Source organism: Micromonospora sp. CPCC 205539, from assembly GCF_036906815.1.
GTDB lineage: Bacteria > Actinomycetota > Actinomycetes > Mycobacteriales > Micromonosporaceae > Micromonospora.
The window spans coordinates 1-57671 of the sequence record NZ_JBAKHW010000035.1 but is presented as its reverse complement, the minus strand read 5'-3'; the positions used below and the strand labels follow the sequence as shown (position 1 = coordinate 57671).

Sequence of the window (57671 nt, the reverse complement as noted above, 5' to 3'; positions counted from 1 at the left end):
CCGCGAGCAGGCGGTGAACGCGTCGCCGACGGCGCTCTGGCGCATCATCGAGGGGGTCGGCGGCGAGCACGGCTGGTACTCCTTCCCCCTCGCCTGGTCGGTCCGTGGCTGGCTGGACCGGATCGTCGGCGGGGTCGGGCTGCGCCGCGGCCGACGCGACCCGCACCACCTGCAGGTCGGCGAGGCACTGGACTTCTGGCGGGTGGAAGAGATCATCCCGGGTGAGTTGCTGCGGCTACGCGCCGAGATGCGGCTGCCCGGCCGGGCCTGGCTGGAGATGCGGGCACTACCAGCCGAGGACGGCCGCAGCCGCTACCAGCAGCGCGCGGTCTTCATGCCCCGCGGGCTGGCCGGGCACGCCTACTGGAAGTCGGTGGCGCCGTTCCACGCCGTGGTCTTCGGCGGAATGGCCCGCAACATCGCCCGGAACGCCGAACAGACCCCCTGACCACCGTCTAGTTGCCGGTGCGGGCCCCGGTCACCTGGAAGGCGGCTTGTTGGCTCGGCGGGACGAAGTCCTGCACCGGTTGGCCGCGCAGGCCGAAGGCGAGCACCGCGCCGACCGCGTCCACCATCCGGGCCTGCACCGCCGCACCGACCGCGTCGCGCGGGTCGTCCGGGTTGGCCGCCATCGAGGCGACCGCGAGCTGCGGGGTGAACGCCACGACCGTCTCCGTCTCGTACCGCTCCGAGCTGCCGGTCTTGCCGGCCACCGGTCGACCGATCTTGGCCCGCAGGCCGGGTGCGGTGCCACCGTCGCAGCGCCCGTACATCGACTGGTCGCCGACCGGGCAGCGGGCCGCGTCCGCCGCCGCCCGGGCCACGTCGGTGTCGAGGACCCGCCGGCAGTTCGGCTTGGCCGCGTCGACCGGCCGGCCGCCCGAGTCGTTGATCGAGACCACCGGCAGCGGCGCACACCACGTTCCCTCGGCCGCCACCGTCGCGTACGCGGAGGCCAGGTCGAGCGGAGTGGTGGCCGCCACGCCGAGGGTGAACGGCCCCCAGTCCTTCGCGCCGTGCCGGGCCAGCTTGGCATCCGAGTCGGCGCGCAGCACGATGCCGAGGCGCTCGGCCATCTCGACCACCCGGTCGGCGCCGACCCGCTCGGTGAGCCAGGCGAAGTACGTGTTCACCGAGCGGCCGAACGCGGTCCACATGGTGCGCGGACCGTCCATCGACGAAGGGCTGGCGTTCACCGGGCACCAGTGGCCCTCGCAGCTCGCCCCCCCGGTCACCGGGAAGCGGGTGAGCAGTTGGGACGGTGCGACGAAGTCGGTCGCCAGCGGCAGGCCGGACTCCAGCGCGGCCAGCATGGCGAACAGCTTGAACGTCGAGCCGGCCTGGTACCCGTCGATCGCCCCGCCACCGGCGACCAACTGGTTCACGGTGTTCGGGTGGTTCTTCTGCCCGACCGGGTTGCCCGCCACGCTGTAGCTGCGGTTCACCGCCATCGCCAGCACTCGGCCGGTGCCCGGCTGCACCACCGCGGTGGGCACCGCCCGGGCCTCGGTGGGCCGGTAGATCTGCAGCACCTGCTCGGTGGTGGCCCGCTGCACCGCCGGGTCCAGCGAGGAGACGATCGAGAACCCACCCCGGCGCAGCGTGCGCTGCCGCTCGTCGGCGGTCGCCCCGAAGGCGGGCTGGCTGCTCCACCACCGGGTGAACCAGTCGCAGAAGAAGCCCCAGTCGTTGTGCCCGTCGGGCACCCCCGTGCAGTCGTTCGGGGTCTCGCTGGGCCGCAGCTCCAGTGGCTCGGCCCGGGCCGCCATCGCCACGTCGACCGACAACTGGTTCGACTCGACCAGCCGGTCCAGCACATACGTCCGCCGGCGCAGCGCGCTGTCGGCGTCGCCGTTGATCGGGTCGTCGCTGTCCGGCGACTGGACCAGACCGGCCAGCAGAGCGGCCTGGGTCAGCGTCAACTCGGCCGGGGAGAGGGAGAAGTAGCGCTTGCTGGCCGCCGCGATGCCGTACGCGCCGGCACCGAAGTAGGCGATGTTGAGATACCGGGTGAGGATCTCCTCCTTGTTCAGCTCCCGCTCCAGCGCCAGCGCGTACCGCATCTCCTGGATCTTGCGGGCGGTGGTGACCTCGGTGGCCGCCTGGCGCTGGCGCTCGGTCAGCCGGGGATCGCTGCTGAGCACGTTGCGGACGTACTGCATGGTCAGCGTGGAGGCACCCTGCCGGGTCCGGCCGTCCCGCTTGTTCACGGTGAACGCGCGTACCACGCCCCGCAGGTCCACGCCGCTGTGCTGGTAGAACCGGACGTCCTCGGCGGCCACGATGGCCTGGCGCATCACCGGGGCCACCTCGTGCAGCGGCACGTCCACCCGGTCCTCCTGGTAGAAGGAGGTGATCAGGGTCCTGCCGTCGTTGGCGTAGAGGTTGGAGCGCTGGGCGGTGGGCGGCGTCCGTAGCGTGTTCGGCAGCTCCGAGTAGGGCGTCGACAGCGCGGTGAAGCCGATCCCGAAGACCAGGGCCGCGGGCAGGGCAGCCGCCGCCAGCGCCAGCCCGGCCAGTACGCCGGCAATCACCACGGTCAGCAGTTTGTCGAGATGGGCCCGGATCATCAGCTCTCCCCGCAGGAGCCGGTCACGCTAGGACCCGTTCAGAATGACCCGGAAGGCCCCTTTCGCCCCTGGTTTTCCCCAAACCCGGAGGAAACTCGCACCAAGCTCAGGGCAGCAGTGCGCCGGCCAGCGGGTGGACCGTCTCCTCGACCTCGTCGGCCACCCGGCTGAAGCACTGGTCGCCGCGACCCCACGGGTCGTCCAGATCGTCGGTGGGCAGCGCCGACGCACCCAGGCGGGCGTCGTGGGCCGCCGCCACCAGGGCCACGCCCCGGGCGTACACCCCCTCCGGGGTGGCCTCGGCGGCCGGCAACCCGGACGCGTCCACCGCGGCCAGCAGCCGGCCGAACTCACCCAGCACGAACGTGCGGGACGCCGCGTCCGGACGCAGCGCCACCACGTACTCCTGCTGGTCGGCGGTGGCGGTGAGCACCAGGTCGGCGGCGTCGATGTGGTCCGAGCGCAGCTTGCGCGCGGCGAACCCCTCGACGTCCCCACCCCGGCTGGTGACCTGCCGCGCCGCCGGCGGGTTCATCTCCTCGCCGGCATGCCAGCCGCCGGTCCCGGCGCTGTGGCTGTGCAGCAGCTCCTCGGCGCGGGCCGGGTCCTGCTCACGCCGGGCCAACCGCTCCCGCACCGCGAGGGCCAGCAGCCGTTCCGCCATCGGCGAGCGGCAGATGTTGCCCATGCAGACGTGCAGGACGGTGAACGGGGGCACTCAGGCCCCCTGGCTGTCGATGAGATCCGGAACCACGTCGCGCAGCTTCTCCAGTGGGATCGCGCCCGCCCGCAGCAGCTGCGGCACCTCACCGGTCAGGTCGACGATCGTGCTCGGCACCGGGTCCGGGCAGGGCCCGGCCTCCAGGTACGCGCGCACCGAGTAGCTGAGCTGGTCACGCGCCTCCTCGGCGGTCACCGCGGCGGGCTGGCCGGTCTTGTTGGCCGAGGAGACCGCCATGGGGCCGGTCTCCCGCAGCACCTCAAGCGCCACCGGGTGCAGCGGCATCCGCACCGCCACCGTGCCCGACTTGTCGCCGAGGTCCCATTGCAGGCTGGGCGAGTGCTCGACCACGATGGTCAGCGCCCCCGGCCAGAACGCCTCAACCAGATCCCGCGCCTCCTTGGGCAGCGAGAAGACCAACCCGTCCAGGGTGTGCCGCGAGCCGATCAGCACCGGCGGCGGCATCTGCCGGGTCCGGCCCTTCGCGTCCAGCAGCGCCTTGACCGCGTACGGGGTGAACGCGTCCGCGCCGATCCCGTAGACGGTGTCCGTCGGAAGGACGACCAGTTCGCCGTTCTTGACCGCTTCGATGGCCGCAGCGATGCCGCGGTCCCGATCAGCGGGCGACCGGCAGTCGTAGAGCATCACGAGGAGTCAGTCTGCCACGCCGTCCCGGCGAAGGCTTGCTGGCCGTCCGCCCGTCGGGACGCGGTGGCGTACCGGGGCCGGCCGGTGAGGTCGAAATGCTCCGTCACGGCGGTGAAATGACCGGCTGCGGCGAGCAGACCGGGCACCGCCGCACCGTGTGTGTCGTCGTGCTCGACCCCGAACACGCCACCGGCACGCAGCAGCGCCGCCGCCCGGGTGACCACCGGCCGGATCACCGCCAGACCGTCCGCCCCGCCGAAGACCGCCTCGGCCGGATCGTGCCCGGCCACCTCCGGTGGCACCACCACGTCGACCGGCACGTACGGCGGGTTGCAGAGCAGCACGTCCACCCGACCGACCAGGTCGGCCAGCAGGTCCGGCGCGGTCACGTCGGCCTCGACCACCTCGATCGGCCGGTCCCCCGCCGCGGCCCGCTCGGCGGCGTTGCGGCGCAGCCAGTCGAGCGCCGCAGGGGACCGCTCCACCGCGACCACCCGCGCCCCGGGCAGCTCCTGGGCCACCGCCAACGCGATCGCGCCGGAGCCGCTGCACAGGTCAACCACCAGCGGATCGGGCCGGCCCCGGCCCTGCTCGACGCCCCAACCGGCCAGCAACTCGGTCTCCGGCCGGGGCACGAAGACGCCCGGCCCCACCGCCACCTCCAGGTGCCGGAAACCGGCCCGCCCGGTCAGGTGCTGCAACGGCTCCCGACCCGCGCGGCGGCGCACCAGCTCGTCCAGCCGCGCCACCTGCTCGTCAGCCAGGTCGTCGGCGATCGCCAGCCGACCCCGGGGCACCCCCAGGACGTACGCCGCCAGCAGCTCGGCCTCCACGCGCGCCGGAGCGACCCCGGCGGCGTCGAGTACGCGGGCCGCCCGGGCCACCGCGGCGGACGGGCGGAGCCGCCCTGTCCCTTCGGGGGGGTGTTGCGGCAGAGTGGTCACGCCATAATCATGAAGCGTCGCGGGCGACGCCACGAACGGGTGCGTCGAGGCGCACACGACTGGGAGGTCGCGGGTGGGCTGGCTCGACCGGGTCGACGACCAGGTTGATGTCCTCACGCGCGCTCGCGCGTTGCAGGAGTCGAGCCGCTCCGCGGAGGCGTACGCCCTGTTGGAGCGAGTGATCCGCACCACCACCGACCCGACGGCACGGGCGGACGCCCTGGTGCAACGCCTCTCCGCGCTGATCAATCTCGGTCGGACGGCGGAGTTCACCCGGGCCATCGAGGAGGCCTCCGCCGCCGTCCGCGATCTCGCCGAGCCCTACCTGCACGGGCACCTCAACGCGCTGGCCGCGCTCGCCGCACACCACCAGGGCGCACTGGACCGCTGCGTCACCCACCTGGTCAAGGCCGCGCGGGCGCTGAGCGCCGTGGAGGACCCGGACCGGGACACCGCCTGGGGCTGGCACGACCTCGCAATGGCCTACAGCTACCTCAGCTTCCACGGGTACGCCCTGGGCGCGATCGAGCGCGCCCGGCAACTCGGGGTCACCGCGGGGATCCCCGAGGAGACCTTCGCCGCGCCCGGCATCCGGCTGCGCAACGCCGTGGCGCTGGACCACAACGGCGACAGTGACGGCTGCCTCCGGGTGCTCCGCGACGTGGCCGCCGACCTGACCCGGTTCCTGCGTTCCGGGCGGGCCGGCCGGCTGCGCCCGAGCAGCCTCGCGGCGTACGGCTACGCGACGGCGCGGCAGGCCGCGCTCGGCGACCACGTGGACACCGACGGGGACGCCGAACCAGCCCGGCTGCTCGGCCACGGTGGGGACAGCGCCCGCGCCCGGGACATGCGTCAGCTCGGGCAGATCTGCCTGGCCGTCGCGGCCGACCGGCCGATCGAGGCGGTCGCCCGACTGGACACCATCCGGGTGTCCACCGAGACGCTCGGCGCGGCCGAGCCGGCCCGGCTCCGCAGCATCGCCCTGGCCCGCGCCGGGGACCACGTGGCCGCGCACCGGGCCGACCGGCTGGCGTTCCGGCTCGCCGCGCAACGCAACGACCGGCTGCGCGACGTCTACATCGACGGCATCGCCGCGCGGATCGACCACGAGGAGATGCGCCGGGAGGCGGCACGGTTCGAGGGCGAGGCGCTGACCGACCCGCTCACCGGGCTGCCCAACCGGCGGCGGCTGGAGCGGTACATCACCGCCGTGGTCACCCGCGGCGAGCGGGTGGTGATCGGCGTCTGCGACCTGGACGGCTTCAAGGCGGTCAACACCCGGCACGGGCACCACTCCGGCGATCTGGTCCTGCAGCGGATCGCCGGAGTGATCAACCGGGTGATGCGCCGGGGCGACTTCGTGGCCCGCTACGGCGGTGACGAGTTCGTGGTGGTGCTGCCCGACACCGGCATGGCCGAGGCCGCCGAGGTGGCCCGTCGGATCGAGTCGGCCGTCCGCACCGAGGAGTGGGAGTCGCTGGTGCCGGGCACCCCGGTCGGGGTGAGCATCGGCTTCGCCGAGGTCTCCGGTGGCAGCGGCCTCCGCGACGCGCTCAGCGTGGCCTTCGAGGAGGCCGACCGGGAGATGCTGCGCGCCAAGACGCGCCCGCGCGCCAGCTGACCGCCCGCACGCCGCACCGGCTTCGGCGTACCCCGCCTGCTCTGGCGTTCCGCGTCAGCGGCGGGTCAGCTCGGTGTCACCGGCCAGCCGGGCGGCGCGGTCGGCCTCGGCCAGGGCGTCCAGCACCCCGTCCAGATCACCGGCGAGCGCCAGGTCCAGGTTGTACGCGGTGTAGCCGATCCGGTGGTCGGTGATCCGGTTCTGCGGGTAGTTGTAGGTGCGGATCCGCTCGGAGCGGTCCACCGTACGCACCTGCGCCTTGCGGGCGTCCGAAGCGGCGGCGTCGGCCTGCTCCTGGGCGGCGGCGAGCAGTCGGGCCCGCAGGATCCGCATCGCCTGCTCCCGGTTCTGCAACTGGGACTTCTCGTTCTGGCAGGAGACGACGATGCCGGTCGGCAGGTGGGTGATGCGTACCGCCGAGTCGGTGGTGTTCACCGACTGACCACCCGGGCCGGACGAGCGGAACACGTCGATGCGCAGGTCGTTCTGGTCGATGGTGACGTCGACGTCCTCGGCCTCGGGCAGCACCAGTACGCCAGCGGCGCTGGTGTGGATCCGGCCCTGCGACTCGGTGACCGGGACCCGCTGCACCCGGTGCACGCCGCCCTCCCACTTGAGCCGGGACCAGACCCCGTTGCCGCCGTCCGGCACGCCCTTGGTCTTGATCGACAGCGAGACGTCCTTGACCCCGCCGAGGTCCGAATCCTGGGCGTCGATCACCTCGGTGAGCCAGCCCCGCCGCTCGGCGTACCGCGTGTACATCCGCAGCAGGTCCGCGGCGAAGAGCGCCGACTCCTCACCGCCCTCACCGGCCTTGATCTCGACGATCACGTCCTTGGCGTCGTGCGGGTCGCGCGGGATGAGCAACTCGGCGAGGCGCTCCTCCAGGGCCGGCATGGTGCCCGCGATCGCCTCCGCCTCGCTGGCGAAGGAGGGGTCCTCGACGGCCAGCTCCCGGGCCGCGACCAGATCCGCGCGGGCCTGCTCCAGCTCGCCGGCAGCCTTGTGCAGCGGCACCAACTCGGCGTACCGACGGCCGACCCGGCGGGCAGTGGCCTGGTCGGCGTGGATGGCGGGGTCGGCCAGCCGCTTCTCCAGCTCGGCGTACTCGTCAAGGAGACTGGCCAGACGCTCGCTGCTCATGCTGCGGATGCTCCTTCGACGGGTACGACGCCGGCCGGGTCGGCCGGGGGGCCGGTCTCCGGGCGGAAACGGGGGGCGAAACGCGGACGGCGCCCGCATCCGGTGAAAACCGGACGCGGGCGCCGAACGACGAGTTACTTGGCCTTGTTGGCCTGAACCTTGGCGTACTTCTGCTGGAACTTCGCGACCCGGCCGGCGGTGTCGAGAACGCGCTGCTTACCGGTGTAGAACGGGTGGCAGGCGCTGCAGGTCTCGACGTGGATCGCCCCGCCCTTGGCGGTGCTGCGGGTCGTGAACGTGTTGCCACAGGAGCAGCTGACCTCGGTGGTCACGTACTCCGGGTGGATGTTTGCCTTCATCTCGCCTCGGTCCTCTCGTTGGTGGTCGCCGGGTCGCCGTCACCGCCCGTCGCGCCGTGCACGACGGGCTCGGGCGTGAACCGGAACCGGTGGCCGATTGACCAGTGTGCCATGGGCCTGAGCCGACCCGATAATCGGGCTGCACACCTCGTCCGGCATCGTCAACACGTGCCTACCCGTCCGCATTCCCGCCGCCCGACCGGGCATTCGCCGACCCTCCGGCCCGACGCCGGGTGCCCCGGCCGGGGTACGCCCGCCGGGCCGGAGACCCGCCGATGACCCGCCTCATCGCCACCCGGGGCCTGCCGGCCTCGGGCAAGACCACCTTCGCCCGCAGCCTCCAGCCGTCCGTGGCGCGGGTCAACCGGGACGATCTGCGCCGGATGCTGCACGGTGCGCGGCTGCTGACCGACTGGGCCGAGGCGCAGGTGACCGCGGTCCAACGGGCCCAGGTCGACGCGCTGCTGCGCGCCGGGGTGGACGTCTGCGTGGACGACACCAACCTGCCGTCGCGGATCCTGCGGCACTGGGTGGAGGTAGCCGCCCGGCACGGCGCGGAGTTCGAGGTGCACGACTTCACCGACGTGCCGCTGGCCGAGTGCCTGCGCCGGGACGCCGCCCGACCGGCCGCCGAACAGGTCGGCGCGGAGGCGATCACCCGCTTGCACGAGCGCTACCTGGCGGACCGGACACTGCCGCTGCCGGTGCCGCAGGCCCGCACCGGACAGCCCGGCACCGTGCGCCCACCGTCGACCGAGCCACCGGAGATCGTCCTCGTGGACATCGACGGCACCGTCGCGCTGGCCGTCTCCCGCAGCCCGTACGACATGACCCGGGTCGGAGGAGACCAGCCGAACACCGCGGTGATCACGGCGGTCCGGGCGATGCACGACGCCGGGTACGGAGTGGTCTTCTGCTCCGGGCGGGACACCTCGGCGCGGGCGGCCACCGAGGCGTGGCTGGCCCGGCATGTCCGGATTCCGTACCTCGGTCTGCACCTGCGGGCAAAGGGCGACGCGCGCAAGGACGCGGTCGTCAAGCGGGAGATCTACGAGCGGGAGATCCGGGACCGTTACCGGGTGGTCGGGGTCTTCGACGACCGGCTTCAGGTGGTCCAGATGTGGCGCTCGCTCGGCCTCACCGTCTTCCAGGTCGCCGACGGCAACTTCTGAGCGGGTACGGGGAGGGCCCCGGTGACCGGGACCCTCCCGCGCACTCAGCGGGTGATGGTGATGGTGGCCTCGGCGACGACGCCGTTGACCGCGACGGTCAGCCGCACCGGGGCGCCCGGACGCAGCGCGGTCAGGGTTCCGGTCGCCGGGTCGAAGCGGGCGGTGTGCCACGGACGCACCCCGGCCGCCGACCCGACGTGCACGCTCGGCGAGGCGGACCAGTCCGCGCTCACCGGGGCGGCCACCGGGACCGTACGCCCGCCGGGCTGGGTCAGCGTGGCACTGACCGCCGCCGGCACGCCGACCGCGACGCTGGCCGGCGCGCTCAGCGCGAGCCGGTCGACGTGGGCGTGGATCTCCGCGTCGACCCAGAGCGGCCCCTCGGCGAGCGGATCGCGTCGGGCCCGGTCGGCCTCGGCCGGAGTGACCGGGTCGACGCCGAACTCGGTCCAGCCGGTGAAGCCGCCCCGATCGGCGGGGGTGGACGGCGTCTTGCCCGAGTTGCCGTTGATCACGTAAGGCACCCCGTCGACCCGTTCGGCGTGGAAGGTGCCGACGTGCCCGCCCACGAAGAGCGCGCCCTTGCCGGTGCGATGCTGGAAGTCGGCCAGCCACTGCTCCAGCAGCGCCGCCTCCTTCCGATCACCGAGCTGGCTGGCCTGCGCCGGGCTGGGGTCGCGCGGCGGGTGGTGGTGCAGGACGACGACCGAGCCGACGCGGGGGTCGGCGGCTGCCGCGTCCAGCGTCTCGCGCAGCATCCGGACCTGGTCGAAGCCGCCGCCCCGCAGCGTCCCGGTGGACGAGTTCAGCGTGACGAACCGGGTGCCGGCGTGGTCGAAGACCCGCGAGGTGGCACCGAACACGGCCTGGAAGTTGCTGATCGGGGCACCCATGATCTCGTGGTTGCCGGGCACGTAGTACCAGGGCAGCGCGTCGCCCAACTCCTCGTCGAGGATCCGTTTGGCCAGCGCGAAGTCGGCCGGGTAGGCGGTGTCCACGAAGTCGCCGTTGATCAGCAGGAAGTCCGGCCTGGCCGCCCTCACCTCGCGTAGCGTCCGTCGGGCCTGGGCGACCAGGTCGCTATCCGGGTCGGCGGCCACGAACTGGGCGTCGGAGAGCACCGCGAACCGCCACGGCGCGCCGTCGACGGTGCCGTCGCGGACCACCACCCGATCGGTACGCGGGGCCACCGGCGGCACGTCGACCGTGGGCGGCACCTTCGCCACCAGGTCGTCGATGATCACCTCGCTGGTGTACTGCGCCGCGGCGTTGGTCTCGGCCACGTAGAACCGGCGCACCCGCACCGGGTACTGCACCCCGGGCGGCACGGCGAACTCCACGTACCGCCAGCCGGTCCAGGTGATCAGTGGGCCGCGCAGCACGTGCTGGGTGTCCTGGGCGTCGTGCAGGTGCAGGCTGGGCCACTCGCCGGTGCCGTTGCCGTGGATCCACATGCCGAACGCCTGCGGCTGGCCGGGCACCTCGATCCAGGCCGGCGGGTCGGCGTACGCGGCCCGGGTGCCGGTCGACTGGCTGAAGTCGTACGACATCCGCAGGCCGGTGCCGGTGTGACCGGGAGCCGGTGCGACCGATCCGCTGGCCCGGGCCTGGCTGAACCGCCACGACGCGGCGTCGTCGAAACCGGCCACCGGCACGTCGGTCAGCCCCACTGTGATCGGCAGGACTGCGCTGTGACGTCCGACGTGGATGGTGACGAGGGCCGAGCCGGTGTCGCGCAGCGCGGTGACGGCGAGGTTGCCGTCCTCGCTGGGCGTGATCCGCAGCAGGTCGCGGTCGTAGTCGAGGGTCAGGTCGGCCGGCTCGATCGGCGCGGTGGTGCCCTCGGCGTCGTAGCCGACCACACCGAACAGGGCGTTGCCATCCCGGCCGGTCAGCCCCACGCGCTCCACGGTGGAGCCGATCCGGGCCAGCGGGCCGAGCACGGTGAGGCCCAGTGAGCCGGTGGCCCGGCCGCGCCCCGCGGTGACCGTGCTGGCCCCGGGGGCGCCGGCGTGGAACACCCCGGCGTGGTCGACCCGCCCACGTACCACGGGGGTCGCCCGCCAGGTCGGCGTGCCGGCCGCCGGGCCGTACGTCTCGTCGTAGCCGGCGGCGGTGAGGGTGCGGCTCAGGCCGGGGAAGACCCGGTCGGGCCGACCGCCGCGCACCGGCGAGACGCCCGGGGCGGCGGTGGGGTCGCTGGCGGTCTCCACCCAGTACCCCGTGAGCCGGCCGCTGCCCTTCGGCGCGTAGATGGCCAGGCCGTTGGGCACGGCCCGCTCGCTGCCGTCGGACGGGCTGTTCTCCACCTGCACGGCCGGCGCTCCCGGTTCCCGGGCCAGCAGCGTGGACGAGCCGCCACCGTCCAGGTTGAGCGCGTGGTGGGCACCGAGCTCGGCCATCATCCGGCCCATCTCGGTCTGGGTCACGCCCCGGCTGTCGGCCTGCCGGCCGTCCACCGTCAACATGATCATCTTTCGACCGTCGGCGGTGAAGCCGACCGCCGTACGCGGGGCCAGCGACGGGTCGGCGATGGTCTGCACGACGCCGTCGCGGACCAGGACGTTGCTGCCGCCGACCGCCGCGTGCAGGGTGCTGCCGTCGGACGGCTTCGGCCGCCACGCCACCGTGACCGGGTCACCGGGGCGCAGCCCGGCAAGCGCGTCCGCGCCGGCATCGCGGCCGAGCAGCACGGTGCTGCCGGCGACGATCGGGCCGCTGCCGGCCACGTCGGCCACCGCGGTCACCCGGCCGCCGGCCACGGTGACCTCGACGACCCGAGCCGCGCCCTCCACGGCGCGACCCCGGGTGTACGTCCCCCAGAGCTCGGTGAACGCGCCGATGCCGTCGGCCTGCACCATGTTGTTGAACTGGCTCAGCGGCACCGGCCCGGTGGGCAGGGTTGCGGTGCCGTCGAAGTTCACCTCGATCACCCGGCCGAGCCCGTCCGCGGTGACCGCCACCGCGTTGCGGTGACCGCTGACCGCCGACTGGATCAGCTCGCCGTCGCGGATGCCGACGCCCTGGGCGGCACCGGAACTGTTGATGTCGAAGAAGTCGCCGTTGACCGCGGCGACCGCGCGCGAGCGGTCCACCGCTCCCCGCAGCGGCTCAGCCCTGCTGACCGCCCCGGAGTTGACGTAGTCGACGGTGGCTCCACCGGTGAGGTCGGTGGTGAGGGCGTCGGCGCGCAGCCAGCCATCGGCGTCGTACCGGTCGAAGGAGGTGAGCTGCACGCCCGGCGCGACGGGCCGGGTGGTCTTGCTGGGCTCCAGGCCGTCGGCCGGCTCCAGGCCGACCGCGGGCGGGGCCATGGCCGGTAGGGCCATGACGGGCGCGGCTGGCGGCGCTGCGGTCGCCGGCACCGGCCCGACCAGGGTGAGGAGCGGCGTCAGCAGCAGGACGCCGGTGCGGCGGGCGATTCGTCTGCGGGTACGCATGGACGACAGTCAACCCGGTTTTGAATAGAAGTTTCAAGACCTATCGACTAGAGCGAAGGAAAACTTCAGCACCTGGACCGGCGGGCTGACCACGCTCGGCGCTCACTGCTTGATTCACTCCAGGTCCGGTGACATCGCGGTATCCCCGCCCTCGCAAACCCCGACGTCACCGACCTCGTGTCGATCGAGGGGTTACGCGGGGGTGCCCGGCGCCGACAGTTCACCGACCGATTCGGCCCTGGACGCGACGAAGGGGCACGGCCGGTTCGGCCGTACCCCTTCGCCGGTCTACCCCGGGGTGGTTACTCCCCCGGCGTCGACTTCGCGATCTGCATCAGGAACTCGATGTTGGTGCGGGACTGCTTGAGGCGATCCAGCAGCAGATCCAGTGCCGCCTGCGAGTCCAGCGAGTGCAGCACCTTGCGGAGCTTGTGGATGATGGCCAGTTCCTCCGGTGCGAGCAGGACCTCTTCCTTACGGGTGCCGGACGGGTTGATGTCGATGGCCGGGAAGGTGCGCTTGTCGGCGATCTTCCGGTCCAGCTTCAGCTCCGCGTTACCGGTGCCCTTGAACTCCTCGAAGATGACCGTGTCCGCCATGGACCCGGTCTCCACCAGCGCGGTGGCGAGGATGGTCAGCGACCCGCCGTTCTCGATGTTGCGGGCCGCGCCGAGGAAGCGCTTCGGCGGGTAGAGCGCGGTGGAGTCGATACCACCCGACATGATCCGGCCGCTGGCCGGCGCCGCCAGGTTGTACGACCGACCGAGCCGGGTCACCGAGTCGAGCAGCACGACCACGTCGTGCCCCAGCTCGACGAGGCGCTTCGCCCGCTCGATCGCCAGCTCCGCCACCGTCGTGTGGTCCTGCGGCGGCCGGTCGAAGGTGGCCGCGATGACCTCGCCCTTCACCGAACGCTGCATGTCGGTGACCTCTTCGGGCCGCTCGTCCACCAGCACCACCATCAGGTGGCACTCCGGGTTGTTGCGGGTGATCGCGTTCGCGATCGCCTGCAGCACCATCGTCTTACCCGCCTTCGGCGGTGACACGATGAGCGCCCGCTGGCCCTTGCCGATCGGCATGACCAGGTCGATGACCCGGGTGGTGAGGATGTGCGGCTCGGTCTCCAACCGCAGACGCTCCTGCGGGTAGAGCGGGGTGAGCTTGTAGAACTCGGGCCGGCGCCGCGCCTCCTCCGGCTCCATCCCGTTGATCGTGTCCAGCCGCATCAGCGGGTTGTACTTGTCCCGCCGCTGGTCGCCGCTGTTGCCGCCCTCGCGGGCCGCGCGGACCGCGCCGGTGATCGCGTCACCGCGGCGCAGGCCGTACTTCTTGATCTGGGACATCGAGACGTACACGTCGTTCGGGCCGGCCAGGTAACCGGTCGTCCGCACGAAGGCGTAGTTGTCGAGCACGTCGATGATGCCGGCCACCGGGACGAGGACGTCGTCCTCACTGACCTGCGGCTCGCGGCCGCCGCTGTCGCCAGCGGTCTCGGGGCGGTCACCACGGCCCCGGCGGCGGTCCCGGAAGCGGCTGCGCCGGCCACGCCGGCCGCCGCTCTCGTCGTCGTCGCCCTCGACGTCACGCTCGGCGCGCTGACCACGGTCGTTGCGGTCGCCCCGCTCGTTACGGTCGTTGCGCTCGCCCCGGTCGGAACGCTCGCCCCGCTCGTTGCGGTCGGCACGCTCGCCCCGGTCGGAACGCTCGTTGCGGTCGCCCCGCTCGGCACGGTCGCCCCGCTCGGCGCGGTCGCCCCGCTCGGCACGATCGCCCCGCTCGGCGCGGTCGCCCCGGTCGGAACGCTCGCCCCGCTCGGCACGATCGGTGCGCTCGGAACGCTCAGCCCGGTCGGAACGCTCAGCGCGCTCCGGACGCTCGGTCCGGTCCCGGCGGCTCTCGCCCCGGTCGGTCCGCTCGCCGGCCTCCGCCTCGTCGGTGCGCGCCTCGGTGGCACGCGCCTCGGTCGACCGCGCCTCGGTGGTACGCACCTCGGTGGACCGCGCCTCGGTGGACCGCGCCTCGGTGGTACGCGCCTCCGCAGCGGCCCGACCCCGCCGGGTGCGACCCCGGCCCTCGGTCTCGGCAGCCGGCTCGGCCGGAGCCTGATCGGCGCTGCGCCGCTCGGCCGCCGGCCGGTCAGCGGTGTCCCGCACCTCGGCGTGCACCCCCTCACGGGTGGGAGCGGCCGCGGCCGCGACCTCGGCCCGCGGTCGAGGGGTCCCGGCGGCGGCGCCGCCCTGCCGCTCGGAGATCGCGGCGATCAGCTCGCCCTTGCGCATGCGAGCCGTGCCGGAGATGCCGAGCGACGCGGCCAGGCTCTGCAGCTCTGGCAGCAGCATCGCCGACAGACCGGTGCCGCTACGCCGACGACGGGCGGGAGCGGCGGTGGTGGCATCGCCAGCGACGTTGGAAACATCCGACGTCACGTCGGTGGTGTCGCTCAATGGAATCCTTCCCTCGATAAAGGCCGGGACTGCCCGGAGTCGGAACTCAGGTGGCCGGGCGGCCTCGGTGCACCCGCCTCGCAAGGACGCGTCGCGGGAGTCTTTGACACACAGCAGCCGGTCGGTATCCCGACTCACCAAAGATCGGTGAGCAGGTCTCGCCGTCTGCGGCGACCTGTGGAAACTGCGGTGCGGCGTGGGCCTTGGCAGGGGTGTGACGGGCTAACCGCCGAGAGCTTCGGGGTGCGCCGCCCCGCAGGAGATCGCGTGCTTCGCGGCTGTGCTAGGTCTAGAGCGTAATCAACTCTTCCGACCTGCGGCAACAGGGTCCCGCTCGGCGTGTCCAAGTCTACCCCGGACGAGCCATGCGCCGCTGACATCTATCGGCAACTGCCAGATCTGCCAGTCTGTTCCCGCGGAAAAGCCCGCCGGGGGCTCGCTGAGCGCCAGCACGGTCGGCCCCGCCCCACTGACCACAGCCGCCACACCCGCCGCTCGCAACTCGCTGACCAGCGCTGACGTGCCCGGCATACCGGGTGCGCGGTAATCCTGGTGGAGCCGGTCGACGGTGGCCGGCAGCAGCAGAGTGGGATCCGTGGTCAGCGCGTGCACCAGCAACGCCGCCCGCCCGGCGGTCAACGCGGCGTCGCGGTGCGGCACGGTGGCCGGCAACGCGGCCCGGGCGGCCGCGGTCAACCCCCGCTCGGCCGGCACGAAGACCGTGGGCCGCACCCGGCTCGCGACCGGCAGGGACACCGCCCGAGCGCCGGTCGGCTCGGACCAGGCCACCGTGAAGCCGCCGAGCAGGCAGGGCGCGACGTTGTCCGGATGGCCCTCGATCTCCGCGGCCAGCCCGAGCACGCCGGCCTCGTCCAGCCGGTGCTCCCCGTCGGTGACCAGGGCGCGGGCCAGCAGCACACCGGCGACGATCGCGGCGGACGAGGAGCCCAGCCCACGCGCCTGCGGGATTCGGTTGACGCACTCCACGCTCAACCCCGTGGGCTGGCCACCGAGCACGTCGAAGGCGGCCCGCATGGCAAGCACCACCAGGTGCCGGTCATCGTCGGGCAACTCACCGGCACCCTGCCCGGTCACCGCCACCCGGACCCCGCCCGGTGCCACCTCGGCGGCCACATCGTCGTAGAGCCCGAGCGCGAGACCCAACGCGTCGAAGCCCGGGCCAAGATTGGCGCTGGTCGCGGGAACCCGGACCCGGACCGGCCCGGCGGTGAAGTTCGTCGGCACGAGCTCATGCTAGGCGGCGGTACCGACGATCTGGCCGCACGCCCGCAGCGATGGGACCGGCTGGGGTCAGCCGGCCGGATCCGGGACCGGCTCGGCGGCCGGCTCGGTGAGTGAGAGCTTGCGCGTGGCGATCCGCCAGCCGACCGCGTACACGACGGTCACCAGGCCGCAGCCGGCCAGCACCACCCGCTCGTCCACCGAGTCCACCACCAGGGCCACCACCAGTTGGCTCACCGAGATGGCCAGGGTCGCGAGCATCATGTCCGTGGCGAAGACGCGCCCGCGCAGCCGGTCCGGCACCTCGCCCTGCAACGCGAAGTTCGACATCACCCAGTTGCTGCCGCCCGCGAAGTGCGCCACGAAGACCAGCAGCAGCACCAGCGGAAACCAGCCGACGACCGACGTACCCAGGTAGGACAGGCCGTAGAGCGACATGGACACGGCCAGCCCGGGCAGCAGCCAGGACCGGTTGGTCAACACCCGACGCATCAGGATCGGCCCCACCAGCGCCCCCGCGCCGCGGACCGCGAACAGCAGGCCGGCGCCCAGCGGGCCGACCCCGTACACGCCAGCGAGCAGCGGGAACACGGTCAGCACCCCGTTGCCCAGGCCGACCGCTGACTTCACCGTGACCAGCGCCAGCACCCGAGGCCGCTGCCCGATGTAGCCGAGTGCCTCGCGGACCGCCGGCCAGGTCCGCTGAGCCGGCCGGTCGTCGTCCCGGGGTGCCTGCAAGGGCCGGCGGATCCGCGCGGCCAGGCCCGCGGCCAGCGCCAGGCCCACCGCCGCCACCCAGAAGCAGGCGTACGGGCCGGCCGCCGAGGTGAGCACACCACCGAGCGAGGCGCCGACCACCGTCATGGTGCCCCACGCCGAGCCGGCCACCGCGTTACCGGCGGCCAACTCGTCCGGCTCCAGCACGTTGGGCAGCGCCGCCTGGGCGGCCGGCGAGTAGAACGCCTTGGCCACCGCCACCACGCCGATCGCCACCAGCGCCAGCCAGGCCGTTCCGGCGCCCCGCACACCGAGCAGCAACAGCACGCCCGCCAGCGCGGCCACGTTCGCCACGATCATGATCTTCCGCCGGTCGAACCGGTCGGCCACCGTGCCGGTGTACGGCAGCAGCAGCGCCACGATGCCGGTGTCCACCGCCAGCACCAGCGCGCCCCACACCCCGCTGCCGGTCAGCTTGGGCAGCAGCACCAGCAACGGCACCATGACGAACCAGTCGGCACCGAAGACGACCAACTCGGCCATGAAGAGGTTGCGGAAGCTCCGGTTGCCGGTAAGGACCGCACGGGTGGACGTCACGGAGCGCGACCCTACCCGGTCGGTGCAGGGGCAACATCAGGGGCGAGCAGGGCCGACGCGGTCACGAAGGTGTAGCCACGCGCCCGCAACCCGTCGATGATGTCCGGGAGGCCGTGCAGCGCGACCAGTCGGCGTCGCGCCCCCACGTCGTGCCCGAGCAGGATCGTCCCCGGCCGGACATCGGCCACGATGCGCCGGGCATGGCCGGCCGGATCATCGGGGAAATCGCGCTCCACCATCTGCAGGGACCAGAGCACCAGCCGACAGTCCAGCCGTGCCGCCGCGTGCAGCACCGACCCGCCCAGGTGGCCGTACGGCGGACGGATCAGCCGGGGCGGCCTCCCGGTCACGTCGGCGATCGCGTCGTGGCTGCGGCTAAGGTCGTCGTACGCCTCGGCGGCGTTGAGCCGCGCCAGGTCCCGGTGTGCCCAGCTGTGATTGCCCACCTCGTGCCCCGTGAGCCGATCACGGATGACGTCGGCGTGCCGCCTGGCCTGCGCGCCGACCAGGAAGAACGTGGCCGGCACCCGATGCTGGGCCAGCGTGTCCAGCACCATCGGAGTCCACTGTGGTGCCGGCCCGTCGTCGAAGGTGAGCGCCACCAGCCGCTGCGCGGTCGGCGCCGACCAGACGACCGCCAGTTCGCCGGAGCCGGCGTCCTGGGGGCCACTGCCGACCGTTGCGCTGGCCGCGCCGACGGTCGGCAACCGTCTTTGGACGCGCCACCATGCCTGCGAGGCACCCGCGCCGACGGCGGCACCGCCGCCCAGCAGGGCGACTCGGCGCAGCAGGTCGCGTCGACTCCAGCCGTGCGCGCTCTCGGCCATCCGCCCGCCCCCGCTTCAGCCACCCCGCATGCCACTACGAGTATGCGAGCTGTGACGCACGGTACCGGGTAGGCGGACCGATTGAGGCACCCGCGCCGACGCGGCGAGACGCCCCCGGCGGGTCGGAACCCGTCGAGGGCGTCTCGGAAATGCGGATCGGACTACTCGTTCGGCTCGACCGGAGGCAGCGGTGAGGTGCGGCTACGGGGCAGCCGCAGCACCTCGAACTGGTCCGTGCCGTCCACCAGTGCCGCCGACGGGGCGGGCCGCCCCGCGGGAGGCTGCGTACCCTCGGACCGCGCCGGCGCGCCGACCGGTACCGCGACCTGGTTCGGGCCGGTCTGCTCGGCCGACTCCGGACCCGTCGGCTCGGTCACCTCCGGATCGCCGGAGCGCCGCCGACGGCGCCGCTCCCGCAGCGACTCCTTGGTGTGCTCCACCATCGAGTACAGCGTCGGCACCAGGATCAGCGTGAGCAGTGTCGAGCTGAGCAGACCACCGATCACCACGACGGCAAGCGGCTGCGAGATGAAGCCACCCTCGCCGGTCAACCCGAGCGCCATCGGCAGCAGCGCGAAGATGGTCGCGACCGCGGTCATCAGGATCGGGCGCAGCCGACGTCGGCCGCCCTCGACCACCGCCTCCCGGACCCCCATGCCCTGGGCCCGGTACTGGTTGATGAGGTCGAGCAGGACGATCGCGTTGGTCACCACGATGCCGACCAGCATCAGTACGCCGATCAGCGCCGGCACACCCAGTGGCGTGCCCGTGATGAGCAGCAGACCGATCGCGCCGGTCGAGGCGAACGGGATGGAGATCAGCAGGATCAGCGCCTGGGTGAGGCTGCGGAACGTGGCCACCATGATCAGGAACACGATCGCGATCGCGGCCAACACCGCCAGACCCAGATCGCCGAAGGCATCCGCCTGTTCCGCGCTGACCCCGCCGATGGTGAAGCTCGCCCCCGGTACGTCGAGACCGTCGAGCCGCGTCTGCAGCTCCTTGCTGGTCGCACCCAGGTTCGAGCCGGTCGCCGTACCGGTGACCGAGACGCTGCGCTCCCCGTCGATCCGGGTGACCTGCTGCGGGCCCTCGGCCTTGGTGACCTTCGCGATGTCACCCAGCTTGACCGGGCCGATCGGCAGGGCGCTCAGCTCCTCCACCGTCACCGGCGGCTTGGCGCTCAGCCGCAGCACCACGTTCTGCTGCTGGCCGTCGAGCGCGACCTGCCCCAGCGGCGCCCCACGGAATGCCTGGGACACCAGCTGACCCACCGCGGCCTCGGTGAGCCCGACCCGGCCCGCGGCGACCCGGTCGACGGCCACGTCGACCCGCGGCACCCGCGCGGCCAGGCTGGTGGAGACATCCTCGACGTCCGGCACACCGGCCATCGCCGTCCGCGCCGCCTCGGTGGCCCGCGTCAGCACCTCCGGGTCGCTGGCCTGGACGACCACCTCGAGCTGACTGGTCGACGCCTCCTGCCCGCCGCCGAAGCTGATCTCGCCAACCCCGTCGCCGAGCTTGTCGAACTCCTTGCGCAGAACCTCGCGCATCTCCTTGGCGTCGGTGTCCCCGCCCAGGGCCAGCGACCAGCTGGCGACGTTGTTGCCGCCGCCGCCCGCCCACGGCGTGTCCCCGCCGCCCGCGGTCACCTGGTACGTGTCGACACCCGCCGTACGGGCCAGCACCGTCTCGACCTGCCGGGCCGCCTCGTCGGTGGCCGCCAGGCCGGTGCCGGCCGGCAACTCCTGGCTCATGTTGAGGGTGTCCTGGCCGGAGTCGTCCAGGAAGTTGGTCTCCAACTTCTGGGCCAGACCGAAGGTCGCGAACAGCACCAGCAGACCGAGCCCGACGGTCACCCAACGGGTGGACCGCTTACGGGTCGCGAAGCCGATCACCGGCAGGTACGCGCGCTGCAACGGGCTGCGCAGCTCCTTCTCCTCCGCGTCCCGACGCACCGCCTCGTCGTCGACCGTGCCGCCGCGCGGCTTGAGGAACCAGTAGGCCAGCACCGGGATCACGGTCAGCGACACCAGCAGCGAGGCGAGCAGGGCCACCGTCACCGTGATCGCGAACGGCGCGAAGAGCTGCCCGACGAACCCGCCGACCAGCGCGATCGGCGCGAACACCGCGACCGTGGTGAGGGTGGACGCGGTCACCGCGCCGGCCACCTCGCGGACGCCGGTGATGATCGCGTGCCGCTTCTCCTCGCCGTACTCGAGATGTCGTTTGATGTTCTCCAACACCACGATCGAGTCGTCCACCACCCGGCCGACCGCGATGGTCAGCGCGCCGAGGGTGAGCAGGTTGAGCGAGTAGTCACCGATCCACAGGGCGAGCAGCGCCACCAGCACGGAGAGCGGGATGGAGACCGCGGTGACCACGGTGGACCGGATCGACAGCAGGAAGACCAGGATGACGATGACCGCCATCAGCAGGCCCAGCAGGCCCTCGGTGGTCAGCGACTCGATCGACTTCTCGACGAACGGCGCCTGGTCGAAGACCACGGTCAGCTCGGCGCCCGAGGCGTTCTCCAGCTCGGCCAACTGGTCCCGGATCTCGTGCGAGATCTGCACGGCGTTGCCGTCGGGCGAGGCGGTGACCGCGATGCCGAGGCTGTCCTTGCCGTTGGTCCGGGTGATCGCGGTGGCCGGTGCGAGCTGCTGCTCGACGCTCGCCACGTCACCGAGGCGGACCGGGCTGGCGCCCGGGGCCACCACGATGCCGCGCAGGTCGTCCAGAGTGGCGACCGGCGTACCGACCTGCACCGGCAGGGCGAGGGTGCCGTCGGTCACCGCGCCGGCGGGGATCGCCACGCCGTTGGTCTTCAGCGCGGCGCCGATCGCCGTGGGCTGCAGCTTCGCGGCGGCCAGCTTGGCCGGGTCCGGGGTGACCACCACGACGTCGTCGCTGGTCCCGGTCACCTCGACGGTACGGACGCCGTCGATGCCCTCCAGCTCCGGCACGACCGTCGCGCGCAGCTTCTCGGCGAGTGCCCGCTGGTCTGCGGCACCGGCCGCGGCCAGCACCACCGCCGGCAGGTCGTCGGTGCTACCCGCGATGACCTGCGGGTCGACGTCCTCCGGCAATTGGGCGTCGATCCGGCTCAGCGCGGTCTGCATCTTGTTGACCACGTCGTCCAGGTTGGTGCCGAACTCGTACGTCACCTGGACGGTGGCGGATCCCTCGCGGGAGGTGGAGGTGATCTCGTCCAACCCGGGGATGCCCTGGAGGGCGTTCTCGATCGGCTCGGTCACCTGCGACTCGACGATCTCGGGCCCGGCGCCGGGGTAGGCGGCCACGATGAACGCGGCCGGGAACTCGAGCGACGGCAGCAGTTGCTGCTTCAGCGACGGCACGGCGAACGCTCCGAACGCCGTAATCACCACCGCGATGAGGGCCACGAGCCCTCGGTTGGCGAGGCTGAATCTGGCGAGCAGCGACATCGGCCTGGCTCACTCCTGAAAGAGAATGCGTGCGGGGATACGTGAAAGTGTGCCGGACCCGGTGACTCCGATCCGCGCCGGCCCCAGGCCGTCCCCTCACCGGCTGCTCAGGCCAGGTCGAGGGCGCAGACGGCGCGGGGGCTGCTCAGGCGAGGTCGAGGGCGCGGGCCGCGGCCAGCGGGTCGTTCTGGATGGTCAGCGGCGCGGGGGCGGTGGAGATCGCCCACTCCGGGTCCTTGAGGCCGTGGCCGGTCACCGTGCAGACCACCGTCGACCCGGCCGGCACCGCGCCCGCCGCGGCCTGCTGGAGCAGGCCGGCCACGCTGGCCGCGCTGCCCAGCTCGACGAAGACACCCACCTCACGGGCGAGCAGCCGGTACGCGGAAAGGATCTCCCGGTCGGTCACCGCCGCGATCAGACCCTCGGAGGCGTCCCGGGCGTCCAGCGCCTTGGTCCAGCTGGCGGGGTTGCCGATCCGGATCGCGGTGGCGATCGTCGACGGCTCCGGCACCACCTGACCGGTGACGATCGGGGCGGCCCCGGAGGCCTGGAAGCCGTACAACTTCGGCGTCTTGGTGACGGCACCGGCGGCGTACTCCTCGGAGTAGCCCATCCAGTAGGCGGAGATGTTGCCGGCGTTGCCGACCGGCAGGCAATGGATGTCGGGCGCGTCGCCGAGCGCCTCGACGATCTCGAAGGCGGCCGTCTTCTGCCCGTGCAGCCGGTCGATGTTGACCGAGTTGACCAACGCGACCGGGTAGTCCTGGGCGAGCTTGGCGGCGAGCGCCAGGCAGTCGTCGAAGTTGCCGCTCACCTGGAGCAGCTTGGCGCCGTGCACCAGCGCCTGCGCCAGCTTGCCGAGCGCGATCTTGCCCTGGGGCACCAGCACCGCGCAGGTCAACCCGGCCCGAGCCGCGTACGCCGCGGCGGAGGCGCTGGTGTTGCCGGTGGAGGCGCAGATGATGGCCTTGTTGCCGGCCTCGACCGCCTTGGACACCGCCAGGGTCATCCCCCGGTCCTTGAAGGAGCCGGTCGGGTTGGCGCCCTCGACCTTGAGGTACACGTCACAGCCCAGCCGGGCGGAGAGCACCGGCGCGGGCAGCAGTGGGGTGTTCCCCTCGTGCAGCGTCACGACGGGCGTGGCCTCGGTGACCGGCAGCCGATCCCGGTACGCCTCGATCAGACCGCGCCACATGTCGTTCTCCTCGCCTCTACCGCCGCATCGACCTGAGGACCAGGCCAGCGTGGCCCAGCCTGCCGGAGCGACCGGTGGCGCACCCCGGGTTACCCACCTGGCGGGACGCGAGGGCCGTCACCGGCCCGCCCCACCGTAGGGACAACGACTCAGACCCCGCCCTCGACCCGCAGCACGCTCGTCACCGACCGGACGATGTCCAGGCCCCGCAGCTCGCCCACGGTCGCGGCCAGCGCGGCGTCCGGAGCCACGTGGGTGACGATGACCAACTCGGCGTCGTCGGCCCGGCCGGTGCCACCGCCCGAGCCGCCCGCGGAGCCCTGCCGCACGGTCGCGATCGACACGTCGTGTCGGGCGAACACGCCGGCCACCGCGGCCAGCACACCCGGCCGGTCGGCCACGTCCAGGCTGACGTGGTAGCGGGTCAGCGCCTCGCCCATCGGCCGTACCGACAGGTCCGCGTACGCGCTCTCGCTGGCCGCACGCACCCCGGCGAGCCGGTTGCGGGCCACCGCCACGACGTCACCGAGCACGGCGCTGGCGGTCGGCGCGCCGCCCGCTCCCCGGCCGTAGAACATCAACTGCCCGGCCGCGTCCGCCTCCACGAAGACCGCGTTGAACGCGTCGCCGACGCTGGCCAGCGGGTGGCTGCGCGGAATCATCGCGGGGTGCACCCGGACGCTGACCGTCTCGCGGCCGGTCGGGTCGACGCCCCGGGCCGCGATGCAGAGCAGCTTGATGGTGCAGCCCATCGCCTGGGCGCTCGCCATGTCCGCGGCGGTCACCTCGGTGATGCCCTCCCGGTGCACGTCGGCGGCGCCGACCCGGGTGTGGAACGCGAGCGAGGCGAGGATCGCGGCCTTGGCCGCCGCATCGAAGCCCTCCACGTCGGCGGTCGGGTCGGCCTCCGCGTACCCCAGCTCGGTGGCCTCCTCCAGCGCCTCGGCGAAGCCGGCGCCGGTGGCGTCCATCGCGGAGAGGATGAAGTTGGTGGTGCCGTTGACGATGCCGGTGACCCGGTTGATCCGGTCGCCGTGCAACGACTCGCGCAGCGGGCGGAGCAGCGGGATCGCCCCGGCCACGGACGCCTCGTAGTAGAGGTCGCCACCGCCCTCGGCCGCCGCGTCGTGCAGCGCCACGCCGTCCTCGGCGAGCAGCGCCTTGTTGGCGGTGACCACGCTCTTGCCGGCGCGCAGCGCCTCGACCAGCCAGCCGCGGGCCGGCTCGATGCCGCCGACCACCTCGACCACCACGTCCACGTCGTCGCGCTTGATCAGACTGAGCGCGTCGGTGGTGAAGAGGGCCGGGTCGACCGCCAGGTCACCGCGGTCGCGGCCGAGCCGGCGGACGGCGATGCCGGCGATCTCCAGTGGAGCGCCGATCCGGGCGGTCAGGTCCGTGGCCTGCTCGTGGAGCAGCCGGACCACCTCCTGGCCGACGGTTCCGCAGCCGAGCAGCGCCAAGCGCACAGGTGACGTCATCCAACATCCAATGCGAGCAGGTCCTCTTCGGTCTCCCGCCGGACGATCAGACGCGCCTGACCGTCGCGCACCGCGACCACCGGCGGTCGGGGTACGTGGTTGTAGTTGCTGGCCATGCTCCGGCAGTACGCACCGGTGCCGGGCACCGCGACAAGATCTCCGGGCTGCACGTCGGCGGGCAGGAATTCATCCTTCACCACGATGTCCCCGGACTCACAGTGCTTTCCCACCACGCGGGCGAGCAACGGCTCCGCGGTCGACGCCCGGGAGGCCAGGGTCGCCGAGTACGACGCCCCGTAGAGCGCCGTCCGGATGTTGTCGCTCATCCCGCCGTCGACGCTCACGTACGTCCGGATGCCGTCGAGGCCCTTGACCGTGCCCACCTCGTAGAGGGTGAACACGGCCGGCCCGACGATCGCCCGGCCCGGCTCGATGGAGAGGCGCGGCACGGCCAGCGACTCGGCGGCGCACTCGGCGGTGACGATCCTGCGCAGGCGCGTGGCCAGATCCTCTGGCGTGGCCGGGGTGTCCTGGGTGGTGTACGCGATGCCGAAGCCGCCGCCCAGGTCCAGCTCGGGCAGCTCCACCCCACGTGCGTCGCGGATCTGCGCCTGCAGGGCGAGCACCCGCCGTGCCGAGACCTCGAAACCACTCGTGTCGAAGATCTGCGAGCCGATGTGCGAGTGCAGCCCCCGCAGCTCCAGCTCGTCCTCGTCGAGGATCTTGAGGGCGGCCGTCAGCGCGGCCCCGCCGGCCAGCGAGAAGCCGAACTTCTGGTCCTCGTGGGCCGTGGCGATGAACTCGTGGGTGTGCGCCTCGACCCCGACGGTGACCCGGACCAGCACCCCGGGACGGACTCCCCGCTCGCGGGCCAGCGCGGTGAGCCGGTCGATCTCGATGAACGAGTCGACGATGATCCGGCCCACCCCCGCGTCCAGCGCCCGGGTCAGCTCGGCCACCGACTTGTTGTTGCCGTGGAAGCCGATCCGCTCCGGCGGCATCCCGGCCGACAACGCGGTGGCCAGCTCGCCACCGGTGCACACGTCCAGGTAAAGCCCCTCCTCGGCGATCATCCGGACCACCGCCCGGCAGAGGAACGACTTGCCCGCGTAGTAGACGTCCTCGGTCGCGAAGGCGCTCCGGAAGTCCCGGCAGCGGCCGCGCAGGTCGGCCTCGTCCAACACGTACGCCGCCGTGCCGAACTCGGCCGCGAGGTCACGGACACTGAGGCCCGCGACGGTGAGCGCGCCGTCGGCGCCGCGCGCCACCGTGCGTGGCCACAGCGCCGGCACGAGGGCGTTGACGTCCTCCGGGGTACGCAGCCAGGTGGGCCCCCGGCTGCCGATGTCGCCGTGCAGCGCGCCGGCCTCGTGAGCCCGCATGTCACATCCTCTCGGGAGCCGACACGCCGAGCAGGTGCAGGCCGTTGGCGATCACGGTGCGGGTGGCGTTGTTGAGCCAGAGCCGGGCGCGGTGCAGGTCGGTGACCTCCTCGTCGCCCAACGGCAGCACCCGGCAGTTGTCGTAGAACCGGTGGAACGAGGCGGCGACGCTCTCCTCCAGGTAGCGGGCCACCCGGTGCGGCTCCCGCAACTCGGCGGCGGTGGCCACCACCGCCGGGAACTCGGCCAGCGCCTTGAGCAGCTCGTTCTCCTTCTCGTGGTCGAGCAGCTCCGGGCGGAAGGCGTCGGCCTCGCCCTGGAGCAGACCCACCTCGGCGGCGTTCCGGGCCACGCCCGCCGTCCGCGCGGCCACGTACTGCACGTAGTAGACCGGGTTGTCACGGGTGGCCCGGGTCCACAGCTCGATGTCGATGTCGATCGGCGAGTCGCTGGAGTAGCGGGCCAGGGCGTACCGGGAGGCGTCCACCCCGATCGCGTCGACCAGGTCCTCCAGGGTGATCACGGTGCCGGCCCGCTTGCTCATCCGCATCGGGGCGCCGTCGCGCAGCAGACTGACCAGCTGCCCGATGAGGATCTCCAGGTTGCGCTCCGGGTCGTCGCCGAAGCAGGCGGACATCGCCTTCATCCGGCCGATGTAGCCGTGGTGGTCGGCGCCCAGCATGATCACGACCCGCTCGAAGCCGCGCTCCCGCTTGTCCAGGTAGTAGGCGCAGTCCGCGGCGAAGTACGTCCACTCGCCGTTGGACTTGCGCAGCACCCGGTCCTTGTCGTCACCGAAGTCGGTGGTGCGCAGCCAGGTGGCGCCCTCGGACTCGTACACCTGGCCCTGCTCGCGCAGCCGCGCCAGCGCGAGATCCAGCTCACCGCGGTCGTGCAGGTCCTTCTCGTTGAAGTAGGTGTCGAACTCCACCCCGAAGTCGCGCAGCGAGGAGCGGATCTCGTCGAACATCAGCGCGACGCCCTCGACCCGGAACACCTCCTGCGCGGCGGCGTCGTCCAGGGTCAGCACGTCCGGCCGCCGGGCCTGCACCTCGGCGGCGATCTCGCCGATGTACGCCCCGCCGTAGCCGTCCTCCGGCGCGGGCTGGCCGTGGGCGGCGGCGAGCAGCGAACGGGCGAACCGGTCGATCTGCGACCCGGCGTCGTTGAAGTAGTACTCCGTGCCCACCTCGGCGCCGGTGGCCCGCAGCAGCCGGCTGAGCGCGTCGCCGACGGCCGCCCACCGGACGCCGCCGATGTGCACCGGGCCGGTCGGGTTGGCCGAGACGAACTCCAGGTTGATCTTCTCGCCGGCGAGCCGGTCGCTGCGGCCGTACTCCGGACCGGCCTCGACGATCACCCGCGCGAGCTGGCCGGCGGCGGCCGCGTCGAGCCGAATGTTGAGGAAGCCCGGCCCGGCGATCTCGACCGACTTGACCCCGGGTGCCCGAGTCAGCTGGTCGGCCAGCGAGGCGGCCAGCTCCCGCGGCGGAACGCCGACCTTCTTGCTCAACTGCAGCGCGAGCGTGGAGGCGTAGTCGCCGTGCTCGGGGTTGCGCGGTCGCTCCACCACCGTGCGCTCCGGCAACGCGGCGCGGTCCAGGCCACGCTCGTCGAAGACGGCGTGGGCGGCGGTGAGGACGACCGAGGCTAGCTCTGCAGGAGTCACCGAACCATGTTATCGGGGGTAGACTCGGGCACTCGGCGGCGACCCTGCACGTCATCCGGCCCGCCACCTCCTCTGACCCACGACCTGACGAGGCACGATGAGCATCAGCACCCCGGGCGGCCCTGAGCGTCGCCCGACCGTGGTCAGCACCGGCAAGAAGCCGGCCGCAGGCAGGCCGGCGTCCGGCGCCAAGGCCGGCTCCGGCAAGCCGGCGGGCACTCCGCGGGCAGGTGGCAAGGGTCCCCGCAAGCCGATCACCCCGGTCAAGGTGAGTCAGGGCCGGGCCTGGGGCCCGATCGCGCTCTTCACCGCCGTGGGCGTTCTCGCGGTCGGCATCCTGGGGTACGGCGCCTGGGCGTCTTTCCAGGGCTCCAAGCCCTGGAAGGAGCGGGCCGGCGCCATCGACGGCATCAGCAACATTTTGAAGAACGACAAGACGAGCCTCGACTACGAGTCGCACAAGTCGGGCCCGCTGACCTACAAGTACTCGCCGCCGGTGGGCGGAGTGCACAACGCGATCTGGCAGAACTGCATGGGTGACGTCTACGACGCCCCGATCGCCAACGAGAACGCGGTGCACAGCCTGGAGCACGGCGCGGTCTGGATCACCTACAAGCCCGGCCTGCCGCAGGACCAGATCGACAAGCTCGCCAGCAAGGTGCGCGGCGTCGAGAAGATGATGATGAGCCCGTACGAGGGTCTCGACAAGCCGATCTCGCTGCAGGCGTGGGGCTTCCAGCTCAAGCTCGACAAGGCCGACGACTCGCGGATCGACGAGTTCATCAAGGACCTGCGGGTGAACGCCTCCACCGAGGGGCCGACCGCCCTGTGCAACACGGGCATCACCGCCACCGGCACCACGCCGCGTGACCTCGAGCAGCCCCAGGCACCCACCCAGTAAAGGACGGCGATGACTGCTCCCGCCACCACTGACAGCGAGCACGAGGAGGTTCCGGCCGCCCTGGATGAGGGCGGCCGGGCCCCGGCTCGGCGGTACGGCGTGCTGGCGCTCGCCGCCATGCTGGTGGTGGGCCTGCTCCTCGGGTACGCCGGCGGCCTCTTCACCCCCCGGCTCACCCGGCCCGGGGACGCCTCGGTCGAGGCGGGCTTCGCGCGGGACATGACGACGCACCACAGTCAGGCGGTGGAGATGAGCCTGACCGCCTACCGGTCAGCCACGCTCCCCGAGGTGCGGCAGATCGCCGTGGACATCGCCACCGGGCAGCAGGGTGAGATCGGCGCCATGCAGACCTGGCTGCGGGGATGGGACCTCAGCCCGACCGGCTCGCAGCCCCCGATGTCGTGGATGCCCGACGGGGCCGACGCGCTCAAGAACCGAAATGGCCTGATGCCGGGGATGGCCAGCCCACAGGAGATGGCCGCCCTGCGCAATGCCCAGGGCATCGAGGTCGACCGGCAGTTCCTGGCCCTGATGATCAACCATCACCTGGGCGGCGTGCACATGATCGACGGCGTGCTCGGCGAGACCGACAACGCCGAGGTGCTGCGGGTCGCCCGCACCATGAAGGCCACCCAGCAGACCGAGTTGAACAACCTCCGGCAGCTCCAGGCAAAAGCCGCCAAGAGCTGACCCACGGGGCGAGCACACCGGGCCCGCGTCACCGCCGCACGTAGGCGGAGACGCGGGCCCGGTCCCGTCCTGGCCTGCCCCGCACCGCCGCCACCCCCTTGATCGACACAAGATCGCCGAAGTCGGGGCATTCGACGGGCCGGGACACCGCGACATCACCGACCACGAGTCGATCAAGGGGCGACCTGCCCCGGAACGACCAAGCTGCGGCACCACGCAGCCCGGACGGCCCCGCTCGCCCTCGATCGACACGACATCGCTGACCTCGGGGCATCCGACAGCCAGGAACACCCCGACATCAGTGACCTCGAGTCGATCAGAGTGACCGGTACGAGAAACGGCCGAGCCGGGGCGCCACGGGGACAGCACGCCGGCTCGCGTACCTTGCGGGCGTTTTGGGCGATGCATCCGATTACGTTGCTTAGAGAGTTTTCTCCGCACATATCGTGACCAGTTGTGATTCGGGCTCGTTGCCCAAGACGTGGGGGTTGCACTCAGAGACGCACGACGCTCGGTCACCAGTTGGTGCCGGCGTCACACCATCGGCGGTGACGGGGCGGTGGCAGCCGTCCGTCGCGGACAGCGGCAGGGCGAGCCGGGATTGCTCAGCCGCGAACAGGAACTCGAGTTGATCGACGTGCTCCGGGGCGTCCACCCCGACGAGTTCGGCTTGGACGAGGAGCTGTGGACGCGGCAGAGCCTCACCACGCTCATCCAACGGCGCTTCGACCTCCCGCTGGACGCGGGGGCGGTCGGGGCGTACCTGCGGGCCTGGGGGTTGGGTCCCCGCGAGCCACGCGAGCGGGCCTGCGGGCTCTGCGTCAGCGCGGTCGAGCGCTGGGTCCGCGGCGAGTACCCGGCGATCACCCGAGCCGCTCAGGAGCACGCCGCGGAGGTGTACTGGATCGGGCGGGTACGACTGCGGGGCACGATGCCGGCGGCCGACGTGATCTCCGCGGTCTCGTCTCGCGGTCGGGTGCGGTTCATGATCACCACGCCGACGGTCGACCCACCGCTCCCCCGTGACTTCGTGCTGCGGCTCAGCGGCGAGGAGCAGCGCACCGTGCACCTGATCGTGGACGGCTCCTGGCCCCGCAACGAGTGGCCGCGCCGGCTCCCCCGGCGGATCGTCCTGCATCCGCTGCCCAGCTGCGGCCGGGTGATCGCCGCCGCCTGACCGCCGACACCCGAGCACCGCACCGGAGAACCGCCGCTATTCACCGACGTCGGGCAGGCGGCGACACCATCGGGGCAGCGACACCGATTCGGCGTACGCGGAGGAGGTTTGCTAGTCTTCTCCAGTCGCTGAGCCCCCGTAGCTCAGGGGATAGAGCACCGCCCTCCGGAGGCGGGGGCGCAGGTTCGAATCCTGCCGGGGGCACATCACAGAACTGCAACAGGAATGGCCCTGGCGGAGCGCCGGGGCCATTCCTTTTTTGCTCGGTGGTACGGATGGACTCCGGGCCCAGTTCCACGGCGGAGGCGGCCTCTTGGGCTAGCTGCGGGGCGTTCCTGTTCGGCCCCGCGACGAGGGCGGCAATGATCATCACGCTGGTCACCGACACGTTCAACGTCGGCAACAACGGCACCACCGTGTCGGCGATGCGTTTCGCCGACACCCTCGTCTCACGGGGGCACACGGTACGCGTGGTCGCCTGCGGCGACCCGGATGACGCGACCGCCCCGCCCCGCCCCGGCCCGGAGATGTTCTGGGTGCCGGAGCTCGTGGTGCCGGTCGCGAGCCGCCTCGCGCATCGCCAGAGCACCGTGTTCGCCAAGCCCGTCCGCGAGGTGTTGATCGCGGCGATCACCGGCGCCGACGTCGTCCACGTCTACCAACCCTGGTCGCTGGGTCGCGCCGCGGAGCGGATCGCGCGCCAGCTCGGCGTGCCGGCCGTCGCCGCATTCCACATCCAGCCTGAGAACATCACCTACAACGTCGGCCTGGGCTGGTTCCCACCGGCGGCGCACCTCGTGTACGTCCTGCTGCGCATCGGGTTCTACGGCCGCTTCGCCGACATCCACTGTCCGTCGACCTTCATTGCGGCGCAGCTACGCCACCACGGCTACCAGGCACGACTCCACGTGATCTCCAACGGTGTGGGCACCAGTTTCCGCCCCGGACCGCCCCGAGGACCGGGACCGGCCCGAGGGCCAGGACAGCCACGAGGCCCGGACGACCCGTTCCGAATACTCATGGTGGGTCGGTTCTCCCCCGAGAAGCGACAGGACGTGCTGATCCGGGCCGTTAGCAGATCACGCCACGCGGCACGCATCGAGCTGCACTTCGCGGGGCACGGCCCGCGGGAGAAGCGCCTGCGCCGGATGGCCTCGACGCTCGCGCGGCCGGCACAGTTCGGCTACCACTCGCAGGCCGAGCTCCTCGACCTCATCCGTAGCTGCGATCTCTACGTACACGCCTCCGATGTCGAGATCGAAGGGGTGTCCTGCCTGGAGGCGTTCTCCTGCGGGCTCGTACCGGTCATTTCCGACAGCCGGCGTAGCGCGACCGGTCAGTTCGCGCTCGGGCCCGGCAACCTGTTCCGGTCGGGTGACCCGTCCTCGCTCGCCGAGCGGATCGACGGCTGGATCGACGACCCGGCCGCCCTCGACGCCGCGTCGGACACCTACGCCCGCTATGCCGAGCACTACTCGGTCGATCGCAGCGTCAAGGCCATCGAGAGGGTCTACGCGCGGGTGGGCCACGCACCGGAGGCACCGGCCGGGTACGCGGGTCGGTTGTACCGGCTGCTGTCGACGGCCTTCTACTACGGGGTAGCGATCCCGCTGCTCTTCCTCTGGACGCGTCTGATCCTGGGTGTCCGCCGCGAGGGCGCGCACCGCCTCCCCCGAGTCGGCGGCGTCCTCACGGTCTGCAACCACGTGCACCCCTCGACAGCGCACTCGTCGCGCTCGCCATGTTCCCGCGCAGACTCGTCTTCACCTCGGCGCCGGTGAACCTGCAGAACCGCTGGTACGGGGGTCTGGTGCGGTTGTTGGGCGGGGTCGCGGTGCCGCGTACCCCTGCGGGGTTGCCGCTGTTCTTCGCGGAGCTGGAGCTCTTCCTCGCCAAGGGGAGGGTCGTGCATTTCTTCCCGGAGGGCGAGCTGAAGCCGTACGACACGAGCCTGCGCGACTTCAAGCGCGGCGCGTTCCACCTCGCGGCCCAGGCACGGGTGCCCGTCGTGCCGCTGTCGATCCGTTTCACCCCGCCGACCGGGGTGGGGAGGTTGTTCCGTCGCAAACCCACCATGGTCATCGGCGTCGGCGAGCCCATCGTCCCGACGATGACCGATCCCCGCAGCGACCGGCGGATCCGCATGCAGCTCGCCCGGAGCCGGATGCACGACCTGCTGGCGCAGCGGGCCTCGTGAGCGCCCGTACCCTCAGCCGGCCTCGCGGCGGGCGCGGGCCCGGCGCTTGCCCTCGTGCATGGCCTGCACCCGCGCAACCGGGATGGTCCGTCCCTCCTCCACCAGGTCGGCGGGGAGCGGCTGGGGCTCCGGCATCAGCGTGGCCCACGGGTCGGCGTCGGCCACCAACGCCGGCGCGGTCCGGATGGTGAAGTCGGCCGCAGTCACCTTGGTCAGGTCGGCCCAGTCGACCGGAAAGGAGACCGGCAGCCCGGGGCGCAGCCGCGGGCTGTACGCGGCCACCACGGTCGCACCGCCGGCCCGGGTGGCGTCGACGAAGACCCGGCCACCCCGGTCCTCCTTGATGTACGCCGTGGTGGCCAACTCCGGGTCGAGCCGCGCGGTGCGGGCGGCGACCGCCCGGGTGGCGGCGGCCAACTCCTCGGCCGTCGGGTCGTCGGCGATCGGGACGAAGACGTGCACGCCCTTGGCGCCGCTGGTCTTGACCGCCCCGGCCAGGCCTGCGTCGGCGAGCGCCTGACGGACCAGCAGCGCTGCGGCGACCGCTGCGGCGAAGCCGTCGCCCTCCGGCGGGTCCAGGTCGAGCACCAGGTGGGTCGGGCGGTGCAGGTCCGCCACGGTGGCCAGGGTCGGGTGGTATTCCACCGCCCGTTGGTTGGCGAACCAGAGCAGGGTGCGCCGGTCATTGCAGAGGGCGTACGAGATCTCCCGGTGCGACGCCTCCGCCCAGACCGGCGCCCGACGGACCCAGTCCGGGGTGTAGCGGGGCAGGTTCTTCTGCATGAACGGCGGCTGGCCGGGGCGGACCCGGATCACCGACAGCGGCCGGTCGCGCAACTGCGGCAGGATCCGGTCCCGAACGGCGTCCAGGTAGTCGACCAGGTCGCGCTTGGTCGCGTCGTCACGGTCGGACAGCGGCTGGTCCAGGTTGGTCAGGGCCACCCCGTCCCGGGTCTCGTCAGCCTCGCTCACCCGATCACCCTCCCGGCCCGGGGTCCGTCGGTCAACCGGACGCGGCGCTTCGGGACGGATCGATTCCCGCATCCACCGTGGCCCGCTCCGAGGAATCGGCGTCGGTCGGGCGTCGGGGCAGGGCGGTCAGCGCGACCAGCAGCGCGGCGATCACCAGGGCCGTGGCCACGGCGAACGAGAGCCGGTAGCCACCGGCCAACGCGGCCGTCTCGGCCCAGCCGTCGGCCCGCAGGCCGTCGGCGCGGGCGGCGGCCAGGGTGGCCAGCGCGGCCAGTCCGACCGCGCCGCCGACCTGCTGCGTGGTGTTGGCCAACCCGGAGGCGAGCCCGGCGTCCACGTCGGTCGCGCCGGCCATGGCCAGGGTGGTGACCGCCGGCAGGGTCAGACCGCCGGCCACCCCGAAGATCAGGAGCGACGGGAGTACGTCGGCGAGGTAGCCGCCGTCGGCGGGCAGCCGGGCGAGCAGCAGGAAGCCGACGGCCGCCAGACCGAGCCCGACCAGCAGTACGGTTCGGGCGCTCCAGCGGGCGATCAGCCGACCGGCGAGGCCGAGCGACACCGCCGCGATCACCACCGGGGTGGGCAGGAACGCCCAGCCGGTCTCCGCCGGGTCCAGCCCGAGCACCAGTTGCAGCTCCACGGCGAGCAGGAACTGGAAGCCGAAGAACGCGGCGACCATGAGGAGCTGGGCGGCGTTCGCCGCGACCAGGCCCGGGACGCGCAGCACCCGGGGCGGCAGCAGCGGGGTGGACGCCACCCGTTGCCGTACCGCGAACCCGCCGAGCAGCAGCGCCGCGAGCGCCGCCGCGCCGAGGGTCCGCGGGCTGGTCCAGCCATGCTCGCCGGTCCCCACGATGCCGAACACGAGGGCCATCAGGCCGGCGGTGGCGAGCAGGGCGCCGGGCAGGTCCAGGCCCGCCCGCAGGCCGATCCCCCGCTCCGTGGCGAGGCGGCGCACGGCCCCGACCAGGATGGCCACACCGATCGGCAGGTTGATCAGGAAGATCGACCGCCAGCCGGCGACCTCGGTGAGCACTCCCCCGGCCACCGTGCCGATCGAGGCGCCGGCCGCCCCGGTGAAGCTGAAGACGGCGATCGCGCGGGCCCGCTCGGCCGGTTCGGGGAAGAGCCGGACGATCATGCCGAGGCTGACCGCCATGGCCAGCGCGCCACCGACGCCCTGGCCGAAGCGCGCGCCGACCAGCAGGGCCGGCCCGGTGGCCGCCGCGCAGGCCAGGGACGCCAGGGTGAACAGCGCGATGCCGGCCAGGAAGACCCGTCGCCGGCCGAGCAGGTCACCGAGGCGTCCGGCGAGCAGCAACAACCCGCCGAACGCGACCAGGTAGGCGTTGACCACCCAGGCCAGGCCGGTGGCGGTGAAGCCCAGGTCCCGTTGCACGGCGGGCAGCGCCACCGAGACGACGCTGCCGTCCAAAATGATCATCAGGCTGCCGGCGCAGAGCACGATCAGCGCTGGCCAGCGGGACTGGGCGGGACGGTTCATCGGTACACCCTCCTTGGTGCATGGTTTGTTACCGACGTCATCGTCTGTGACCATGGGTCGGAGCGGAAGGAGGCACTGTGATGTCCCTGAGGAACAGCGATGTGTCCGCGCTGGTCAAGGCCGAGGTGACCTGCACGGCCGAGAACGTTCCGTTCACCCCGGGGCAGGCGCGGGCGTGCACCGTCCGCCAGGTGCTCGACCGGGTCGGCGGCAAGTGGAGCATCGGCATCCTGGTGGCCGCCTCGCACGGCCCGGTGCGCTTCACCGAGTTGGAGCGGCAGATCGAGGGGATCAGCCGCCGGATGCTCACGTTGACCCTGCGCAACCTGGAGCGCGACGGCCTGCTGCACCGCGTGGTCTACCCGACCGTCCCACCCAAGGTGGAGTACACCGCCACCGAGATGGCGCTGGAGCTCTACGAGTCGCTGGTGGCGCTGACCAGTTGGGCCGAACGACACCGTCGAGCCATCGCCGAGGCCCGGACCAGGTACGACCAGGAGCACGCCGGCTAAACCTCCGGCGGGTGTGGGGAACGCCACCGAATTGGTCTGACCGATCGGTCAGGGTCTGACCGATCGGTCAGGCATGCTGGTTCGCGGGGGTGATCCGCGATGTCCAGAGCTGTTCCCGACACGCACGGCGAGATCCTCGCCGCGGCGGCGCGGCGATTCGCGGTAGCCGGCTACGGGGGCACCTCGTTGCAGGACATCGCCCGCGAGGTCGGCTGCTCCAAGGCCACCGTGCTCTACCACTTCGCCAACAAGGAAGCCCTGCTCGCCGAGCTGATGGCCCCGGCCATCACGGTGCTGCAGGACCTCGACGACCAACTCACCGGGCTGACCGGCACGGCCGCCCAGAAGGCCGCCGCAGCCGGCTTCGTCGACCTCGCGGTGCGGTTCCGCAGGGAGATCGCGCTGCTCCGCGGCGAGTTCCCGGTGCTGTTGTGCCAGCCGGCCTTCGCGCACATCCAGCAGATCTCCGAACGGCTCCGCGACGCCTTCGCGGGCCACTCCGACCGGCCCGGCGCCCGGATCACCGCGCTGGTGCTGCTCGCCGGCATCTCCGAGGCGTGCGCCGAATTCGTCGACATCCCCGACGACGAGCTGCGCCCCGCCCTGCTCGCCCTCGTGTTGCGGGCTCTCGAACCCGTCGACGCGCCCCTGCCCCAACCACCCACGACCGAGGACAAGGAACTCTGATGGCCACCCTGCTCTACCGGCTCGGCCGGGGCGCGTTGCGCCGGCGACGGCTCGTCGTCGCGCTCGTACTCGTCGTACTCGTCGTCGCCGGCCTGGCCGCGGCGACCCTGCGCGGCCCGACGGCGAGCAACTTCACCATGCCCGGCACCGAGAGCCAGCGCGCGCTCGACCTGCTCGCCGAGCAGTTCCCCGCGGCCAGCGGCGCCACCGGCACGATCGCGGTCAAGGCGCCGGGCGACGGCCAACTGGCCAGCCCCGAGGGCCGGGCCGTGGTGCAGGAGCTGGTCCAGCAGGCCGCGACGCTCCCCGGCGTCGTCGGCGCGGTCGACCCGTTCCAGGTTGGCGCGGTCTCGCCCAACGGCCGGTACGCGCTGGTCCAGGTCCAGTTCGCCACCGGCGGGGACGAGGTGACCGACGCCCAACGCACCGCGTACGAGGAGGTCGGCGCGTCGGTCAAGGCAAAGGGTTGGCAGGTCGCCCCGGGCGGCGAGGTGCTCGGCGGAGAGCCGGAGATCGGCTCCACCGAGGGCCTCGGCGTGCTCGTCGCCGCGATCGTCCTGATCATCACCTTCGGCTCGCTGGTAGCGGCCGGGATGACCATGCTCAACGCGCTGATCGGCGTGGGCGTCGGCATGGCCGGCCTGTTCGCGTTGAGTGGCGTCGTCGAGTTGACCAGCACTGCGCCGATCCTCGCGCTGATGCTCGGCCTCGCGGTCGGCATCGACTACTCGCTGTTCATCACCTCCCGGCACCGACAGAACCTGCTCGACGGCCTGTCTCCGGAGGAGGCGGTCGGCCGTGCCGTGGGTACCGCCGGCTCCGCCGTGGTCTTCGCGGGCGCCACCGTGGTGATCGCGCTGGCCGGCCTGGCCGTGGTCAACATCCCGTTCCTCACCGTGATGGGTCTCGCCGCCGCCGGCACGGTCACCGTCGCGGTGCTCGTCGCGATCACCCTCCAGCCGGCGCTGCTCGGCTTCGCCGGCCGCCGGGTGCTCCCCCGTCGGCTGCGCTCGGTCGTCGCCGAGCCGGCCGACGATCCGGACGCCGCTGCCGCCGAGCGGCCGGAGGCCGACAGCACTCCGGCCGAGGACCGGACCGGCTTCGGCTTCCGCTGGGCGCGGCTGGTCACCCGCTTCCGGGTACCGGTCATCCTGGTCGGCCTGCTCGGCCTCGGGCTGCTCGCGCTGCCCACGCCGGACATGCGCCTGGCACTGCCGGACGCCTCGACGGCGGCCGTCGGCTCGCCCGCCCGGGTGTCGAGCGACCTGATCACCGAGGGCTTCGGGCCGGGCTTCACCGGCCGGCTCGCGGTGGTGGTCGCCGGTGACTCACCGCAGGCCACCTCGGCCGCCGTACCCCAGGTCACCGCGCTGCTCCAGCGCACCCACAACGTGCTCGCGGTGGCGCCGGCGCAGCTCAGCCCGGACGGTCGGACGGCGCTGCTCGGCGTGGTGCCGAAGACCGGCCCGACCGACGCGGCCACCGAGACCCTGGTGCACGACATCCGGGACGCGGTGGGCGGGATCCAGGACGCGGACGTGCTGCTCACCGGTGTCACGGCGATCGGCATCGACGTCTCGGAGAAGCTCTCCGACGCGCTGCCGGTCTACCTGCTGCTGGTGGTCGGGCTCTCGGTGCTGCTGCTGATGCTGGTGTTCCGTTCGCTGCTGGTGCCGGTCAAGGCGGCGCTGGGCTTCCTGCTCACCGTGGCCGCCACGTTCGGCATCACGGTGGCGGTCTTCCAGCAGGGCCACCTCGCCGACCTGGTCGGCCTGGACACGCCGAGCCCGCTGATCAGCTTCCTGCCGATCCTGCTCATCGGCATCCTGTTCGGGCTCGCGATGGACTACGAGGTGTTCCTGGTGTCCCGCATGCGGGAGGACTTCGTGCACGGCGGGACCGCGCGGGAGGCCACCATCAGCGGGATGGGCCACGGCGCACGGGTGGTCACCGCCGCCGCGCTGATCATGATCTCGGTCTTCGGGGGCTTCGTCTTCCTGGAGGATCCGGTGATCAAGTCGATGGGCTTCGCGCTCGCCGTGGGCGTGGCCATCGACGCCTTCGTGGTCCGGATGACCATCGTCCCCGCGGTGATGTCCCTCCTCGGCGATCGCGCCTGGTGGCTCCCGCGCTGGCTGAACCGCGCCCTGCCGAACGTCGACATCGAGGGCGAGGGCCTCCGCGCCGAGTTGGCGGACCGCACGCCGACCCGAGTCTGACCCCGGTCGATCCCGTCGATCATGGAGTGGTGGTACCGGACGAAGGCCTCGGAACGGGGCACGACGGGCACCACCACTCCATGATCGCGGCGATCCACAGTCAGACGCCCGCCGGGTACGTCTCCATCTCGCCGGAGATCGCCGGGACCGGCAGGGGGTGCAGGGCGCTCGTCTCGTCACACCAGATGAGGGCGTCGTAACGGTCGCCGAGCCGAGTGGGCACGTAGTTGCCCCACGACTCGAAGGACGGGTCGTAGACCACCCCGATAGCCCGGTGGTCGGCGGTGTCGGTGACCCAGCTCGGCTGGTCGTCCCCGCCGAAGACCAGCACCGCCCGCTCCGGCATCAGCTCGTGCAGCCGCCGCTCGACCGATCCCTCCCGCGCCGGCGGCACCACCATCGGCTCGGCCGGTGAGCCCCACCGGGGTGCGGCGATCACCGTGCCCCGGTAACTGCCGAAGCCGATCAGGGCGACGCCGTCCTCGCCGTACCGCTCCCGGGCCAACTGACCAATGTTGATCATCCCGTCCGCGGCCATGTCGGTGGCTCGGGCGTCCCCGATGTGCGTGTTGTGCGCCCAGACGATCCCTTTCGCGTCCGGGCCGTACCGGTCCAGCAGGCGGTCGAGGGTGTCCTGCATGTGGGTGTCCCGAATGTTCCACGAATCCGGGCCGCCGGCCACCATTGCCCGGTAGTAGCGCTCCGCGCCGGCCACCACCTCGGCGTTCTGCCAGGCCGAGAAGCGGTCCGGGCCGTCAGCGAGGGCCTGTTCCCGGGTCCGGGCCAGCAGCCGGACCACCTCCTCCTCGCAGCGGGCGGAGACGAAGCGGCTGGCCGCGCCGTACTCCTCGACCCGCTTGCCGTACGGCTCGAAGCACCGGTACGCGTCCTGCGCCGCCTCCATCGAGGTCGGATCCTCCTCACCCAGGTAGTCGAAGATCGCCTGCATCGACTCCCAGAGGCTGTACACGTCGAGCCCGTGGAAACCGGCCCGCCGATCCTCCGGCCGCTCCAGGTTCCAGGCCCGCAGCCACCGGCAGAACCGAGCCACCTCGGCGTTGGCCCACATCCAGGTCGGCCAACGCTCGAACCGTTCGAGCGCGGTCTGCGGCTCGGGTGCCCCGCCGGTCGCGGCGGTGACCGAGCGGTGCACCCGGTCGCAGTCCGGCCAGTCACCCTCCACCGCCACGAACGAGAAGCCGCACTCCGCGATCAGCCGGCGGGTGAGCTGCTCACGCAGCCGGTAGTAGTCGTAGCTGCCGTGGGTGGATTCGCCGATCATCACCACCCGGGCGTCCCGAACGCGCTCCAGCAATGGATCAAAGTCGCTCGGCGCGCCGAGCCGCTGAACCAGCATGCGAACGGCTACCCGGCGACCGCTTCGACAAACCGGCGGGTCAGCGGGCATACAACAGCCGGAACAGCACCAACCACTGCTCCGGCCAGACGTACCCGACGGGGGTGTCCGCCGCGATCCGGGTGGCGCGCAGCGCCGCCGCAACCCGGGCCGGCGGGTGGTGCCGGCGCAGGGTCGCGGCGAGGGACCCGCCGACGCCCTCAAAACCCAGAGCCACCAATCGACGGTACGCGGGCAGAGCGGCCGGGGGCAGCAACGGCTCCGCCCGCCGCTCGATCCGCAGGATCCCCGCGTCCACGGCCGGCACCGGGCGGAACGCGGCACGTGGCACCCGCCCCGCCAACCGCCAACCGATCTCCGGCCAGGTCGACACGGTGAGCCGGGTCCAGCGGCCGTAGTCGCCGCTGCGGCGACGGGCGTACTCCAGTTGGGTGAGCAGGGTGGCCGAGCGCAACCGGGGCGCGGCCAGGCACCAGCGCACCACGGCCGAGGTCAGCGACCACGGGATGTTGCCGACCACCGCGAACGGCTCCGGTGGCGGCTCGGCGGCCAGGAAGTCAGCCTGTCGATGCTCGACATTGGACAGGGCCGCGCAGACGGCGGCCAACTCCCGGCCGGCGGCCGGGTCCACCTCGTACGCCGTCAGTCGCCCGCAGCGTGCGGCGAGCGGCCGGGTCAGCTGACCGCGACCGGCGCCGACCTCCAGCAGGAGCCCTTCGGGATCGGGGTCGGCGGCGCGAACCAGCCGCGCGATGGCGGCCTTGTCGGTCAGGAAGTTCTGGCTGAGTACGCGACGGGACCGGTCGCGCTCGGTTGCTCGGGTATGGCGGGGCGCCACGTGTCGTCGTCCTGTCTGTCGCCGTTCGGCGACGGGGCGAACAGGCAGCCCGAAGCGGGGCCTGTCCGAGTGGATCGGGACTCGGACGGCCCTGGGTGTGGCGCGGGAGGGCGCCTGCGGTCAGTCGCGGGTCGCGTCCCGGCCAACCAGGGCCGGACGCCGGACTCGCGGACGGGACACCAGCAGTGGGCCCCGGGCGGCCGGCGTGCCGACCACCTCGATCAGGGCATGCGTGAACATGTCGGTCACCGTATCCACCCCCCACCCAACCCCACCACTGAATTCCCCCGCTCCCGCTCCCCCTCCCCCTGCCCCGGCGCCCCTGCCCCGGTGATCAAGAGGTTTGCGTCACGAGACGCCCGGTCGGCGACGCAAACCTCTTGATCAACAAAGAGCGGGGGTCAGGGGGTCAGGCGGGGATCGTCACCGTGCGGGACTCGGCGCGGGCGATTTCCGCGGCGGCGAGGATGCCGACGACCTCGCGGCCGAACCGGACGTCGCAGCGGTGGTCCCGAGTGCCCGCCTGCACCTGCTCGATGAGCTGGTCGATCGCCACGCCGAACGCCGTGGCGGCGTCGTTCTCGCCGTGCGGGACGTTCTCGACGCCGTTCTCGCCGTAGAACACGAACTCCCGGGCCATCGCCTCGGTCGGGGCGTCCAGGCTGAGCGACGCGCTGCTGGTGGCACCACCCTCGTGGGTGAGCAGCAGGTGCACCATCCCGGTCGGGCCGTCCATGGCGGCCACCTGGGTCACCCGGCCGAGCACCGGCAGGATGATCGAGAGCGCGTGCGGGGCGATGTCCCAGAGTGGGCCGTGCTCGCGGCGCCACAGCGAGCCGCCGTACGGGCTGCCGTCGTGGAAGATCGAGTTGAACGCGGTGGTCCGGCCGTGCTGCCAGCCCCCGGCCGCGGCGGTCGAGGCGAGGAACGCGGTCACGTTCGGCTGGAACCGCTGGGTGAAGAACACGACGGAGGCGACACCGGACTCCGTGGCGGCGGCGACCACCCGGTCGGCGTCGTCGATGCTGAGCGCCAGCGGCTTGTCCAGCAGCAGGTGCCGGCCGGCGGAGGCCGCCCGGACGGCGATGTCGGCCTGGATGTCCGGCGGCAGCGCGACGGCGACCGCCTCGCACACGTCGAGCAGCGCGTCTACCTCGGCGAACGCCGGCACCCCGTACCGCTCGGCGAGCGCGGCGGCCCGCTCGGGGTTGCGTCCCCACACCCCGACCAGTTCCGCGTCCGGGTGTGCGTGCAGCGCCTTCCCGTGCGTCTCGATCGCCCAGTGACCGGTGCCGAACAGGCCAAACCGCACGTGTACCTCCGTCGTTTTCCCCCGCCGCGGCGACGCCACGGACCTGATCCACGCTAGTCGCCCCACCAGCCGTGCCGGCGGCGGGGCAACCAACCCGAGCTGGGGATTCCCGGCGTGGCGGGGGTACGGCGAGGCAGCATGGCCCGGTTACTACGAGGGTTAGTAGGCTGTGCCGGTGACCGAGGCAACGACCGGGTGGGTCCGGTGACCAGCGTGGGCGCCAACTCACCGGTGGACGGGATCATCGCGACGGTCTCCATCGTGCTGTCACTGCTCGTCGCGGTGTGGGCGCTGGTGGCGGCGCTACGCCACCGACCGCCGGACCGGGTGCAGTTCGTCGGCCTGGCCGCCCTGGAGTTGGCCCTGCTCGTGCTGACCGTCCTGGCGCTGGTCGCGATCGGCGGCGGGGACCGGCCGGGCGAGCCCGGCGCGTTCTACGGCTACCTGGTCACGCTGATCTGCCTGCCGCCGCTGGCCTGGGTGCTGGCCCGCATGGAGCCGACCCGCTGGGGCTCGGCGATCATCTGCGCGGTCTGCCTGGTGGCCCCGGTGGTGGTCATCCGGTTGCAGCAGACCTGGGAGGTGCTCGGTGGTTGAGACACGACCGGCTCGACGCGCCACGAACGCCGGGCCGGGTCGACTGCTGATCGCGGTCTACCTGCTCTTCGCCATCGCGGCGACCAGCCGGGCGGGCCTGCAGATCGCCACGAAGTTCGACGAGGCGCCGGTGGCGTACCTGCTCTCCGCGGTGGCCGCGCTCATCTACATCGTGGCGGCGGTGGGGCTGGCCCGCGCCGGGCACACCGGCCGACGGGTCGCGCTGATCTGCTGCTCGGTGGAGCTGGTCGGCGTGGTCGCGGTCGGCATCCTGAGCCTGGCTGACAAGGCGCTCTTCCCCGACGAGACGGTCTGGTCGCAGTTCGGCAGCGGCTACGGCTACATCCCGCTGGTGCTGCCGGTGCTCGGCCTGTTCTGGCTCTGGCGCACCCGCCGCGACCGCGCCTGAACACCGCTCCCGCTGGACCGGCCCGGCGCACGACGAGGGCACTCCTTGCTGGACGGAGCGCCCTCGTCGGGAGCGGGGATCAGGCCCGGGGTCCGCCGGCGACGTAGATGACCTGGCCGGAGACGAACGACGCTCCCTCACTGACCAGGAACGAGATGGTGTGCGCGACGTCCTCCGGTCGGCCCGGACGACGCACGGGGATCTCGGCGGCGGCGTGCTTCTGGAAGTCGTCGAAGTCGACCTTCATCCGCGCGGCGGTGGCCGCGGTCATGTCGGTGACGATGAAGCCCGGCGCGACCGCGTTCGCGGTCACCCCGAACGGCCCCAGCTCGATGGCGAGGGTCTTGGTGAAGCCCTGGAGGCCGGCCTTGGCGGCGGCGTAGTTCGCCTGGCCCCGGTTACCCAGCGCGGAGGTGCTGGAGAGGTTGACGATCCGCCCCCACTTGCGCTCCACCATGTGCTTCTGAGCGGCCTGACTGAACAGGAACGCGCCGCGCAGATGCACGCCCATCACGGTGTCCCAGTCGGTGTTGCTCATCTTGAACAGCAGGTTGTCGCGGAGCACGCCGGCGTTGTTCACCAGCACGGTGGGCGCACCCAGGTCCGCGGCGACCCGCTCCACGGCCGCCTCGACCTGGGCCCGGTCGGAGACGTCGGCGCCGACGCCGATCGCCCGACCACCGGCGCCCGCGATGGCGTCCACCGTCTCCTTGGTTGCCGCCTCGTCGATGTCGACGACGGCGACGGCCATCCCGTCGGCGGCCAGCCGGCGGGCGGTGGCGGCACCGATACCGCGTGCGGCTCCGGTGACGATGGCGACGCGGGGCTCATCCGACATGATTACCTCCCGGTAACTTGGACTCGATCGAAGGAGCCTAACTCCTCACCCACAATGGATCTATACGAGATGATCTTCCGGGCGTAGCGTCGCGTTCGCTGTCACCCCCGCCAGCGAACAGAAGACGAGACAAGGAACGACATCAGTTGAAGTTCTCGCGTACTCGTGGAGCCTGGCTCGCCGCCGTGGTCTCCGCGACCCTCGCGGCGACCGGTGGTTCACCCGCCCTGGCCGCCCCCGGCACACCGGCCGATCCCGGCTCGCCCCCCGCAACCGACCTGCCCACCCCGCCCGGCACCCACTCGGTCACCCTGATCACCGGTGACACCGTCACCACCCGCCAGAACGCCAACGGCGGCACCCTTGACGTGCGAGGCCCGAACGGTGCCCCCACACCGGTACGGGTGGTGGAGGCCGGCGACGACCTCTACGTCTACCCGCAGTCGGTCCTCCCCTACGTGGCCGCGAAGACCCTGGACAAGCGGCTGTTCAACGTCACCCGGCTGATCGCTGACGGGTACGACGACGCCCAGGTCGACCACCTGCCGTTGATCGTGTCGTACGGCGACGCGGCGGCCGGCCTACGCGCCGGTGCCGCACCCGCCGGGGCGACCCGCACCCGCGTCCTGAGCAGCATCTCGGGCGCGGCACTCAGCGAGGACCGCGACCAGGCCGACGAGTTCTGGGCCTCGGTCACGACCGGCACCGCGAAGTCGGCCACCGCCGGCAGCGGCGCCGGACGCTTCGGCGGCGGGATCGCCAAGATCTGGCTGGACGGGCGGGTACGCGCCGACCTGGCCGACACCACCGCCCAGATCGGCGCACCCGAGGTGTGGGCCGGCGGTGACACCGGCGCGGGTGTGCGGGTGGCCGTACTGGACACCGGCATCGACGCGGGCCACCCGGACCTGACCGACCGGATCAGTAACTCTGCGGTGTTCGTGCCCGGTGCGGAGATCACCGACCGGGTCGGGCACGGCACCCACGTCGCCTCCACCATCGCCGGCACCGGTGCCGCCTCGGGCGGGCGGGAGAAAGGTGTCGCCCCGGACGCCCAACTCGCCATCGGCAAGGTGCTCAGCGACGAGGGCTACGGGCAGGACTCCTGGATCCTCGCCGGCATGGAGTGGGCGGCCCGGGACGTCGACGCCAGCGTCATCAACATGAGCCTGGGCTCCAACCAGCCCAGCGACGGCACCGACCCGTTGAGCCAGGCGGTCAACGCGCTCAGCGCGGAGACCGGCGCCCTGTTCGTCGTCTCCGCCGGCAACGCCGGCCTGCCCAGCAGCGTGGCCGCGCCGGGCGCGGCGGACGCCGCGTTGACCGTCGGCGCGGTCGACGGCGACGACCAGCTCGCCTACTTCTCCAGCCAGGGCCCGAGGATCAGCGACGAGGCCATCAAGCCGGAGCTGACCGCGCCCGGCGTCGCCGTGCTCGCCGCCCGGTCGCAGTACGCGCCCGGCGAGGGCTCCTACCAGAGCATGGACGGCACCTCGATGGCCGCGCCGCACGTGGCCGGTGCCGCCGCCCTGCTCGCCGCCAAGCACCCGGACTGGACCGGCCAGCAACTCAAGGACGCCCTGGTCAGCACCACCAAGGCCACTCCGCAGTACGACGCGTTCCAGGCCGGCACCGGGCGGGTCGACGTCGCCGCAGCGGTCCGCGCCCCGATCGTCGCCACCGGCGCGGTCTCCACCAGCGTGCGGTACGACACCGCGAAGGCGGGCGGCAGCACGCACCCGGTCACGTACACCAACACCACCGGCCAGCCCATCACGCTGGGCCTGGCGGTGGACGCCCCGACCGCGCCGGCAGGGCTGTTCAGCCTGTCCGCCGCGCAGGTGACCGTGCCCGCCCACGGCACCGCCACGGTCACCCTGACCACGGACACCACCCGGGCCGCCGCCGGCAGCCGGTACACCGGTCAGGTCGTCGCCACCGGCGCGGACCGGGCCGTGCTGGCCCGCACCGCGATCGCGGTGGGCACGTTCACGCCGTACCACCAGCTCCGGCTCGAGATGACCGACCGGGCCGGCAAGCCGGCCGCCGGAATGATCGAGCTGGGCCAGCCGGGCAGCTACGACATCTCCTTCGTGGAGACCGACCCGGACGGCACGGCGCTGCTGAACCTGCCCGAGGGCGTCTGGTCGGCGATGAGCTTCCTGAACGTCACCGGCAGCCACGGGCCCAACTCGCTCGGCCTGGCGCTGCTCGGCGACCCCGACATCGACCTGCGCAAGGACACCACGGTCCGGTTGGACGGGAAATCGGCCCGGCGGGTCGACTCGTCGGTGCCGCAGCAGACGGCCGACACGTTCACCCGGCTGGACTACTACCGGTCGCAGGGCGAGGGCCGGTGGCGCTCGTTCATCGCGGGCGGCGTGTTCTTCGACAGCTTCTACGCCCAGCCCACCAGCAAGGACGTGCGGCACGGCGACTTCTACCTCGGCGCCCGGTGGCGCAAGGAGCAGCCGGTGCTCAGCGTCGGCACCACGACGGTGAACTTCGACGACGTGGTCCGTCAACAGGGCACCACCCAACTGCCGAAGGGCCGCTCGACGCTGTCGGCGGTCTTCGCCGGCAATGGCGCGGCCAGCGACTACACCGGGCTGGACGCCCGGGGCAAGGTGGTCGTGGTCCGGCGCAACTGGGACGTCAGCGACGCCGACCAGGCCGCCGCGGCGACCGCCGCCGGGGCGAAGCTGATGCTGGTGGTCAACGACTTCCCGTGGCGCGAGGTGCGCGACTACTCGGTCGACTTCTTCACCGACACCCCGATCGAGGTGGCGATGCTCAGCACCGACGAGGGCGAGGCGCTGATCCGGCAGATCCAGCGCGGGCCGACGAAGGTCGAGGTCGTCTCGCAGCCCGTCGCCGACTACGTGTACGACCTGGTGCAGGCGTACCACAACCGGATTCCGCGCGAGCTGACCCGGACCGAGACGGCGAAGACGCTGGCCCGGATCGACGTCGGCTTCAACATCCCGACCCCCGAGACCCAGGGTGGCGAGTTCCGCTACGACTGGCCTTCGTACAACGACTGGGGCATCGGCCAGAGCAGCAACCGGCCGCTCGCCCCGGTCCGTACCGACTGGGTCTCCGCCGGCAGCGACCTGTACCAGTGGGGTCAGGAGGCGTACATCGGCTCCGCGACGTACCAGATCGACCCCCGGACCAGCTACCGGGCCGGCAGCCGTGGCGAGGAGCAGTTCTTCCACCCGATCGAGCGACCGCACCTGAACAACAACTTCAAGCTGCCCAAGCGCTCGGGCGACAGCCTCAACCTGGACGTGCCCGGTTGGGGCGGGGACGACCACGTCGGCATGGCGATGAACTCCGCCACGCAGACCAACCAGCTCTACCAGGGGTCCACGCTGCTCGGCCAGAGCAGCAGCACGTGGGTCAGCGGCACCGCGCCGGGCACCAAGGATCTGCCGTACCGCCTGGTGACGCGGACGACGCAGGACCCGACCGCCGGCCCGTACTCGACCAGCACCGAGACGCAGTGGACGTTCCGGTCGAAGTCGCCGGCCGCCGGTGTGGAGTCGAGCGTGCTGCCGCTGCTCCAGCTCGACTACGCGGTCGACACCGATGCCGCCGGTACCGCGAAGGGCCGGACCGACCTGACCGTCTCGGCCGCGCACCTGCCGGGCGTCACCGGGTGCGGCAGCATCCGACCGGTCGGTCTCGAGATCTCGTACGACGACGGCGCGCACTGGCAGAAGCAGTCGCTGGACCGCTCTAAGGACGGCTCCTGGACGGCGAAGCTGCGCGCGCCGAAGGGCGCGAAGTACGTGTCGCTGCGGGCCAGCGCCTCGGACGGCTCGGGCAACTCGGTCAAGCAGACCGTGCTCCGTGCCTTCGGCGTGCGCTGATCGTCCCAGTGCGATGATCGCGTGACGTCCGGTCGGCACCAACCGGCCGGACGTCACGCGTGAGGAGGGACCGCGCCGATCGGCGCGGTCCCTCGTCAGTCAGACCCCCTGGCCTCGGCACAGGCGGATCCAGCGGTAGCCGTGGCCGGTCAGCTTGATCGCGCCGAGCTTGCCCAGCTCGCCGTAGCCACGGTCGGCAAGCACGTCGATGGGCAGGTCGGCTTCCTTCTCCAGGGAGCTGAGGTCGACCTCGACGTCGTCGGTGCCCAGGTTGTGCAGGAAGACCATGGTCCCGGTCGGCCCGTCCGCGCGGTGCACCAGCACTCCGGCCGGCACCGGCACGTCGATGTGGGTGGTCGAGCCGGAGCCGATCTCCGGTGCCTCGCGCAGCGTACGGATCATGCGTTCGAACCAGGCGAGCAGCGACTTCGGGTCGCCACGCTGGGCGGTGACGTTGACGGTGTGGTAGCCGAAGTCGCCCTTGTCGATGACCGGTCGGACCAGCTTCTCCGGGTCCGCCGTGGAGAAGCCGGCATTCGGCTTGTACGACCACTGCATCGGGGTACGGATCGCCTCCCGGCCCGGCAGCGACAGGTCCTCGCCCATCCCGATCTCCTCGCCGTAGCGCAGGACCGGCGTGCCGCGCAGCGAGAACTGCAGGGCGTACGCCAGCTCGATGCGGCGCCGGTCGTTGCCGAGCATCGGTGCGAGCCGGCGGCGGATGCCCCGGTCGTAGATGCGCATGTCCTCGTCGGGGCCGAACTGCTCGTACACCTGGTTGCGCTGTTCGGTGGTGAGTCGGGACAGGTCGATCTCGTCGTGGTTGCGCAGGAAGGTGGCCCACTGGCCGCCGACGGGCAGCTTCGGGGTGTCGCGGAGCCCTTCGATCAACGACTCCGGGTCCTGCCGGGCGAGGGCGAGCATGAGTCGCCCGTTGAGCATGAAGTCGAAGAGCATGTGGATCCGGTTGCCGGACCCGCTGGCGTCACCGAAGAACGTCGGTAGCTGGTCCGGCTCGACGTTCGCCTCGGCCAGCAGGACCGCGTCGCCGCGCCGCCACTGCACGTGCTGGCGCATCTCGGTGAGGAACTCGAAGTCCTTCGGGGAGTTCGGGTTGCCGGGCTCGGTCAGCTCGATGATGAACGGCACCGCGTCCATCCGGAAGCCGGAGACGCCGAGCTGGAGCCAGAACGACATGATCTTTTTGATCTCGGCCCGGACCTGCGGGTTGGCGAAGTTCAGGTCCGGCTGGAACTTGTAGAACCGGTGGTAGAACCACGCCTTGGCCGTCCGGTCGTAGCTCCAGGTCTCGTCCTGCTCGCCGGGGAAGACCATGCCCTGGTGCCGGTCGGCCGGCTCGGTGTCGGACCAGACGAACCAGTCACGGTACGGCGAGTCCGGCGACGATCGGGCGGACTGGAACCACGGGTGCTCGTCGGAGGTGTGGTTGACCACCAGGTCGATGATCACCCGGATGCCCCGGTTCTGTGCCTGGTGCAGCAGCTCCGCGAAGTCGCCGAGGGTGCCGAAGCGCGGGTCCACGTTGTAGAAGTCGGTGGCGTCGTAGCCGTCGTCGCGGTTGGGTGACGGGTGGATGGGGTGCAGCCACAGACAGGTCACGCCCAGCCGGGCCAGATAGTCCAGCCGGCCGATGAGCCCGCGGATGTCACCGACCCCGTCGCCGTCGGAGTCGGCGTACGTGTCGATGTCGAGGCAGTAGACGACGGCTTCGGAGTACCAACGGTCACCCATGCCGAAGGAACATCTCCAAATGATCATCACGCCAAACCGGGACGGGCCCGTCCCACCGGTTACCGTGCGGGGCATGGAGATCAACCTCGTACCGCCGAGCGAACCGTTGGAGTGGGCCCGGGGCAGTTGGCTGCACCCGCCGGTCCGCGTCGAGGAGGGCCCGGCGGGCGAACTGGTCGTCGAACCGGCGGCCGAGAGTGACTTCTGGCGGCGGACCAGCTACGGGTTCGTGCACGACAACGGCCCGGCCCTGTTGGCCCCGCTGCCGGCCGGCACCGCCATGGAGGTGAGCTTCAGGCTCGACCTCACCGGGCAGTTCGATCAGGCCGGCGCGCTGGTCCGGGTCGACGAGCGGACGTGGGTCAAGACCGGCGTCGAGGTGAGCGACGGTGAGCTTCAGCTCGGCGCGGTGGTGACCCGGGAGTTCTCCGACTGGTCGCTGGCGCCGGTGCCGCAGTGGGCGGGCCGGGAGGTGACCGTCCGGGTGAGCCGGGCCGGAGACGCGCTGACCATCCGGGCCCGGGCCGACGACGAGCCGTGGCGGCTGGTCCGCCTCGCCCCGCTGGACCCGGCCGCCGAGGTGACGGCCGGCCCGTTCTGCTGCGCGCCGACCCGCGCCGGGCTGACCGTGGTGTTCACCGGCTGGCGGCAGGGGCCGGCGGACACCACGCTGCACCCGGAGCACTGACCGCAGGTGTGGCGGGCGGCCGACGGGGTATGACCACCTGATCCCCCTGTAGCCGACGCGGAAGGACGACCATGGCGCTCGCCCAGACCGGAGATCCGTCCGAGTTCACCGGGCTGACCGGTTGGGTGGCCACCGTGATCGAGGGGATGGGTCCGCTCGGCGTGGCGCTGCTGGTCGCGCTGGAGAGCATCGTTCCGCCCATTCCCAGCGAGATCGTGCTGGCCCTGGCCGGCTACCTGTCGCATGAGGGCCGTTTCAACGTGGTGCTCGTGGTGCTGGCCGCGACGGCCGGTTCCCTGGTCGGGGCGCTGGTGCTCTACTGGCTCGGCGCGGCCCTGGGTGAGGAGCGGCTCAAGCGCTGGCTGGACCGCATCCCGCTGGTGGACTCCGAAGACCTGGAGAAGGCCGACCGCTGGTTCGAGCGGCACGGCCGGTGGGCGGTGCTGATCGGTCGGGTGGTGCCGGTGGTCCGCAGCCTGGTGTCCGTCCCGGCCGGGGCCAACCGGATGCCGCTCGGCGAGTTCATCCTGCTCACCACCATCGGCAGCGGAGTGTGGAACGCCCTCATCGTCGGGGCCGGCTACACCCTCGGCAGCCAGTGGCAGGACGTGGCCCGCTACAGCGACTGGTTCAACTACGCGATCGGCGCGGTCTTCGTCGTCATGCTGGCCCTCTGGGTGATCCGCAAGGTCCGCCGACGCCGGGAGCGCGACGACCGGCGGTCGGTGACCGCCGGTCGCTGATCCGCGTTACCGCTCAGGCGAACTGGGCGGTGATCGAGGTGAACTCCCAGTTGTTCTGCGCGATGCCGGAGCAGTGGGCGACCACTCCCCCGCCCGCGCACGGCCGGTCCCGGTTGACCGCCCAGAAGGTGAACCGCGCCAGACCACGGGCCTTGGCCCAGTCCCGGATCTGGGTCCAGGTCGCCGGGGAGGTCAGCTCCTGCTGGTCGGAGAGGCCGTTCATGCCGGAGATACCCATGTGCGAGTACGCCGTCGCGTCGGACCAGCCGAAGGCGGTCTTCAGCGCGTTCTTCAGCCCCTCGGCCGCGTTGACCGTGCTCTGGTACATGTTGGCGCCGCCGCCGAAGTCGAACGGCATGATGGTGAAGGTGTCGATGTTGGCGCCGAGCGCGGCGGCCTGGTTGATCAGGCGGGTGCCGTAGTACGACGGGCCGGTGGTCGTGGTGCCGAACGTGATGATCGTCTTGATCCCGGGGTTGTTCTGCTTGACGATCTTCAGGGCGCCCAGGATCCGGTCCTGCACGACCTCGTTCTCGAACTCGTCGCTGTTCTCGATGTCGATGTCGATCGCCTTCAGACCGAACGCGTTGATCACCTGCTGGTACGCGCCGGCGAGGGCGCTCGCCGACGAGCAGTTCGGGCCGAGCTTGTTGCCACTCCAGCCGCCGATCGACGGGATCACGTCGCCGCCGGCCGCCCGGATGGCCGCGATGGTGCTGGCGTGCGTGCCGCCGGTCAGCGGGCCGGCGCCGTCCCAGGCCGGGGTGCAGCCGCCGCCGGAGAGCACGAACGCGATGGTGAACCACTTGACGCCGGTCGCCGACATGACCGTCGCCGGTGCCGGCGGGCTACCCCAGCCCGGGTAGAGGTAGGGCGCGGCGGCCATCGCACCGCCGCCGCCGGTGCAGCCGGTCGTGCTCGCGGCGACCGCCGCCGACCGCGCCGACTCACCCGACGAGTTGTACGCGGCCACCGTGTAGCTGTGCCCCGAGCAGGCGGCCAGCCCGGAGATGGTGGTGGAGGTGCCGGTGAGGGTGGCACGGACGGTGGAGCCCTCGTACACCCGGTAGCCCGTCACCGTGCCGCTGACCGCGTTCCACGCCAGCGAGATCGCCGAGGCGGTGCTGCCGGTGACCCGCAGGTTTCCCGGCGTGGCCGGGGCACCCGGCGGAGTGGTCGGCCCGCCGGCGCAGGGGCCGCCGTTCACCGTGCAGTTGGTGGGGTCGCCGGTGCCGGCGACGACGAAGCCGAACGTGGTGCTCGCCCCCGCGCCCAGAGTGCCGTTCCAGGACTGGTTGCGGGCGGTCACGTGCTGACCGGAGCTGCTCACCAGCGCGTCCCAGGCCGACCCGACGGTGCTGCCGGAGGGCAGGTCGAACTGGACGTTCCACGAGGTGATCGCCGAGGACGTGTTGTTGGTGACGGTGAACTTCGCTTCGTATCCGGTGCTCCAGCTCGACGTCCGGACGAAGGCGGCGGTGGCGGCGGACGCGGCGGACGGCGCCACGACGGTGGCCGCGACCAGGGCGGCGGCCAGCGCGACGGCGAACGTCGCCGCGCGGGGGGAACGGAGTTTCACGGTGGCCTCCAGGGACCGGCGTGGTGGGGGTTCCGCCCGTGCGGCCGGTCGGTGGTTCCGGCCGCACGGGGCGGTGCCGACGCCCGGATGGGCATTCATGGGCGTCAACGTTAGCGCTAATTATTAGGACAGTTAACTGTTTCTGTCCAGAGGAAGTTGTCAACGCCCGCCGGGGTCGGCGCTCGCCGGGTTCGCCTGCGGCCGTCGAAGCACCGCCTGCTCCAACGCCGACCAGGCGGTCGTGCTCACCAGGTAGATCACCGCGGCGAGCGGCAGCACCAGCGCCACCAGCACGGTCGTGAACGGCAGCAGGGGCAACAGCCGGCCGATCGCCGCCGCGCCGGGCCCCTCGGTGGGCGTACCGGCCACCGTGCCGAGCGCGGCCGCCCGCCGGGCCCGCCGCGACGACCACCAGGCCAGTGCCAGCAGTACGGCCAGCAGTACGCCGAAGAGCGGACCCGCCGCCCCCGCCAACACGTCGGCGAGATGGTGGCCCAACGGCACCCCGGCCAGCCGCTCGTCCAGCAGCCCGGTGCCCCCCTCGGAGGTGCTGAACAACCGGTACAGGACCAGCAGGAACGGCGCCTGGACCAGCAACGGCAGGCAGCCGGCGACCGGGTTGGCGCCGGCCGAGCGGTACAGCGCGAACAGCTCCCGCTGCAGCGTCGCCGGGTCGTCGGCGTACCGCTGCTGTAGCTCACGCACCTGCGGCGCGAGCGCCGCACGGCGTCGCTCGCCGCGGACCTGCAGGACGGTGAGCGGCGAGATGAGTGACCGGATGGCGATGGTGAGCAGCACGATGGCGGCGGCGGTCGCCGCGCCGCCGGCCAACGGTTCGAGCAGATCGGTGAGCCAGGACAGCGCGACGCCGGCGACGCCGACCGCGCCGTGCAGTGGTGCGAAGGCAAGCATGGGGAACCCCTCGGTCCAATTCCGGAGGGTCCTCCCCGGCGGCATTCGCCGGACGGGAGGACCGATGACAGCGGAATCGGCCGCGCGGCGGCGCAGCGCTACGCGGCCGAGGGATGCCCGGGTGCACGGGGGCGGGGCCGCCCGGCCGCGTCGGGGTCGATCTGCCGAGGCACCCGGCGACCACGGGAGCGGGCCCGCAGCCCGGCCCAACGACGCTCGACGCCCAGGCCGCCCGAACGGCCGGCCACCCGCGCCGCGAGCAGCGCCGTGAGCAGCACGAGGGCGGTCAGCGCGGCGCCGGCGAGCAGATCAGCCGGGCGCTCCGCGAGCAGGATGAGCTGGACGAACGTGGACATCCACGCTCCCCAGATCATCCCCAGCGGCACCGGCACGGGCACAGCCTAGGACCCGGTGTCACGCCCCCGGCCGGAATCACGACGCCCGGCCCGCCGACACGCCGCACGAGACGCGCCGTGGCGATCGACACGCGGGCCGAGGTACCCCCGCCACGTTTCCCGGCGACGCCACACTGGGTAACCAGGCGAGCGAAGGCGCGGACGGACCGCGACCGGCAGGAACGGACGGTGGTGGCAGATGACCGGCCAGGTGGCGGAGGCGCCCAGCGGGACGACCGCGGGGACCGAATTGCTCACCGTCGGGGTCGAGGAGGAGTTCCTGCTCGTCGACCCGCACACCGGAGCCGCAGTGCCCGCCGTCGACCTGGTCCTGGAGCAGGTGCCGGCGGAGTTGCGCGGGCAGGTGGAGCGGGAGTTCCAGACCAGTCAGATCGAGATCGGCACCCCGCCCGGCCTCGAACTCTCCTCGATCCGGCACTCCCTCGGCGTGCTGCGCCGGGCGCTCGCCGACGCCGCCGATCGGGCCGGCGTACGCCTGCTCGCGATCGGCACCGGCCCGGTGGACGGCCCGGTGCCACCCGTGGTGGACAAGCCCCGGTTCGACCGGATGATCGAACGGTTCCGGCTGCTCGTCCCCGGCCCCGGAAACAACGGCATGCACGTGCACGTGGGCATCCCCGACCCGGAGACCGGCGTGCAGGTCCTCAACCACGTCCGGCCCTGGCTGCCGCTGCTGCACGCGGTGACCACCAACTCCCCGTTCGCGCAGGGTGAGGACACCGGCTACGCCAGCTGGCGCTCGGTGGAGTGGGAGCGCTGGCCCTCGGTGGCGCCGACGCCCTGGCTCGAGTCGCACGAGCACTACCAGCGGCTGATCCGCCAGTTGATCACCAGCGGCGTGATGCTCGACGAGGGAATGCTCTACTGGTACGCCCGCCTGTCGGCGAAGTACCCGACCGTCGAGCTGCGGATCGGCGACGTCTGCCCGTCCGTGGACGACGCGGTGCTGGTCGCGGCGCTGGTCCGGGCCCTGGTGGCCACCGCCATCGCGGACGTCGAGGCGAACCGGCCGGCGCTGCAGACCGACCACCACCTGCTGGTCGCCGCGCACTGGCGGGCCGCCCACGACGGCTTGGAGGGCGACGCCGTCGACGTGACCAACGGCGAGCTGCGCCCGGCCTGGGAGCTGCTGGACCGGTTCGTGGAGCGGATGCGACCGGCGTTGGAGCAGCACGGCGACTGGGCCGAGGTGACCGACCTGCTGGGCGGGCTGCGCCGGCACGGCAGCGGCGCGGCGCGACAGCGCGCCGTGTACGCCCGTACCGGTCGGCTCACCGACGTCGTACAGGACGTGGCACGACAGACCCACGGCTGATCCCCGCGTGACAGGATGGGTTCCGTGGCGCAACGGTTGATCGTCATCGGTGGGGACGCCGCCGGCATGTCCACGGCGTCCCAGGCACGGCGCCGCCGTGGCCGGGACGACCTGGAGATCGTGGCCTTCGAGCGGGGGCATTTCACCTCCTACTCGGCCTGCGGCATCCCGTACTGGATCAGTGGCCTGGTGTCCGACCCGGAGCAGTTGATCAGCCGAAGCCCGGAGACGTTCCGCACCGAGTTCGACATCGACGTCCGCATGCGGCACGAGGTCACCGCCATCGACCTGGACCGTCGCGAGGTGGTGGCCCAGGATCTGGAGCACGGCGGCGAGGTCCGCGAGCGCTTCGACGAGCTGATGTACGCCGCCGGCGCGCTGCCGACCAAGCCGCCCTGGGCGGACACGGACGCGGCGGGCGTGTTCGGCATGCAGACCCTCGACGACGGGGCGGCGCTGCGCGACTGGCTGGTTCGAAAGCCGGAGCCCCGCCGAGCGGTGGTGATCGGCGGCGGTTACATCGGCGTCGAGATGGCCGAGGCGCTGATCGAGCGCGGCCTCTCCGTCACCCTGGTCGAGCAGGCCGAGCAGCCGATGTCGACGGTGGACGGCGACATGGCCGAGCTGGTCGCCGAGGCCATGCGCGGCCTCGGCATCAAGATCCGCTCCGGCCTGCCGGTGACCGGCCTGGAGCAGCGGGACGGCCGGGTGTCCGCCGTGGTCACCGCCGAGGGGCCGATCCCGACCGACGTCGTGGTCCTGGGCCTGGGCGTACGCCCCAACACCGCGCTCGCCAAGGCTGCCGGCTTTCCGCTCGGGCCGACCGGCGGGATCCGGGTGGATCGTCGGATGCGGGTGCCCGAGCTTTCCGGGGTCTGGGCGGCCGGCGACTGCGTGGAGACGCTGCACCGGGTCAGCGGGATGCCGGTGCACGTGCCGCTCGGCACCCACGCCAACAAGCAGGGCCGGGTGGCCGGCATCAACATCGGTGGCGGGTACGCCACCTTCACCGGCGTGATCGGCACGGCGGTGACCAAGGTCTGCGACCTGGAGGTGGGCCGGACGGGCCTCCGCGAGCGGGACGCCACCGCGGCCGGCTTCGACTTCGTCTCCGTGGTCGCCGAGTCGACCACCCGGGCCGGCTACTACCCCGGCACCCAGCCGATGACCGTCAAGCTGATCGCCGAGCGGCCCAGCGGTCGGCTGCTCGGCGCGCAGATCGTCGGCTGGTCCGAGGCGGCCAAACGGATCGACACGCTGGCCGTGGCACTGTGGAACGGCATGACGGTGGACGACATGACCCAGCTCGACCTGGGCTACGCTCCGCCGTACTCTCCGGTCTGGGATCCGGTGCTGATCGCCGCCCGCAAGGCGGTCGACGCGCTCGCCGCCGTCGACCGCTGACCCGCGCCGCGCTTGGAGGATCGACCCGTGAGCCAGACCTCGGCCCGGCCGGCCGCGCCCCGGCGACCGACGATGGTGGACGTGGCCCGGCTCGCCGGTGTCAGCCTCAAGACGGTCTCCCGGGTGGTCAACGACGAGCCGGTGGGCCAGGATCTGGTCGGCCGAGTGCTGGCGGCCATCGCCGAGCTCGGCTTCCGCCGCAACGACATCGCCCGCAACCTGCGCTCCCGCCAGCTCAACGCCACCGTCGGGCTGCTCATCGAGGAGATCGCCAACCCGTTCTACGCCACCATCGCCAGCGTCGCCGCCGAGATCGCCGCCGCCCACGGCACCATGCTGATCACCGCCTCGTCGGAAGAGGACCCGGAGCGCGAACGCGCCCTGCTCCAGGACTTCACCCAGCGTCGGGTCGACGGCCTGCTCGTGGTGCCGGCCGGCCCCGACCACTCGTTCCTGCGTCGCGAGGTGGAGCTGGGAATGCCGGTTGTCTTCCTGGACCGGCCGCCGCAGGGGTTGCTCGCGGACGTCGTACTCCTGGACAACCAGGGCGGCGGCCGGGCAGGCGTCGGCGCGCTGCTCGACCAGGGGCACCGTCGGGTGGGCGTCCTGCTGGGCGCACCGAGCGTGCCCACGATGCGCGAGCGAATGACCGGCGCGCGGGCGGCGCTGGCCGACGCCGGCGTCGAGCCCGACGCGGCGCTGGTCCGTGACCACCTGACCGCCCCGGAGGATGCCGGGCAGGCGATCGCCGCGCTGCTCGACCTGCCGAACCCGCCCACCGCCTTCTTCTGCGGCAACAACCGGCTCACGGTCGGCGCGCTTCAGGAGCTGCATCGGCGGGGCAGCGACGCGGCGCTGGTCGGCTTCGACGACTTCGAGCTGGCCCATCTGATGCCCCGGCCGCTGACCGTCGTCGGCTACGACACCAGGGAACTGGCCCGCGTCGCCACCAATCGACTGTTCCGGCGCATCGCCGGCGACGACTCCCCACCGTCTACGACAGTGCTCCCCACCAGACTCCTCAACCGAGGCCTGACCCCACCCCGCACGGCCTGACCGCCCAGGCAGGCGCCCCGCGCGGCTGCCCGCGCGCGCCCCGCGCGGCCGCCCGCGCGCGCCCCGCCACCGCCCAAGCGCGCGCCCCGCGCGCGCCCCGCGT

The 57671-nt window shown here is 72.2% G+C and carries 45 protein-coding genes and 1 tRNA gene (1 of these 46 running past the window's edge); 20 read left to right on the top strand and 26 right to left on the bottom strand.

What is annotated here, in order from left to right; all coding sequences use genetic code 11:
• Nucleotides 1-448: the final stretch of an SDR family oxidoreductase gene (locus V6V47_RS25635; RefSeq protein ID WP_334630921.1), read on the top strand. The gene continues 1013 nt to the left of window position 1, outside the view; only the last 448 of its 1461 coding nucleotides appear in the window; the start codon falls outside the window, past its left edge; it ends in the stop codon at nucleotides 446-448.
• Nucleotides 449-455: 7 nt separating this feature from the next.
• On the opposite strand, the gene V6V47_RS25630 is transcribed toward V6V47_RS25635, so the two are convergent.
• From V6V47_RS25630 to prmC, 4 genes are all read right to left on the bottom strand, one after another.
• Entirely contained in the window at nucleotides 456-2570 is a 2115-nt protein-coding gene (locus V6V47_RS25630; protein WP_334630920.1) for a transglycosylase domain-containing protein, read from the bottom strand.
• Between the two features lie 106 nt (nucleotides 2571-2676).
• On the bottom strand, nucleotides 2677-3288 hold the full coding sequence (locus V6V47_RS25625) for an arsenate reductase/protein-tyrosine-phosphatase family protein (RefSeq protein ID WP_334630919.1): 612 nt from the start codon (nucleotides 3286-3288) through the stop codon (nucleotides 2677-2679).
• A complete protein-coding gene (locus V6V47_RS25620) occupies nucleotides 3289-3936 on the bottom strand; it encodes an L-threonylcarbamoyladenylate synthase (RefSeq protein WP_334630941.1) in 648 nt (215 codons plus the stop codon).
• The gene (gene prmC / locus V6V47_RS25615; RefSeq protein ID WP_334630918.1) at nucleotides 3936-4883 is read right to left on the bottom strand and encodes a peptide chain release factor N(5)-glutamine methyltransferase; all 948 of its coding nucleotides are present in this window, start codon (nucleotides 4881-4883) and stop codon (nucleotides 3936-3938) included. The genes V6V47_RS25620 and prmC overlap by 1 nt, the downstream gene beginning before the upstream one ends.
• A gap of 73 nt (nucleotides 4884-4956) precedes the next feature.
• Here prmC and V6V47_RS25610 point away from each other — a divergent pair, with 73 nt between their 5' ends.
• Nucleotides 4957-6504 carry a GGDEF domain-containing protein gene (locus V6V47_RS25610; protein ID WP_334630917.1) on the top strand — a complete coding sequence of 516 codons (1548 nt, stop codon included), beginning with the start codon at nucleotides 4957-4959 and terminating at the stop codon, nucleotides 6502-6504.
• Between the two features lie 54 nt (nucleotides 6505-6558).
• On the opposite strand, the gene prfA is transcribed toward V6V47_RS25610, so the two are convergent.
• Entirely contained in the window at nucleotides 6559-7647 is a 1089-nt protein-coding gene (prfA, locus tag V6V47_RS25605) for a peptide chain release factor 1 (protein ID WP_334630916.1), read from the bottom strand.
• 134 nt (nucleotides 7648-7781) lie between these two features.
• Nucleotides 7782-8006: a 50S ribosomal protein L31 gene (gene rpmE, locus V6V47_RS25600; protein ID WP_334630915.1), complete on the bottom strand. Its 225-nt coding sequence runs from the start codon at nucleotides 8004-8006 to the stop codon at nucleotides 7782-7784.
• 275 nt (nucleotides 8007-8281) lie between these two features.
• Between rpmE and V6V47_RS25595 the strand changes: the two genes are divergently transcribed.
• Nucleotides 8282-9178: a phosphatase domain-containing protein gene (locus tag V6V47_RS25595; protein WP_334630914.1), complete on the top strand. Its 897-nt coding sequence runs from the start codon at nucleotides 8282-8284 to the stop codon at nucleotides 9176-9178.
• 44 nt (nucleotides 9179-9222) lie between these two features.
• Here the strand turns inward: V6V47_RS25595 and V6V47_RS25590 are convergent, their stop codons facing one another.
• The 10 genes from V6V47_RS25590 to argS all read right to left on the bottom strand — a co-directional run bounded on the left by V6V47_RS25590 (nucleotide 9223) and on the right by argS (nucleotide 27618).
• Entirely contained in the window at nucleotides 9223-12618 is a 3396-nt protein-coding gene (locus tag V6V47_RS25590; protein WP_334630913.1) for a phosphodiester glycosidase family protein, read from the bottom strand.
• A gap of 302 nt (nucleotides 12619-12920) precedes the next feature.
• Nucleotides 12921-15062 carry a transcription termination factor Rho gene (rho, locus tag V6V47_RS25585; protein WP_334630912.1) on the bottom strand — a complete coding sequence of 714 codons (2142 nt, stop codon included), beginning with the start codon at nucleotides 15060-15062 and terminating at the stop codon, nucleotides 12921-12923.
• Between the two features lie 300 nt (nucleotides 15063-15362).
• Nucleotides 15363-16307: a homoserine kinase gene (gene thrB / locus V6V47_RS25580; RefSeq protein WP_334630911.1), complete on the bottom strand. Its 945-nt coding sequence runs from the start codon at nucleotides 16305-16307 to the stop codon at nucleotides 15363-15365.
• A 66-nt stretch (nucleotides 16308-16373) separates the two neighbouring features.
• Nucleotides 16374-17618, bottom strand: a complete 1245-nt coding sequence (locus V6V47_RS25575) for an MFS transporter (RefSeq protein WP_334630910.1) — start codon at nucleotides 17616-17618, stop codon at nucleotides 16374-16376.
• Nucleotides 17619-17629: 11 nt separating this feature from the next.
• A complete protein-coding gene (locus V6V47_RS25570) occupies nucleotides 17630-18445 on the bottom strand; it encodes a polysaccharide deacetylase family protein (protein ID WP_334630909.1) in 816 nt (271 codons plus the stop codon).
• Between the two features lie 161 nt (nucleotides 18446-18606).
• Complete coding sequence (locus V6V47_RS25565; protein WP_334630908.1) at nucleotides 18607-21891, bottom strand: efflux RND transporter permease subunit; 3285 nt, start codon at nucleotides 21889-21891, stop codon at nucleotides 18607-18609.
• Between the two features lie 145 nt (nucleotides 21892-22036).
• Nucleotides 22037-23086: a threonine synthase gene (gene thrC, locus V6V47_RS25560; RefSeq protein ID WP_334630907.1), complete on the bottom strand. Its 1050-nt coding sequence runs from the start codon at nucleotides 23084-23086 to the stop codon at nucleotides 22037-22039.
• Nucleotides 23087-23235: 149 nt separating this feature from the next.
• On the bottom strand, nucleotides 23236-24555 hold the full coding sequence (locus V6V47_RS25555; RefSeq protein WP_334630940.1) for a homoserine dehydrogenase: 1320 nt from the start codon (nucleotides 24553-24555) through the stop codon (nucleotides 23236-23238).
• A gap of 8 nt (nucleotides 24556-24563) precedes the next feature.
• Nucleotides 24564-25949: a diaminopimelate decarboxylase gene (lysA, locus tag V6V47_RS25550; RefSeq protein ID WP_334630906.1), complete on the bottom strand. Its 1386-nt coding sequence runs from the start codon at nucleotides 25947-25949 to the stop codon at nucleotides 24564-24566.
• Nucleotide 25950: 1 nt separating this feature from the next.
• Nucleotides 25951-27618, bottom strand: coding sequence for an arginine--tRNA ligase (gene argS, locus V6V47_RS25545; RefSeq protein ID WP_334630905.1), 1668 nt, complete (start codon nucleotides 27616-27618; stop codon nucleotides 25951-25953).
• 97 nt (nucleotides 27619-27715) lie between these two features.
• Here argS and V6V47_RS25540 point away from each other — a divergent pair, with 97 nt between their 5' ends.
• From V6V47_RS25540 to V6V47_RS25515, 6 genes are all read left to right on the top strand, one after another.
• Nucleotides 27716-28519 carry a DUF3105 domain-containing protein gene (locus tag V6V47_RS25540; protein ID WP_334630904.1) on the top strand — a complete coding sequence of 268 codons (804 nt, stop codon included), beginning with the start codon at nucleotides 27716-27718 and terminating at the stop codon, nucleotides 28517-28519.
• A 9-nt stretch (nucleotides 28520-28528) separates the two neighbouring features.
• Nucleotides 28529-29209 (top strand): DUF305 domain-containing protein, encoded by a 681-nt coding sequence (locus tag V6V47_RS25535; protein ID WP_334630903.1) that lies wholly within the window; start codon nucleotides 28529-28531, stop codon nucleotides 29207-29209.
• A gap of 481 nt (nucleotides 29210-29690) precedes the next feature.
• On the top strand, nucleotides 29691-30386 hold the full coding sequence (locus V6V47_RS25530) for a winged helix-turn-helix domain-containing protein (RefSeq protein WP_334630902.1): 696 nt from the start codon (nucleotides 29691-29693) through the stop codon (nucleotides 30384-30386).
• 132 nt (nucleotides 30387-30518) lie between these two features.
• Nucleotides 30519-30590: transfer RNA gene (locus V6V47_RS25525), tRNA-Arg, on the top strand.
• 158 nt (nucleotides 30591-30748) lie between these two features.
• On the top strand, nucleotides 30749-32167 hold the full coding sequence (locus V6V47_RS25520) for a glycosyltransferase (protein WP_334630901.1): 1419 nt from the start codon (nucleotides 30749-30751) through the stop codon (nucleotides 32165-32167).
• Entirely contained in the window at nucleotides 32128-32583 is a 456-nt protein-coding gene (locus V6V47_RS25515) for a lysophospholipid acyltransferase family protein (RefSeq protein WP_334630900.1), read from the top strand. The genes V6V47_RS25520 and V6V47_RS25515 overlap by 40 nt, the downstream gene beginning before the upstream one ends.
• 12 nt (nucleotides 32584-32595) lie before the next feature.
• Here the strand turns inward: V6V47_RS25515 and ligD are convergent, their stop codons facing one another.
• A complete protein-coding gene (gene ligD / locus V6V47_RS25510) occupies nucleotides 32596-33555 on the bottom strand; it encodes a non-homologous end-joining DNA ligase (protein WP_442934306.1) in 960 nt (319 codons plus the stop codon).
• 31 nt (nucleotides 33556-33586) lie between these two features.
• Nucleotides 33587-35059: an MFS transporter gene (locus tag V6V47_RS25505; protein WP_334630898.1), complete on the bottom strand. Its 1473-nt coding sequence runs from the start codon at nucleotides 35057-35059 to the stop codon at nucleotides 33587-33589.
• Between the two features lie 77 nt (nucleotides 35060-35136).
• On the opposite strand from V6V47_RS25505, the gene V6V47_RS25500 reads away from it, so the two are divergent.
• The 3 genes from V6V47_RS25500 to V6V47_RS25490 all read left to right on the top strand — a co-directional run bounded on the left by V6V47_RS25500 (nucleotide 35137) and on the right by V6V47_RS25490 (nucleotide 38477).
• On the top strand, nucleotides 35137-35571 hold the full coding sequence (locus tag V6V47_RS25500; protein WP_334630897.1) for a winged helix-turn-helix transcriptional regulator: 435 nt from the start codon (nucleotides 35137-35139) through the stop codon (nucleotides 35569-35571).
• Between the two features lie 99 nt (nucleotides 35572-35670).
• Complete coding sequence (locus V6V47_RS25495; protein ID WP_334630896.1) at nucleotides 35671-36258, top strand: TetR/AcrR family transcriptional regulator; 588 nt, start codon at nucleotides 35671-35673, stop codon at nucleotides 36256-36258.
• Nucleotides 36258-38477 (top strand): MMPL family transporter, encoded by a 2220-nt coding sequence (locus V6V47_RS25490; protein WP_334630895.1) that lies wholly within the window; start codon nucleotides 36258-36260, stop codon nucleotides 38475-38477. Before V6V47_RS25495 ends, V6V47_RS25490 begins: the two co-directional genes overlap by 1 nt.
• Before the next feature lie 100 nt (nucleotides 38478-38577).
• On the opposite strand, the gene V6V47_RS25485 is transcribed toward V6V47_RS25490, so the two are convergent.
• The 3 genes from V6V47_RS25485 to V6V47_RS25475 all read right to left on the bottom strand — a co-directional run bounded on the left by V6V47_RS25485 (nucleotide 38578) and on the right by V6V47_RS25475 (nucleotide 41984).
• Nucleotides 38578-39834: an erythromycin esterase family protein gene (locus V6V47_RS25485; protein ID WP_334630894.1), complete on the bottom strand. Its 1257-nt coding sequence runs from the start codon at nucleotides 39832-39834 to the stop codon at nucleotides 38578-38580.
• Nucleotides 39835-39874: 40 nt separating this feature from the next.
• A complete protein-coding gene (gene erm, locus V6V47_RS25480) occupies nucleotides 39875-40672 on the bottom strand; it encodes an ErmE/ErmH/ErmO/ErmR family 23S rRNA (adenine(2058)-N(6))-methyltransferase (protein ID WP_334630893.1) in 798 nt (265 codons plus the stop codon).
• A 409-nt stretch (nucleotides 40673-41081) separates the two neighbouring features.
• A complete protein-coding gene (locus V6V47_RS25475; protein ID WP_334630892.1) occupies nucleotides 41082-41984 on the bottom strand; it encodes a Gfo/Idh/MocA family protein in 903 nt (300 codons plus the stop codon).
• Between the two features lie 204 nt (nucleotides 41985-42188).
• On the opposite strand from V6V47_RS25475, the gene V6V47_RS25470 reads away from it, so the two are divergent.
• Together V6V47_RS25470 and V6V47_RS25465 are read left to right on the top strand one after the other, a co-directional pair.
• On the top strand, nucleotides 42189-42581 hold the full coding sequence (locus V6V47_RS25470) for a hypothetical protein (RefSeq protein WP_334630891.1): 393 nt from the start codon (nucleotides 42189-42191) through the stop codon (nucleotides 42579-42581).
• Nucleotides 42574-42990 (top strand): hypothetical protein, encoded by a 417-nt coding sequence (locus tag V6V47_RS25465; RefSeq protein ID WP_334630890.1) that lies wholly within the window; start codon nucleotides 42574-42576, stop codon nucleotides 42988-42990. Before V6V47_RS25470 ends, V6V47_RS25465 begins: the two co-directional genes overlap by 8 nt.
• Nucleotides 42991-43069: 79 nt before the next feature.
• Here V6V47_RS25465 and fabG read toward each other — a convergent pair whose 3' ends face one another.
• A complete protein-coding gene (fabG, locus tag V6V47_RS25460; RefSeq protein ID WP_334630889.1) occupies nucleotides 43070-43828 on the bottom strand; it encodes a 3-oxoacyl-ACP reductase FabG in 759 nt (252 codons plus the stop codon).
• Nucleotides 43829-43974: 146 nt separating this feature from the next.
• Between fabG and V6V47_RS25455 the strand changes: the two genes are divergently transcribed.
• Nucleotides 43975-47703, top strand: a complete 3729-nt coding sequence (locus V6V47_RS25455; RefSeq protein ID WP_334630888.1) for a S8 family serine peptidase — start codon at nucleotides 43975-43977, stop codon at nucleotides 47701-47703.
• A gap of 99 nt (nucleotides 47704-47802) precedes the next feature.
• Here V6V47_RS25455 and V6V47_RS25450 read toward each other — a convergent pair whose 3' ends face one another.
• Nucleotides 47803-49455 (bottom strand): alpha-amylase family protein, encoded by a 1653-nt coding sequence (locus V6V47_RS25450; protein WP_334630887.1) that lies wholly within the window; start codon nucleotides 49453-49455, stop codon nucleotides 47803-47805.
• 73 nt (nucleotides 49456-49528) lie between these two features.
• Between V6V47_RS25450 and V6V47_RS25445 the strand changes: the two genes are divergently transcribed.
• Nucleotides 49529-50143: a DUF1349 domain-containing protein gene (locus V6V47_RS25445; RefSeq protein ID WP_334630886.1), complete on the top strand. Its 615-nt coding sequence runs from the start codon at nucleotides 49529-49531 to the stop codon at nucleotides 50141-50143.
• 71 nt (nucleotides 50144-50214) lie between these two features.
• The gene (locus V6V47_RS25440) at nucleotides 50215-50886 is read left to right on the top strand and encodes a DedA family protein (RefSeq protein WP_334630885.1); all 672 of its coding nucleotides are present in this window, start codon (nucleotides 50215-50217) and stop codon (nucleotides 50884-50886) included.
• A 13-nt stretch (nucleotides 50887-50899) separates the two neighbouring features.
• Here V6V47_RS25440 and V6V47_RS25435 read toward each other — a convergent pair whose 3' ends face one another.
• The 3 genes from V6V47_RS25435 to V6V47_RS25425 form a co-directional block, all read right to left on the bottom strand.
• On the bottom strand, nucleotides 50900-52465 hold the full coding sequence (locus tag V6V47_RS25435) for a cellulose binding domain-containing protein (RefSeq protein ID WP_334630884.1): 1566 nt from the start codon (nucleotides 52463-52465) through the stop codon (nucleotides 50900-50902).
• 159 nt (nucleotides 52466-52624) lie between these two features.
• A complete protein-coding gene (locus V6V47_RS25430) occupies nucleotides 52625-53377 on the bottom strand; it encodes a YidC/Oxa1 family membrane protein insertase (RefSeq protein ID WP_334630883.1) in 753 nt (250 codons plus the stop codon).
• Between the two features lie 98 nt (nucleotides 53378-53475).
• Nucleotides 53476-53733, bottom strand: coding sequence for a DUF6412 domain-containing protein (locus tag V6V47_RS25425; protein WP_334630882.1), 258 nt, complete (start codon nucleotides 53731-53733; stop codon nucleotides 53476-53478).
• Nucleotides 53734-53971: 238 nt separating this feature from the next.
• On the opposite strand from V6V47_RS25425, the gene V6V47_RS25420 reads away from it, so the two are divergent.
• From V6V47_RS25420 to V6V47_RS25410, 3 genes are all read left to right on the top strand, one after another.
• Complete coding sequence (locus V6V47_RS25420; RefSeq protein WP_334630881.1) at nucleotides 53972-55108, top strand: carboxylate-amine ligase; 1137 nt, start codon at nucleotides 53972-53974, stop codon at nucleotides 55106-55108.
• 24 nt (nucleotides 55109-55132) lie between these two features.
• On the top strand, nucleotides 55133-56512 hold the full coding sequence (locus V6V47_RS25415; protein ID WP_334630880.1) for an FAD-dependent oxidoreductase: 1380 nt from the start codon (nucleotides 55133-55135) through the stop codon (nucleotides 56510-56512).
• Nucleotides 56513-56584: 72 nt separating this feature from the next.
• Entirely contained in the window at nucleotides 56585-57568 is a 984-nt protein-coding gene (locus V6V47_RS25410) for a LacI family DNA-binding transcriptional regulator (protein ID WP_334630939.1), read from the top strand.
• Nucleotides 57569-57671: the final 103 nt, after the last annotated feature.

Coding starts and splice junctions, on each gene's coding strand:
- V6V47_RS25630 (WP_334630920.1), bottom strand. CDS start 2,570: ATGATCCGGGCCCATCTCGACAAACTGCTGACCGTGGTGATTGCCGGC.
- V6V47_RS25620 (WP_334630941.1), bottom strand. CDS start 3,936: ATGCTCTACGACTGCCGGTCGCCCGCTGATCGGGACCGCGGCATCGCT.
- prfA (WP_334630916.1), bottom strand. CDS start 7,647: ATGAGCAGCGAGCGTCTGGCCAGTCTCCTTGACGAGTACGCCGAGCTG.
- rpmE (WP_334630915.1), bottom strand. CDS start 8,006: ATGAAGGCAAACATCCACCCGGAGTACGTGACCACCGAGGTCAGCTGC.
- V6V47_RS25595 (WP_334630914.1), top strand. CDS start 8,282: ATGACCCGCCTCATCGCCACCCGGGGCCTGCCGGCCTCGGGCAAGACC.
- V6V47_RS25590 (WP_334630913.1), bottom strand. CDS start 12,618: ATGCGTACCCGCAGACGAATCGCCCGCCGCACCGGCGTCCTGCTGCTG.
- V6V47_RS25570 (WP_334630909.1), bottom strand. CDS start 18,445: ATGGCCGAGAGCGCGCACGGCTGGAGTCGACGCGACCTGCTGCGCCGA.
- V6V47_RS25565 (WP_334630908.1), bottom strand. CDS start 21,891: ATGTCGCTGCTCGCCAGATTCAGCCTCGCCAACCGAGGGCTCGTGGCC.
- thrC (WP_334630907.1), bottom strand. CDS start 23,086: ATGTGGCGCGGTCTGATCGAGGCGTACCGGGATCGGCTGCCGGTCACC.
- lysA (WP_334630906.1), bottom strand. CDS start 25,949: ATGCGGGCTCACGAGGCCGGCGCGCTGCACGGCGACATCGGCAGCCGG.
- V6V47_RS25540 (WP_334630904.1), top strand. CDS start 27,716: ATGAGCATCAGCACCCCGGGCGGCCCTGAGCGTCGCCCGACCGTGGTC.
- V6V47_RS25535 (WP_334630903.1), top strand. CDS start 28,529: ATGACTGCTCCCGCCACCACTGACAGCGAGCACGAGGAGGTTCCGGCC.
- V6V47_RS25520 (WP_334630901.1), top strand. CDS start 30,749: ATGATCATCACGCTGGTCACCGACACGTTCAACGTCGGCAACAACGGC.
- V6V47_RS25515 (WP_334630900.1), top strand. CDS start 32,128: ATGTTCCCGCGCAGACTCGTCTTCACCTCGGCGCCGGTGAACCTGCAG.
- V6V47_RS25505 (WP_334630898.1), bottom strand. CDS start 35,059: ATGAACCGTCCCGCCCAGTCCCGCTGGCCAGCGCTGATCGTGCTCTGC.
- V6V47_RS25495 (WP_334630896.1), top strand. CDS start 35,671: ATGTCCAGAGCTGTTCCCGACACGCACGGCGAGATCCTCGCCGCGGCG.
- V6V47_RS25490 (WP_334630895.1), top strand. CDS start 36,258: ATGGCCACCCTGCTCTACCGGCTCGGCCGGGGCGCGTTGCGCCGGCGA.
- V6V47_RS25485 (WP_334630894.1), bottom strand. CDS start 39,834: ATGCTGGTTCAGCGGCTCGGCGCGCCGAGCGACTTTGATCCATTGCTG.
- fabG (WP_334630889.1), bottom strand. CDS start 43,828: ATGTCGGATGAGCCCCGCGTCGCCATCGTCACCGGAGCCGCACGCGGT.
- V6V47_RS25450 (WP_334630887.1), bottom strand. CDS start 49,455: ATGGGTGACCGTTGGTACTCCGAAGCCGTCGTCTACTGCCTCGACATC.
- V6V47_RS25445 (WP_334630886.1), top strand. CDS start 49,529: ATGGAGATCAACCTCGTACCGCCGAGCGAACCGTTGGAGTGGGCCCGG.
- V6V47_RS25440 (WP_334630885.1), top strand. CDS start 50,215: ATGGCGCTCGCCCAGACCGGAGATCCGTCCGAGTTCACCGGGCTGACC.
- V6V47_RS25430 (WP_334630883.1), bottom strand. CDS start 53,377: ATGCTTGCCTTCGCACCACTGCACGGCGCGGTCGGCGTCGCCGGCGTC.
- V6V47_RS25425 (WP_334630882.1), bottom strand. CDS start 53,733: ATGTCCACGTTCGTCCAGCTCATCCTGCTCGCGGAGCGCCCGGCTGAT.
- V6V47_RS25420 (WP_334630881.1), top strand. CDS start 53,972: ATGACCGGCCAGGTGGCGGAGGCGCCCAGCGGGACGACCGCGGGGACC.
- V6V47_RS25410 (WP_334630939.1), top strand. CDS start 56,585: ATGGTGGACGTGGCCCGGCTCGCCGGTGTCAGCCTCAAGACGGTCTCC.